General features: G+C 60.6%; 55 protein-coding genes and 2 tRNA genes (2 of these 57 cut by a window edge). 37 read left to right on the forward strand and 20 right to left on the reverse strand.

Annotated elements, in window-relative coordinates:
* Positions 1-407, forward strand: the 3' portion of a protein-coding gene (locus ACN0SW_RS01380; protein WP_417726092.1) for a hypothetical protein. The gene continues 64 nt to the left of window position 1, outside the view; the window shows 407 of its 471 coding nt (coding positions 65-471); its start codon lies beyond the left edge, outside the window; its stop codon occupies positions 405-407.
* A gap of 294 nt (positions 408-701) precedes the next feature.
* On the opposite strand, the gene ACN0SW_RS01385 is transcribed toward ACN0SW_RS01380, so the two are convergent.
* Positions 702-1,706, reverse strand: a complete 1,005-nt coding sequence (locus ACN0SW_RS01385) for a hypothetical protein (protein WP_417726093.1) — start codon at positions 1,704-1,706, stop codon at positions 702-704.
* Between the two features lie 193 nt (positions 1,707-1,899).
* Positions 1,900-1,983, reverse strand: a tRNA-Tyr gene (locus ACN0SW_RS01390).
* 134 nt (positions 1,984-2,117) lie between these two features.
* Between ACN0SW_RS01390 and rlmB the strand changes: the two genes are divergently transcribed.
* Complete coding sequence (rlmB, locus tag ACN0SW_RS01395) at positions 2,118-2,894, forward strand: 23S rRNA (guanosine(2251)-2'-O)-methyltransferase RlmB (RefSeq protein ID WP_417726094.1); 777 nt, start codon at positions 2,118-2,120, stop codon at positions 2,892-2,894.
* Here the strand turns inward: rlmB and ACN0SW_RS01400 are convergent.
* Together ACN0SW_RS01400 and ACN0SW_RS01405 are read right to left on the reverse strand one after the other, a co-directional pair.
* On the reverse strand, positions 2,876-3,091 hold the full coding sequence (locus ACN0SW_RS01400) for a hypothetical protein (protein ID WP_417726095.1): 216 nt from the start codon (positions 3,089-3,091) through the stop codon (positions 2,876-2,878). The genes rlmB and ACN0SW_RS01400 overlap by 19 nt on opposite strands.
* A gap of 167 nt (positions 3,092-3,258) precedes the next feature.
* Complete coding sequence (locus ACN0SW_RS01405; protein WP_417726096.1) at positions 3,259-3,495, reverse strand: hypothetical protein; 237 nt, start codon at positions 3,493-3,495, stop codon at positions 3,259-3,261.
* Positions 3,496-3,861: 366 nt separating this feature from the next.
* On the opposite strand from ACN0SW_RS01405, the gene ACN0SW_RS01410 reads away from it, so the two are divergent.
* From ACN0SW_RS01410 to ACN0SW_RS01420, 3 genes are all read left to right on the forward strand, one after another.
* Positions 3,862-3,935: transfer RNA gene (locus ACN0SW_RS01410), tRNA-Gly, on the forward strand.
* Between the two features lie 99 nt (positions 3,936-4,034).
* Positions 4,035-5,831 carry an ABC transporter transmembrane domain-containing protein gene (locus ACN0SW_RS01415; protein WP_417726097.1) on the forward strand — a complete coding sequence of 599 codons (1,797 nt, stop codon included), beginning with the start codon at positions 4,035-4,037 and terminating at the stop codon, positions 5,829-5,831.
* Positions 5,832-5,906: 75 nt separating this feature from the next.
* Positions 5,907-6,218 carry an ETC complex I subunit gene (locus ACN0SW_RS01420; protein ID WP_417726098.1) on the forward strand — a complete coding sequence of 104 codons (312 nt, stop codon included), beginning with the start codon at positions 5,907-5,909 and terminating at the stop codon, positions 6,216-6,218.
* A gap of 82 nt (positions 6,219-6,300) precedes the next feature.
* On the opposite strand, the gene ACN0SW_RS01425 is transcribed toward ACN0SW_RS01420, so the two are convergent.
* Entirely contained in the window at positions 6,301-7,089 is a 789-nt protein-coding gene (locus ACN0SW_RS01425; protein WP_417726099.1) for a carbon-nitrogen hydrolase family protein, read from the reverse strand.
* Between the two features lie 3 nt (positions 7,090-7,092).
* Positions 7,093-8,250 (reverse strand): M24 family metallopeptidase, encoded by a 1,158-nt coding sequence (locus ACN0SW_RS01430; protein WP_417726100.1) that lies wholly within the window; start codon positions 8,248-8,250, stop codon positions 7,093-7,095.
* Positions 8,251-8,513: 263 nt separating this feature from the next.
* Here ACN0SW_RS01430 and ACN0SW_RS01435 point away from each other — a divergent pair, with 263 nt between their 5' ends.
* Both ACN0SW_RS01435 and ACN0SW_RS01440 read left to right on the forward strand, forming a co-directional pair.
* Complete coding sequence (locus ACN0SW_RS01435) at positions 8,514-9,239, forward strand: arylmalonate decarboxylase (protein WP_417726101.1); 726 nt, start codon at positions 8,514-8,516, stop codon at positions 9,237-9,239.
* Between the two features lie 81 nt (positions 9,240-9,320).
* Positions 9,321-10,007, forward strand: a complete 687-nt coding sequence (locus tag ACN0SW_RS01440; RefSeq protein WP_417726317.1) for a GntR family transcriptional regulator — start codon at positions 9,321-9,323, stop codon at positions 10,005-10,007.
* A 156-nt stretch (positions 10,008-10,163) separates the two neighbouring features.
* Here ACN0SW_RS01440 and ACN0SW_RS01445 read toward each other — a convergent pair whose 3' ends face one another.
* From ACN0SW_RS01445 to ccmI, 4 genes are all read right to left on the reverse strand, one after another.
* Complete coding sequence (locus ACN0SW_RS01445; RefSeq protein WP_417726102.1) at positions 10,164-10,406, reverse strand: hypothetical protein; 243 nt, start codon at positions 10,404-10,406, stop codon at positions 10,164-10,166.
* Between the two features lie 114 nt (positions 10,407-10,520).
* Entirely contained in the window at positions 10,521-10,757 is a 237-nt protein-coding gene (locus ACN0SW_RS01450; protein WP_417726103.1) for a DUF1289 domain-containing protein, read from the reverse strand.
* A complete protein-coding gene (gene ruvX / locus ACN0SW_RS01455) occupies positions 10,747-11,229 on the reverse strand; it encodes a Holliday junction resolvase RuvX (RefSeq protein ID WP_417726104.1) in 483 nt (160 codons plus the stop codon). Before ruvX ends, ACN0SW_RS01450 begins: the two co-directional genes overlap by 11 nt.
* Complete coding sequence (gene ccmI, locus ACN0SW_RS01460; RefSeq protein WP_417726105.1) at positions 11,226-12,458, reverse strand: c-type cytochrome biogenesis protein CcmI; 1,233 nt, start codon at positions 12,456-12,458, stop codon at positions 11,226-11,228. The genes ruvX and ccmI overlap by 4 nt, the downstream gene beginning before the upstream one ends.
* A 214-nt stretch (positions 12,459-12,672) precedes the next feature.
* On the opposite strand from ccmI, the gene ACN0SW_RS01465 reads away from it, so the two are divergent.
* The 7 genes from ACN0SW_RS01465 to rarD all read left to right on the forward strand — a co-directional run bounded on the left by ACN0SW_RS01465 (position 12,673) and on the right by rarD (position 21,055).
* Entirely contained in the window at positions 12,673-13,917 is a 1,245-nt protein-coding gene (locus ACN0SW_RS01465; protein WP_417726106.1) for a sarcosine oxidase subunit beta family protein, read from the forward strand.
* Positions 13,918-13,931: 14 nt separating this feature from the next.
* Entirely contained in the window at positions 13,932-14,261 is a 330-nt protein-coding gene (locus ACN0SW_RS01470; protein WP_417726107.1) for a sarcosine oxidase subunit delta, read from the forward strand.
* 62 nt (positions 14,262-14,323) lie between these two features.
* Complete coding sequence (locus ACN0SW_RS01475) at positions 14,324-17,335, forward strand: sarcosine oxidase subunit alpha family protein (protein WP_417726108.1); 3,012 nt, start codon at positions 14,324-14,326, stop codon at positions 17,333-17,335.
* Positions 17,328-17,897, forward strand: coding sequence for a sarcosine oxidase subunit gamma (locus ACN0SW_RS01480; protein ID WP_417726109.1), 570 nt, complete (start codon positions 17,328-17,330; stop codon positions 17,895-17,897). The genes ACN0SW_RS01475 and ACN0SW_RS01480 overlap by 8 nt, the downstream gene beginning before the upstream one ends.
* A 107-nt stretch (positions 17,898-18,004) precedes the next feature.
* Positions 18,005-18,604 (forward strand): superoxide dismutase, encoded by a 600-nt coding sequence (locus ACN0SW_RS01485; protein ID WP_417726110.1) that lies wholly within the window; start codon positions 18,005-18,007, stop codon positions 18,602-18,604.
* A gap of 147 nt (positions 18,605-18,751) precedes the next feature.
* Complete coding sequence (locus tag ACN0SW_RS01490; protein ID WP_417726318.1) at positions 18,752-20,002, forward strand: Hsp70 family protein; 1,251 nt, start codon at positions 18,752-18,754, stop codon at positions 20,000-20,002.
* Positions 20,003-20,158: 156 nt separating this feature from the next.
* Positions 20,159-21,055: an EamA family transporter RarD gene (gene rarD / locus ACN0SW_RS01495; RefSeq protein WP_417726111.1), complete on the forward strand. Its 897-nt coding sequence runs from the start codon at positions 20,159-20,161 to the stop codon at positions 21,053-21,055.
* On the opposite strand, the gene ACN0SW_RS01500 is transcribed toward rarD, so the two are convergent.
* Positions 21,016-21,567, reverse strand: a complete 552-nt coding sequence (locus ACN0SW_RS01500) for a TIGR00730 family Rossman fold protein (protein ID WP_417726112.1) — start codon at positions 21,565-21,567, stop codon at positions 21,016-21,018. The two genes, rarD and ACN0SW_RS01500, sit on opposite strands and share 40 nt — an antisense overlap.
* Before the next feature lie 104 nt (positions 21,568-21,671).
* On the opposite strand from ACN0SW_RS01500, the gene ACN0SW_RS01505 reads away from it, so the two are divergent.
* The 9 genes from ACN0SW_RS01505 to ACN0SW_RS01545 all read left to right on the forward strand — a co-directional run bounded on the left by ACN0SW_RS01505 (position 21,672) and on the right by ACN0SW_RS01545 (position 30,236).
* Positions 21,672-22,823, forward strand: a complete 1,152-nt coding sequence (locus ACN0SW_RS01505) for a LysM peptidoglycan-binding domain-containing protein (protein WP_417726113.1) — start codon at positions 21,672-21,674, stop codon at positions 22,821-22,823.
* A 64-nt stretch (positions 22,824-22,887) separates the two neighbouring features.
* Positions 22,888-24,708 carry an ABCB family ABC transporter ATP-binding protein/permease gene (locus tag ACN0SW_RS01510; protein WP_417726114.1) on the forward strand — a complete coding sequence of 607 codons (1,821 nt, stop codon included), beginning with the start codon at positions 22,888-22,890 and terminating at the stop codon, positions 24,706-24,708.
* 170 nt (positions 24,709-24,878) lie between these two features.
* Complete coding sequence (locus ACN0SW_RS01515) at positions 24,879-25,463, forward strand: HNH endonuclease (RefSeq protein WP_417726115.1); 585 nt, start codon at positions 24,879-24,881, stop codon at positions 25,461-25,463.
* 109 nt (positions 25,464-25,572) lie between these two features.
* On the forward strand, positions 25,573-26,976 hold the full coding sequence (gene murD / locus ACN0SW_RS01520) for a UDP-N-acetylmuramoyl-L-alanine--D-glutamate ligase (protein ID WP_417726116.1): 1,404 nt from the start codon (positions 25,573-25,575) through the stop codon (positions 26,974-26,976).
* A 4-nt stretch (positions 26,977-26,980) separates the two neighbouring features.
* Entirely contained in the window at positions 26,981-27,592 is a 612-nt protein-coding gene (locus ACN0SW_RS01525) for a VOC family protein (protein ID WP_417726117.1), read from the forward strand.
* Entirely contained in the window at positions 27,589-28,068 is a 480-nt protein-coding gene (locus tag ACN0SW_RS01530) for a GNAT family N-acetyltransferase (protein ID WP_417726118.1), read from the forward strand. The genes ACN0SW_RS01525 and ACN0SW_RS01530 overlap by 4 nt, the downstream gene beginning before the upstream one ends.
* A 45-nt stretch (positions 28,069-28,113) precedes the next feature.
* The gene (locus tag ACN0SW_RS01535) at positions 28,114-28,812 is read left to right on the forward strand and encodes a TerB family tellurite resistance protein (RefSeq protein ID WP_417726119.1); all 699 of its coding nucleotides are present in this window, start codon (positions 28,114-28,116) and stop codon (positions 28,810-28,812) included.
* On the forward strand, positions 28,793-29,818 hold the full coding sequence (locus tag ACN0SW_RS01540; protein ID WP_417726120.1) for an endonuclease/exonuclease/phosphatase family protein: 1,026 nt from the start codon (positions 28,793-28,795) through the stop codon (positions 29,816-29,818). The genes ACN0SW_RS01535 and ACN0SW_RS01540 overlap by 20 nt, the downstream gene beginning before the upstream one ends.
* A gap of 37 nt (positions 29,819-29,855) precedes the next feature.
* Entirely contained in the window at positions 29,856-30,236 is a 381-nt protein-coding gene (locus ACN0SW_RS01545) for a hypothetical protein (protein ID WP_417726121.1), read from the forward strand.
* A gap of 13 nt (positions 30,237-30,249) precedes the next feature.
* On the opposite strand, the gene ACN0SW_RS01550 is transcribed toward ACN0SW_RS01545, so the two are convergent.
* From ACN0SW_RS01550 to ACN0SW_RS01580, 7 genes are all read right to left on the reverse strand, one after another.
* Complete coding sequence (locus ACN0SW_RS01550; protein WP_417726122.1) at positions 30,250-31,794, reverse strand: Ppx/GppA family phosphatase; 1,545 nt, start codon at positions 31,792-31,794, stop codon at positions 30,250-30,252.
* Between the two features lie 50 nt (positions 31,795-31,844).
* Positions 31,845-34,019 carry an RNA degradosome polyphosphate kinase gene (locus ACN0SW_RS01555; protein ID WP_417726123.1) on the reverse strand — a complete coding sequence of 725 codons (2,175 nt, stop codon included), beginning with the start codon at positions 34,017-34,019 and terminating at the stop codon, positions 31,845-31,847.
* 49 nt (positions 34,020-34,068) lie between these two features.
* Entirely contained in the window at positions 34,069-34,746 is a 678-nt protein-coding gene (locus tag ACN0SW_RS01560; protein WP_417726124.1) for a chromosomal replication initiator DnaA, read from the reverse strand.
* The gene (locus ACN0SW_RS01565; protein WP_417726125.1) at positions 34,743-35,810 is read right to left on the reverse strand and encodes an AI-2E family transporter; all 1,068 of its coding nucleotides are present in this window, start codon (positions 35,808-35,810) and stop codon (positions 34,743-34,745) included. Before ACN0SW_RS01565 ends, ACN0SW_RS01560 begins: the two co-directional genes overlap by 4 nt.
* Positions 35,811-35,967: 157 nt before the next feature.
* Positions 35,968-36,174: a cold-shock protein gene (locus ACN0SW_RS01570; protein ID WP_417726319.1), complete on the reverse strand. Its 207-nt coding sequence runs from the start codon at positions 36,172-36,174 to the stop codon at positions 35,968-35,970.
* Positions 36,175-36,418: 244 nt separating this feature from the next.
* Entirely contained in the window at positions 36,419-36,985 is a 567-nt protein-coding gene (locus tag ACN0SW_RS01575) for a L,D-transpeptidase (protein ID WP_417726126.1), read from the reverse strand.
* A 339-nt stretch (positions 36,986-37,324) separates the two neighbouring features.
* The gene (locus tag ACN0SW_RS01580) at positions 37,325-38,545 is read right to left on the reverse strand and encodes a multidrug effflux MFS transporter (RefSeq protein WP_417726127.1); all 1,221 of its coding nucleotides are present in this window, start codon (positions 38,543-38,545) and stop codon (positions 37,325-37,327) included.
* Positions 38,546-38,724: 179 nt separating this feature from the next.
* Between ACN0SW_RS01580 and ACN0SW_RS01585 the strand changes: the two genes are divergently transcribed.
* From ACN0SW_RS01585 to ACN0SW_RS01620, 8 genes are all read left to right on the forward strand, one after another.
* Positions 38,725-40,257, forward strand: coding sequence for an acyl-CoA carboxylase subunit beta (locus ACN0SW_RS01585; RefSeq protein ID WP_417726128.1), 1,533 nt, complete (start codon positions 38,725-38,727; stop codon positions 40,255-40,257).
* Between the two features lie 72 nt (positions 40,258-40,329).
* The gene (locus ACN0SW_RS01590; RefSeq protein WP_417726129.1) at positions 40,330-40,671 is read left to right on the forward strand and encodes a hypothetical protein; all 342 of its coding nucleotides are present in this window, start codon (positions 40,330-40,332) and stop codon (positions 40,669-40,671) included.
* Entirely contained in the window at positions 40,668-41,078 is a 411-nt protein-coding gene (locus tag ACN0SW_RS01595) for a DUF6497 family protein (protein WP_417726130.1), read from the forward strand. The genes ACN0SW_RS01590 and ACN0SW_RS01595 overlap by 4 nt, the downstream gene beginning before the upstream one ends.
* Positions 41,079-41,301: 223 nt before the next feature.
* Positions 41,302-41,439 carry a hypothetical protein gene (locus ACN0SW_RS01600; protein WP_417726131.1) on the forward strand — a complete coding sequence of 46 codons (138 nt, stop codon included), beginning with the start codon at positions 41,302-41,304 and terminating at the stop codon, positions 41,437-41,439.
* Positions 41,440-41,532: 93 nt separating this feature from the next.
* Positions 41,533-41,877: a hypothetical protein gene (locus tag ACN0SW_RS01605; protein WP_417726132.1), complete on the forward strand. Its 345-nt coding sequence runs from the start codon at positions 41,533-41,535 to the stop codon at positions 41,875-41,877.
* A gap of 412 nt (positions 41,878-42,289) precedes the next feature.
* Complete coding sequence (locus ACN0SW_RS01610) at positions 42,290-42,520, forward strand: hypothetical protein (RefSeq protein WP_417726133.1); 231 nt, start codon at positions 42,290-42,292, stop codon at positions 42,518-42,520.
* A 159-nt stretch (positions 42,521-42,679) separates the two neighbouring features.
* Positions 42,680-44,680, forward strand: coding sequence for an acetyl-CoA carboxylase biotin carboxylase subunit (locus ACN0SW_RS01615; protein ID WP_417726134.1), 2,001 nt, complete (start codon positions 42,680-42,682; stop codon positions 44,678-44,680).
* A gap of 4 nt (positions 44,681-44,684) precedes the next feature.
* A complete protein-coding gene (locus ACN0SW_RS01620) occupies positions 44,685-45,203 on the forward strand; it encodes a hypothetical protein (RefSeq protein WP_417726135.1) in 519 nt (172 codons plus the stop codon).
* A 13-nt stretch (positions 45,204-45,216) separates the two neighbouring features.
* Here ACN0SW_RS01620 and ACN0SW_RS01625 read toward each other — a convergent pair whose 3' ends face one another.
* Positions 45,217-45,663: a DUF4174 domain-containing protein gene (locus ACN0SW_RS01625; RefSeq protein ID WP_417726136.1), complete on the reverse strand. Its 447-nt coding sequence runs from the start codon at positions 45,661-45,663 to the stop codon at positions 45,217-45,219.
* A gap of 169 nt (positions 45,664-45,832) precedes the next feature.
* Here ACN0SW_RS01625 and ACN0SW_RS01630 point away from each other — a divergent pair, with 169 nt between their 5' ends.
* Positions 45,833-46,768, forward strand: coding sequence for a hypothetical protein (locus ACN0SW_RS01630; protein ID WP_417726137.1), 936 nt, complete (start codon positions 45,833-45,835; stop codon positions 46,766-46,768).
* On the forward strand, positions 46,740-48,869 hold the full coding sequence (gene scpA / locus ACN0SW_RS01635; RefSeq protein WP_417726138.1) for a methylmalonyl-CoA mutase: 2,130 nt from the start codon (positions 46,740-46,742) through the stop codon (positions 48,867-48,869). The genes ACN0SW_RS01630 and scpA overlap by 29 nt, the downstream gene beginning before the upstream one ends.
* Before the next feature lie 199 nt (positions 48,870-49,068).
* On the opposite strand, the gene ACN0SW_RS01640 is transcribed toward scpA, so the two are convergent.
* On the reverse strand, positions 49,069-50,265 hold the full coding sequence (locus ACN0SW_RS01640) for an NAD(P)/FAD-dependent oxidoreductase (RefSeq protein WP_417726139.1): 1,197 nt from the start codon (positions 50,263-50,265) through the stop codon (positions 49,069-49,071).
* Positions 50,266-50,391: 126 nt separating this feature from the next.
* On the opposite strand from ACN0SW_RS01640, the gene ACN0SW_RS01645 reads away from it, so the two are divergent.
* The 4 genes in view from ACN0SW_RS01645 to ACN0SW_RS01660 are tightly spaced (at most 4 nt apart) and all read left to right on the forward strand, a layout consistent with a single transcriptional unit that may run on beyond the window.
* The gene (locus tag ACN0SW_RS01645; RefSeq protein ID WP_417726140.1) at positions 50,392-51,555 is read left to right on the forward strand and encodes a peptidoglycan glycosyltransferase FtsW; all 1,164 of its coding nucleotides are present in this window, start codon (positions 50,392-50,394) and stop codon (positions 51,553-51,555) included.
* Positions 51,552-52,658 (forward strand): undecaprenyldiphospho-muramoylpentapeptide beta-N-acetylglucosaminyltransferase, encoded by a 1,107-nt coding sequence (gene murG / locus ACN0SW_RS01650; protein WP_417726141.1) that lies wholly within the window; start codon positions 51,552-51,554, stop codon positions 52,656-52,658. Before ACN0SW_RS01645 ends, murG begins: the two co-directional genes overlap by 4 nt.
* Positions 52,655-54,052 (forward strand): UDP-N-acetylmuramate--L-alanine ligase, encoded by a 1,398-nt coding sequence (gene murC / locus ACN0SW_RS01655; RefSeq protein WP_417726142.1) that lies wholly within the window; start codon positions 52,655-52,657, stop codon positions 54,050-54,052. The genes murG and murC overlap by 4 nt, the downstream gene beginning before the upstream one ends.
* A 4-nt stretch (positions 54,053-54,056) precedes the next feature.
* Positions 54,057-55,008 carry the 5' portion of an APC family permease gene (locus tag ACN0SW_RS01660; RefSeq protein WP_417726143.1) on the forward strand. The gene runs 236 nt beyond the window's last position, so 952 of the gene's 1,188 nt are visible here — the first part of the coding sequence; its start codon is at positions 54,057-54,059; its stop codon lies beyond the right edge, outside the window.

The following is a 55,008-nucleotide window of genomic DNA, read 5'->3' on the forward strand; positions in this document are numbered from 1 at the left end:
TGGCCAGATTGGTCGTGGCGGCACTTCGGGCATGGAATGCCGGTGGGGCGATCCGGGCGCATGCGTTGCTGTGCGAGCGTATGGCCGAACCGATGGCGCTGACCGCGTTCGAGGCGCTTCAGGATGTAACCGAGGTGTTGGGCGCGACGTTGCGCCGACCGCTGCGGTGTCACGCGCCTCATTGTCCCTGTGTCGGCATGGACGAGGCGGCCTTTGCCCGCTTTGTCGAAGAGGCGGCACTGGGAGAGCGCGAAGACGCGCTGATGATGGCGAGCGTATTGGTCAACGCGCGCGGCATTCTGGCCCTGACCGAGGCGGCCGCGCGCTTTGGCTTGTCTCTGCAACGGGCGGCGCTCTGCGTGCAAACGGCGCGAATCCCAGAGCCGATCAGCGCCACGCGGCATTAAGGCGGGGGGGCAGGCGATGATGATCTGTCACTGAACGGCCATCATTGATCGCGGATGACGAGGCATACTGATTTTCTCGAAACGCAGCTTGGTCTTTCCGGTCAGCTTGGGGCGAAACATTATGGTTTGCTCAATGCCAGATCTGCGGATGCGGGGGAGTAGCGCGTCTTTGGTCCAAAGAGACATTGCACCCTGACATGAGCCCGCCTGCGCCTGTCTGCCAGAGGGGTGTCGAAGGACCTGACCGGGCGTAATCGTGTTTTGGGTAACTGTCGGAAACCGGTTGCCCACCGCTCATCGCATCCAGAATCCGTTACGCTTGATCGTGTTGCGGATCATCTGTTCGCGCCGGGGCAGGTCGTTTTGGTCAAAAAGCGCCCGCACCTTGAGTCCGCGCCCTTGATAGATCATGCGCTTGGCGGGATCATACGTCTTGAGCACGCGCTTGATTTTGTTAGGGGCGGTCACCTCTTGCAGCACCGCGACCACATGGTCCGCCTCCCGCGCATAGAGCAGGGGCAAAAGCCGGTAATGACAACTGACCGCGCCATCCAGCAGGCCGGGCGGTAGCGTGTCGCGCCCGCCACCCAAGCTATGAATCACCAAAGGCAGCGCCACCTGATCGAGCCAAGGGTCAAGCGATTGGCAGATCAGTTCGCGTGGGGCGTCATCCCGGATACTGAGCGCATAATCGAGAAAGCGTTGGCCAAAGACATGCGGGCATTCGTAGAAAAAGAACCCCGCGTTGAAGTAAAGATAGCGTTGCCAGTATTCATCGGGCTGCGTGCGGTCGAGTGAGCTCTCGAAATCAAGCCCGAAACGGTCATAGAGCGATGCCCATATCTGGGTATAGGTGGGGCCATACAGCTCTAGCTGTGGCCAAGTTCCCTCGCGGCGCAGCGACGCGGTGGGGCGCGCGAAATCAAACGGCACCGAGGTGAGATCGCCGCAAATCAACGTATCCGTGTCAAAAAACACAAAGGCTTCACCCTTGGGCAGGGCAAAAAGCGCCTCGATCTTGTTGCCATAGGGGTAGGCTGCGCCGAAATGGCGGCTTTCAAACGGTAGGATTTCCGCCCCAAGCTCGGACAAAAGCGCGCGGGTGTCCTCATCCTTGATCCGGGGATCGTCAGGCCAGAGCGGTCCGGGTTGCGGTTCCGCCACAAAGAGGCGACCGGCAAAGCCGGGCGAGGTGGCGCGCAAGGAGGCGGCAAAGAGAATGGCCTCGTATTGCAACCGACCGGACTGACCGACGATCAGGATGTTATAGGTTTGGGGCGCCTGTGCCTTGGGGGCCATTCTTGTCGTGATCCTGCCTGACTGCCATCGCCACTATAGGGGTAATTTGCCCTACAGATAAAGCAGTTATCGCAAGGCGGCCTGCAAGGGCTGGCCTCTGATTCGAGCCGAGTGCAACCGGATTGCGTCACCACAAGGCGTGGCGCATTGGATCGGGCCAAGGCAAGCAAAGCAGGATTGCTGGAGGGAAAAATGGTGGGCGACCCTGGAATCGAACCAGGCGTGCGTCTCCGCGAGGGAGTTACAGTCCCCTGCCACACCTTGCGGCCTGTCGCCCACTGTCCGGCGCTTGCGCGTCTGACGTGGGGGGCTGATTACTAGTGGCTGCATGCTGCGTCAACCGGAAAATCGCTTGCAAGCCATGCGTGCCCGTCGCATTGTCGCGGGCCGGAAAAGAGGGGCCTTACAGCCATGAAAAAACCCCGTTGGGTGATCGACAAGGAACAGGCCAAACGCGCAGCCGCGTCCGAGACCGTGTGGCTTTTTGGGCTGCATGCGGTGCGTGACGCGCTGCAGAATCCGCGCCGCGAAAAGCTGCGCCTTGTGGTCACGAAAAACGCCGCTGACAAGCTGCAGGCGGCGATTGCCGCAAGCGGCATGCAGCCCGAAGAGGTTGATCCGCGCAAATTCAATGCACCGCTTGATCCGGGATCGGTGCATCAGGGGGCCGCACTTGAGGTCAAGCCGCTGGATTGGGGGTCATTGGGCGAGGTTTGTCTGGGCGATGGCCGCACTTCGCCCCGCGTGGTGCTGCTCGATCGGGTGACGGATCCGCATAACGTCGGTGCTATCCTTCGATCAGCCGAAGTGTTTGGCGCGCGGGCGGTGATCGCTCCCCGCCACCATGCCGCCCCCGAGACCGGCGCGCTTGCGAAAACCGCCAGTGGTGCGCTGGAGCGTCAGCCCTATCTGCGCGTGCGCAATCTGGCCGATGCGATCATCGAGTTGCAGGCGATGGGATATCTGGTGCTGGGGCTGGCGGGTGAGGCGGAGATGCCCATTGAGACAGCGCTGGAGGGCAAGCGTGACCGGCCCGTGGCCTTGGTGCTGGGCGCTGAGGGGCCGGGGTTGCGAGAACGCACGCGCGAAGTTTGCGATGCGCTGGTCCGGATCGAATTTGCCAGCGATTTCGGCTCGCTCAACGTATCCAATGCGGCGGCCGTTGCGCTCTACGCCGCGCGCGGCTGAGGCAGGGCGGCGGCATCCTCAAAGGCATAGAGGAACCGCCCCTTGATCCTCCAGCTGAGACCAAAAGCGCACAGCCCAAGCGATTCGAACGCAAAGGTCAGGCGCAGGCTGTCCCAGATCGCCTCAATGCTCTGTACAATGCCAAGGGGCAGGATCATCTCGAACGGTGCGGCCTTGACCGCCAGCACTCCCACCACGGCAAAGATGATCCTCCCAAGCGCGCGGTACCAGAGGTTGCGCCGGTCCTTGCGGTTGCCAGAGAGGCGGGCGACGGGTCACCTGTCTCGGTCATCGGACATGTCCTTTGCAGGCAGACAAGGTCAAATTACCTCAGGGCCGCCGCAACCCGAAGCGCTTTTGCCCGTCAGGCCGCATCTTCCTCGCCATCCGCGTCCGATACCGTCCAGCGGTTGACATGATCCGATTGATAGACCCTGTCCGCCGATTTTGTGGCACGCATCGACTTGCGTACCGCATAGTCGAGGATGATCCCTCCTCTGTCAGGGACCCCGACAGCCGTCGGCGCTTGCCGGTGATATTGGGATTGGTTGTCGTCGCCCCCTTGCATGCATGCGCAGGTCTGATCGGTTGCAGCGCGCAATGCAGCGCCTCATCGCCCAGCGTCGCCTCCGCAAAGCTATAAACCATCTCGGGGTTGATCTGATAAAATGAGTGATTGACCCAATTTTTGCAGGGGGTGTGCCCGATCAGCACGCCCCCGAGAACTGCCCCTTGACCGTTTCGATCAGTCGGGCAGCGAAGGTGTCGGGAATGGCCATATTTCCGCTCTCTGGAAATCCGGCGCCACGCGGCCAGTCATGTCCGGAACCTGCCTTGGTGCGGACTTGGGCCTGCCCGGGCGCTTTGTGACGTCGAATCAAGCGGGCAGAGGCGCGTGTGCGCTGTGCAAACCAAAGCCCGGATGGTCTTGACCCTCGCGCCCGGCTCCACTAATTACCCGCTGAGCGCGGGCGTTGTGTAATGGTAAGACCTCAGCCTTCCAAGCTGATGACGCGGGTTCGATTCCCGCCGCCCGCTCCATCCTTTCCCTGCGAATCCCCCCTGTGGCTGATCTGTCCCCTTGACCCCGGCCTCATCGCCCGCCAAGAACCATTGCCAAATGGTGAGGAATAAAGACTGATGGTGCGCAGGGCCGAAAACGGGGCTGATCTGCTGGATCGCGAGAAATCGAAACATGTGGGCGCGCTGGCCGAACTTTGGCCGTTCCTGCGCCCTTACCGCGCGCTTTTGGCTGCGGCCATTCTGGCGCTGATGTTGACGGCCAGCGTGGCGCTGGTTCTGCCCTTGGCGGTGCGCCGGGTGGTGGATAATTTCAATGCAGAAAACGGCGCCATCCTCGATCAATACTTCGGCGCGGCGCTGCTGATTGCAGCGCTCTTGGCCGTGGGCACCGGCATGCGCTATCTCTTGGTGACACGGTTGGGTGAGCGTGTCGTCGCAGACATTCGCATGGGCGTGTTCGACCGGGTGATCGGCATGAGCCCCGCTTTCTTTGAGAAGCTGATGACCGGCGAGGTTCTGAGCCGCATCACCACCGATACCACCTTGATCCTTTCGGTGATCGGCTCGTCGATCTCTATTGCGCTGCGCAATCTGCTTATTCTGATCGGCGGCATGGGCCTGATGCTGTTGACCTCGGCCAAGTTGACCGGACTCGTGCTGTTGATCGTGCCGCTGGTGATCGTGCCCATTCTCACACTGGGGCGGCGGATGCGGGTGCTCAGCCGCGAAAATCAGGACTGGATCGCCCTGAGTTCCGGCAATGCCTCAGAGGCCTTGTTGTCTGTGCAGACCGTGCAGGCCTTTACCCATGAGGGCGAGAGTCGCGCGCGCTTTGCCGATGTGACAGAACGCAGTCATGACGCCGCGCGCCGCCGCGTCAATACCCGCGCACTGATGACGGTGATTGTCATCTTCCTCGTGTTCACTGGAATTGTCGGCGTGCTCTGGATTGGTGCGCGCGACGTGCGCGCGGGCGACATGACAGCGGGCAGCCTCGTGCAATTCGTGATCTACGCGGTGATGGTTGCAGGTGCCGTGGCGGCGCTTTCTGAAATCTGGGGCGAATTGCAACGTGCGGCTGGGGCGACAGAGCGTCTGATCGAGCTACTGCAGGCTGAGGACCCGGTGCGCGACCCCGCCCACCCTGTGGCCGTACCGCGCCCGGTGCGCGGCGAGATCACCTTTGAGGATGTTCACTTTGCCTATCCGTCGCGGCCGGGTATTCCCGCGCTCGACACTGTTAACCTGATCATCCGCCCCGGTGAAACCGTGGCGCTGGTTGGCCCCTCCGGGGCGGGCAAGACCAGTGTGATCCAGCTTATTCAGCGATTCTATGACCCGGACGCGGGGCGGATTACCCTTGATGGCGTGGCGCTCTCGGATATGGCGCGCCACGAGTTCCGCCGCGATCTGGCACTGGTGCCGCAGGACCCGGTGATCTTTGCCGCTTCGGCACGGGAAAACATCCGCTTTGGTCGGCTCGACGCCACCGATTCTGAAATCGAGGCCGCAGCCCGTGCGGCGGCAGCGCATGACTTCATTTCCGCCTTGCCAGACGGCTATGATACCTATGTGGGCGAGCGCGGCGTCATGCTTTCGGGTGGACAAAAGCAGCGGATCGCCATCGCCCGCGCTATCCTGCGTGATGCGGCGGTGCTGCTCTTGGACGAGGCGACCAGCGCGCTTGATGCCGAGAGCGAGCGTGCCGTCCAGCGCGCGGTCGAGACCATGGCCCGCACACGCACGACGATCATCGTGGCACATCGCCTGGCGACGGTGAAAAAGGCCGACCGGATTGTGGTGATGGATCAGGGTCAGATCGTGGCGCAGGGCACCCATGACAGCCTTGTCGCGGAAAATGGCCTCTATGCACGCCTTGCCCGCCTGCAATTCACCGATGGCGAGGCCGCCTGAGCGCGGCCATTCGCCTCTTGCCGTGGTCTCGCCGATTTGGGATAAACCACCAGCGATCATCTGAGGGAGAACCATATGCCCGCGCGCATCTACAAACCGGCCCGTAACGCCATGCAGTCCGGCACCGCCAAGACCAAGCACTGGGTGTTGGAATTCGTGTCCGAGACTGCGCGCGAGGTTGATCCGCTGATGGGTTGGACCTCGAACGCCGATACGCAGGCGCAGGTTCGGCTGCGGTTCGAGACCAAGGAAGCGGCGCTGCAATATGCCAAGGATCACGCGATTGACGCCGTGGTGCAGGAACCGCATGCGCGCAAACCGAATATTCGCGCTGGTGGATACGGCGACAATTTCGCCACCAACCGCCGTCAGGTCTGGACGCACTAAGCGGCTGTCGAATGGCCCTGACCCAAGATACGGTCAGTCGAAACCTGGGCTTTCCCAACCGGTTGGGCCATGGGGAACCGTATCAGTTCTGAGGCAGCGCCTTTCGGTCGATCAGATAGGGCAGGCGCGTCTGTGCGGCTTTGACTTTTTCGCCGTTGAAACGCGCAATCAGCACCTCCGACCTGTCCCCGGCGCGCGCCAGAGCCTTGCCATCCGGGCCAATGATGCAACTGCTGCCGAGAAAATCCATACCGTTTTCGTGCCCCGCCGAATTGGCATAGCAGATGTAGACACCGTTTTCGAACGCACGCGCCGGGATCACGCAGTCCGCAACCACCCCCCATTGCGCCCCGAGCGCGGTGGGAACAAGAACGAGAGCCGCGCCAGCGGCGGCGACGGCGCGAAAGGTTTCGGGGAACTCGGCATCATAGCAGATCAGCGTGGCCGCAGTGATGCCCTCAATCTCGAACATTGTATAGCAGCTTCCCGGGCTAAAGTGATCTCCTTCAAATCCCGGTGGCAACAGAAGCTTTCGGTGAGTCGAGAGCAGCTGCCCATCCTTGCCGACGCAATTTGCGGTGTTGAACAGATGGCCTTCCGTGGCTTCTGCAAAGCCATAATGGATTGCGGTGCCATGCCGCTGAGCCAACGCGGAAATCACCTCAAAGGACGGACCGTCCGCAGGCTCGCCCCATTGCGCGATCGCATCGCCCACGTTGTAGCCTGTCAGAAACAGTTCCGGCAGAATCAGCAGATCGATGCCTTGACCGGCAAGACTGTCAAGGCATCCGCGCAACCAGTCGAGACGTGCCTGCGGTCCGACGAGGTTCGCAGGGCTTTGGGCAACAGCCAGCGTCAGATCACGAGCCATGTGTCAGGTCCGGCTCAGGAGGATTTCGCGGGGATAGTTGGTGACATAGTCCGTACCGGTTTTGGTCACGACCACCGAGTCGCCGATCCTGCCTGCTGTCACCCCATCCACCGAGATGCCACCATCCACGGCGAATGTCATGCCTGCTTGCAGAACGGTCGTGTCGCCGGTCTTCAGTTCCGGCGCTTCCAGGTAGGCCACACCGATTGAGCGGCCCGTGCGATAACCGGTCTTATACCCATGTCGCTGATAGACATCGTTCGCCGCGGCCGCGACGTCTTCGGCCAGAATACCCGGGCGCATCACGGAAATCGCAGCCTGCTGAGCCTCAATCGCGGCTTCTTGGGCGCGACGGGCCTCGTCGGTCACGTCGCCGATATGGAACATCCGGTCAAAGCCAAGCTTGTATTGCTTGAACTGCGCCATGTTGCAGAAACAGAAATAGACCGGGTCGAACTTTTCATAGGCCTTCACGCTAGAGCGACGGTGCACCATTGAGGCATCCTTGCCGCTCTGCATGATCTGCAGGTTGTGGATCATCGGCGAGACGAAACGCTCCCATCCCCGGTCGCTCAGAAAGGAGGCGGCCTTGCGGGACCCGGCGTCGATCACGGCAAGGGCCGATTCATACTCAAGCGCGCCTTCGCGCAGGCTGTCATGGGCCGCAGCCATCATGGCGCCGGCAATCTCGCCGGCCTGTTTCATCACGTTGATCTCAAAGGGTGTCTTGATCATCCGCATCGGGCCGAGGACTTGGGAAATATCCTTGAGGGGCACGCCCGGATGGGTGTCGTCGAGATGGTTGCGGATTATCGCTGGAATGGACCCGCGCTCGATCCATATTTCTGACGGGGAATCGCCAAGCGCCCGTGCCAATGCTCGCCCCCAGCTTCGCTGACCGATATCTTCCCATGTCTCGACCCGCTCGACCCAGGTCATTTCGGCCACCATTTCAGACTCCATTAATGGCGTGATGACAATGGGGGCTTCTTCGGCATCAACGATCAGCATGGTCGGACGACCAAATTCAATTCCCAGATACCCCCAAAAACCGGCCAGATACGCAATAGAGCTTTCATCGGTGAAGACAGCCTTGCGTATCCCTTGGTCACGCATGCGCTCTTGCAGGATGACGGTTCGTTTGCGGGCTTCTTCAAGCATAGCTGTGCTCTTTTCGATTTAAATTTCAGGGATAGATGACTTTTTAGATCATTGCATTGGGGCGCAGATAGGCGCGCCTGTCGTGGCGCTTTCCTCCAAGTGATGCATCGGTCTGGTTCGTGATTCGACAGAGTTGTGTTGCTCAAGCCTAAATACAGTAACTTAGTATAGGTGTATACAGTAACTTGATATATAGTTATGATATGGTGAAATATTAGATATTTATACCAAACCATTATACAGCATCAAGGGGGGACGCATTAATGTTTGATGCAGGTCGGCACCACAAGGCCAAGATCGGTTTTGTTCTCTTAGCGACAGAGCAGACCATCGAGGACGATATGTTCACTCTCTGTCCAGAGGGGGTTGGTGTGCATTTCTCTCGCGCTTGGATCGAAGACCGCATCACGGTCGATAGCCTGCTTCGGCACGCCGACGCGCTGTCGCAGGCGGCAAAGATGCTTTTGCCCGATGGCAGTCTCGACGTAATCTGCTACGGCTGTACCTCTGGCAGTCTTGTTATCGGTGAGGAACGCGTTGCGAGCGAGCTTTCCAAAGGTGCGCCAAACGCAAAACCAACCAGCTTGATTGCGGCGGTGATCGCAGCCTTGCGGGCGGTCGGCGCAAAGCGGGTCGCGGTTGCAACACCCTATATCGACGAAATCAACAACCAAGAAAAAATCTATCTGGAGCGGGCGGGATTCGAAATTCCACGGATCGAAGGACTTCGGCTTGAAAAAGACAGCGACATGATCCGAGTAAACCCGGATTACCTCGCAAAGTTTGTCGCATCCGTGGATACGCCTGACAGCGATACAGTTTTCATCAGTTGTGGTGCGCTGCGGTCAATCGACATAGTGGACCGGCTGGAACAGCAACTGGGCAAGCCGGTGATTTGCTCAAATCAGGCGATGATGTGGCATGTGCTGCGCCTTGCAGGGGTTCATGACCGGCGACCGGGCTTTGGCAGGCTGCTCCGAGAGTGCTGACCCTGCCACATCCGCGCCATCAGAGGTGACCGGGCTCCGTTGCAGCCCAACAGGCAAGAAGGAACCGTTTAGTTGAACGACATGGAAACGACCCAGATTGAGGGGCCTGAGCATGCTGAGAAACCGGGCGTCGAGGATATCCAGCAGTTGATTCTAAGGCGGATCTGCTTTCTGGACTATGCCCCCGGGGATCGCTTGAAGGAGGCGGAACTCGCAGAAGAATTCGGTGTCAGCCGCACGCCCGTTCGGGATGCGATCAGCAGGATCAATCACTTGGGCCTTGTCGAAACGCTGAACGGGGTGGGGACAGTCGTCGTCAAATTGTCTCCGGATAAAATCGCCGAAGTTTATGATGTTCGACTCCATCTGGCGACGCTGATCGGAAAGAGCGCGCCGGTCCAAATTAATCAAGGCCACCTGTCGCGCCTGCGCACCCTGCTAGAAGAGGCGCGGGCACTGAATAAAGAAACGGAATCCCGGAAGTATATGCAGATCAATTACCGTCTCCACGGTCTGACGCGCGATCTGATCGGGAACTCTGTCCTGCGATCTTTCTGGACGCAGGCATTCTATCAGGCCGCAAGCACTTGGCATAATCTGATCGAAGACGCCGGAGAAGAAGCCGCAGAGGCGCTGATCAACGAGCTTGTGGACCTTGAAACCGCGTTACTGGAGGGCGACATTGAGGCTGTTGGCCATCTTCAACATGTCCACATTAGCTATGGCTACAGACGCATACGAAGGGTGCTGTTCGGCGATCCAATCTAAGGCCGTCGCCACGCACACAGTCGGGCTGAAATTCCAAGGTTCGTTTGACATTCGGGTTTCGCGGCCTCTTGGTTTCCGATCCAGAGGGCTTGAAAACAAGAAACACGCCTCGAACCGGGTCCGGGGCGTTTCTTTGTTTCGGTGGTTGATTTTCGCTCAGGAGGCGCGGAAAAGATCCGAACGCGCTGCCAGATCTGCGATCAGCGTTTCCCGCTTGAGGCCCATCTTTGCAAGCTTGGCATCGCTGGCAATCGACAGGATCTCGACATCATGGGCAAAACGGTTTGCGGCGGCAACCGACTGAAAAAAGCCGTCGATCGCGCGCAGCGGGGCCAGCGCAAAGCGGGCGATGGAGCCGAACATCGGTGCCGGAACATTGCTATGATACGAATAGGCCATTGCTGAACTCTCCTGAGTATGCCGCGTTAGCAGCATAAATATACTGCAGTGCAGCAATTTTCCATACCGCAGTATGCAAACCCGATCTGCGCAGACGGAATGGCTCTGCCGCGATCAGCTCTGGCTGAGACGCGCTGCGCGGCCTCCCCGGCGTTTACGCAGCAATCCGGCACGGTCGGGCAGGGCCTCAATGATCTCGTGCCGCTCTGTGGCGGACATCTTGGTCCATCGGGTGATTTCATCAATCGAGCGCAGGCACCCGGTGCAGATCCGTGCCTCCGGATGCACCACGCAGACCTTCACACACGGGCTCTCGACCTCATCGCGCACCCAAGGGCTCTCATCTGTCATGCTCGGCCCTCATGTGGCTCATCCGGTCCAATACCCCTTGCAGGATATAGGCGGCAGCGATGTTGTCGATCACCTCAGAACGACGCTTTCGTGTCGCATCCGCCTCGATCAGGGCTCTTTCGGCCGCGACGGTTGACAAACGCTCATCCCAATAGCCGATGGGCAGCTCGGTCAAACGCGACAGATTGCGGGCAAAGGCGCGGGTGGATTGCGCGCGCGGCCCCTCGCTGCCGTCCATGTTGCGCGGCAGGCCGAGGATGACCCCCCCCACCTCGCGCGCGGTCATGATGTGCAGCAATCGCGCAGCATCCTCGGTGAACTTTACCCGCTTCACGGTTTCATGCGGGCTTGCCACAGACCAGAGCCGGTCCGACAGCGCCACACCAATCGTCTTGGTTCCCAGATCAAGGCCGATGATCGGACGGCCCTGCGTCAAGGCGTCGGCAAACTCTGCAATATCCTCAAAGATCATTCTGCCACGCCCGCACGCTCTGCTGCGGCGCGCACGGTGGCCAACTGCTCGGGATGGTCGGCAAAGACCTCTTGCGCCTCGGTCCAAATTCGTCGCGCATTCTCCGTCTCGCCCAACACGCCGTAGGCATTGATCAGGCGGGCCCAATCCTCTTGGGTGCCCCCCTCATCGGCCAGTCGCTGCGCCAGACCGGCCACCATGCCCCGGATCATCTGCTGCTGCGCCTCGGGGGTCATGTCTTCGGCTGCGGCAATGTCCGCTGCGGTTGGCCCCGGTGCATCCAGCAGCGGCGGCAGCGTATAACGCACCCCGGCGCGCGCGGCCAATTCCTCGATCTCGGCCCGGATCGTGGGCACCCATGGCGCCTCTGATTTGCTATCGTTCAACAGCGCCTCCCACAAACGAAAGGCTGCATCGGGGCGGTCCACCTGCATCATGTAGAGCCCAAGGTAAAATCGCGCCGAGGGGTCACGACCGTCCTGATCCAACGCTGCGCGCAAGGCCTGTTCCGCCTCTGCCGATACATAGCCACCGCTTGCGTTGATCATCAGCTCCGCCAGCATCACATGATCTGCGGCGCTGGCCTCATGGCCTTTGACAGCAATCAATTGCTGCTGCGTCTTGCGGGCCGCCACCATATTGCCAAGTGCGGCCTCACTGCGCACCAGAAACCGCAGGCCTTGCTGATCCTCTGGCCGCTCCGCGACTGTCTTGCGCAACTGCGCGATCAGCTTGAGATACTCCTCGCTCGTGCCTTCCGGCGCGCCGACCTCGCCGGGTCCGAACCGCTCTTCGGCGGCTGCCTGATCCAGCCGCGCCGCCCGCTCCGCCTCTGACGCGGCAAGCCGCGCTGACATGGGAAAATCTGAATAACCCGGCGCACCAACACGATCATAGATCAGCACGCCCCCCCCCGCGATCACCGCCACAATCACCCCGGCCATCAGCAGACCCGCTGCGCGCGGTTGACCTCCATCGGTGCCGCCCCCGCGCAATTGCGCATCCGCCGCCAGCACCTTGCGCGAGATTTCAGCCTGCAGCCGTGCGGCATCCTCGGCCCCGATCACGCCGCGCGCCGTATCGCGTTCGATTTCTTTCAACTGATCGCGGTAGACCTGCAGATCATAGGCCGCAGGCGGGGCATCCCCCACCCGACCGCGCATCAGCGTCAGCCCGAGAATGGCCCCCACGCCAAGCGCCAATGCCGCAACGATGATCCAGAACCCCATGACTTTCCCTTCTGTGTTGCCCTCATGTAACCGCCCCTGCGCCGGGAAAAAAGGGCCAAGCGCTCACTTCCGGGGCTCCGGCCCGCGCCCCGATGTCGCAATGTCGCTATTGATACCGTTTCCGCCGCCCGGAGTATCCTTTCCCCAAACCATCTGACGCATTACGATGACAGTCGCATCCAAGCCCGAATCCACCCAAATCCAGAGAGCGCGCATGAAACACTATTCCGCCTTTGCCGTCGCCCGCGAAGCCCTGCGTTACCACATGGGGTGGGAGCGTGCCTGGGCCTCGCCCGAGCCGAAAAAGAAATACGATGTCATCATCGTGGGCGCGGGTGGTCATGGTCTGGCCACAGCCTATTACCTCGGCAAGAATTTCGGCATCACCAACGTGGCCGTGCTGGAAAAGGGCTGGCTGGGCGGAGGCAACACTGGCCGCAACACCACCATCATCCGCTCGAATTACCTGCAAGACCCCTCCGCCGCGATCTACGAGAAAGCGCGCTCGCTCTACGAGACTCTGTCACAGGATATTAACTACAACATCATGTTCAGCCCCCGTGGGTTGATCATGCTGGCGCAGACCGAACATGAGGTGCGCGGCTATCAGCGCACGGCGCATGCCAACGCGCTGCAAGGTGTTTCGACCGAATTCATCTCGCCTGCGCGCGTCAAGGAAATCGTGCCGATCATCAATCTTGATGGCCCGCGTTATCCGGTTTTGGGCGGTCTCTATCAGGCGCGCGGCGGCACGGCGCGCCACGATGCGGTGGCTTGGGGTTATGCCCGCGCCTGTTCCGCCATGGGCATGCACATCTTGCAAAAATGCGAAGTCACCGGGATTTCCCGCGAGAATGGCCGTGTGACCGGCGTCACCACCAATCGCGGCGATATCGGCTGTGACAAACTCGGCATCGTTGTGGCGGGCCATTCCGGCCACTTGGCCGATATGGCGGGCTTCCGCCTGCCCATCGAATCCGTGGCGCTGCAAGCGCTCGTGTCCGAGCCGATCAAACCCTGTATGGATTGCGTCGTCATGGCCAACACCGTGCACGGCTACATGTCGCAATCCGACAAGGGCGAGATGGTGATCGGCGGCGGCACCGACGGCTATAACAACTACACGCAGCGCGGCTCGTTCCACCATGTCGAGGAAACCGTCCGGGCCCTGATCGAGACCTTCCCGATGGTCGCGCGCCTCAAGATGCTGCGCCAATGGGGCGGCATCGTGGACGTGACCGGCGACCGCTCGCCGATCCTGTCGAAGACCCCGGTCGATGGCATCTTCATCAACTGCGGCTGGGGCACCGGCGGCTTCAAGGCCATCCCCGGCTCCGGCTGGGGCTTTGCCGAACTTATGGCCAAGGGCCACTCACCGCTCTGCGACGAATTCGGCCTCGACCGCTTCTACCAAGGCCGGTTTATTGACGAATCCGTCGCCGCTGGCGTCGCCCACTAAGGAGGGACAGAACCATGCTAATCCTCACCTGCCCCTGCTGCGGCGTTACGGGCGAAGAAACCGAATTCCACCAAGGCGGCGAGGCGCATCTCAAGCGCTTTGGCCCCGGCTCGGCGGACGATGACTTTCACACTTATATGTTCGCCAAGGAAAATCCCAAAGGCGCGCATTTCGAACGCTGGCGGCACAATAATGGCTGCGGCAAGTGGTTCATCATGGCCCGCGATACCATGACGCTCGAGGTCTATGGCGCATACCCCGCCCAGACCCACGAGCCGCCGCAGGCAATCCGCGACGCGATCACCGCCAAACGCCCCGGCTGGCGTTGGAGAGAATTCGCATGAGCCTTCACCGTTTCGAAAATACTCAATCCACAACGCCCCAACCGGGCACGAGGGTTTAAGACATGAGCACACGTCTGGCCAAGGGTGGCCGCCTCCTCGACAAGGGCCGCGCCCTCGAATTCACCTTCAACGGCAAGCGCCTCAAGGGCCATGCCGGCGATACGCTCGCCTCGGCGCTTCTGGCCAATGACCAGATGCTGGTCGGGCGCTCGTTCAAATACCACCGCCCGCGCGGTATCGTGGCGTCAGGTGCGGAAGAGCCGAACGCGCTCGTCCATTTGGGCGAGGGGGCCCGCATGGAACCCAACCAGCGCGTCACCACGACAGAGTTGTTCGACGGTCTGACCTGCACCAGCCAGAACCACTGGCCGAACCTTGAATTCGACATCGGCGCGGTCAACACGCATCTCGCGCGCTTTCTGCCTGCGGGTTTTTACTACAAGATGTTCATCCATCCGCGCCCCTTCTGGAAGCATGTGTATGAACCCATCATTCGCCAATCGGCGGGTCTGGGCAAAGTGAGCAACCCCGGTGACCCCGACCGCTACGAGCATTTCTATGCATTCTGCGACGTGGCCGTGATCGGCGGTGGCGTGGCCGGTCTGCAATCGGCGCTTGCGGCGGCCGAGGCGGGCGCAAAGGTCATGCTGATGGAACAAACCGCCCATTGGGGCGGGCGCGCGCCGGTTGACGGCGGCGATGTGGATGGCCAGCCGGTCGAGGACTGGATCAACGCCACCCTCACGAAACTGCAAGCCATGCCCAATGTCACCCTGCGCCTGCGCTGCATGGGGGCTGGGGTCTATGATCACGGTTATCTGTTGGGGTACGAACGTGTCAGCGATCACGCGCCGCAGATGGATGCCCCCCGTCACCGCCTCTGGCGCATCCGCGCCGGCCAGATCATCACCGCCACTGGCGCGATCGAACGCCCGCTGAGCTTTGCAGGCAATGACATTCCCGGCGTCATGCTGGCCTCGGCCATTCGCGATTATGCGGTGAATTACGGCGTCTCTATCGGGGATCGCACCGTGGTTGTCACCAACAACGATGACGCCTACCGCACCGCGATCACGCTCAAGAAACTGGGCCTTGAAATCCCCGCCATTCTCGACGCCCGCCAATCCGGCGGCGGCGCTCTGGCCGATGAGGCCCGCGCTCTTGGCATCCGGGTGGAAAACGGCAAAGGCGTCGCAAAGGTCAAAGGTGGCAAGCGCGTCACCGGCGTCGCCATCTGCGCTCAGGCTGGCGAAGGCTCGGTGCTGGAAGAAATCAAATGCGACGCGGTCGCCATGTCCGGCGGTTGGTCGCCGGTCGTGCACCTCTGGTCGCATTGCGGCGGCAAACTGCTCTGGGACAGCGCACAGGCGCATTTCCGCCCCGACCCCGCCAACCCGCCACGCGGTGCGCAGGGCGAGGCCTTTGTGATCGTCGCAGGCTCTGCCAATGGCAATCTCGATCTGTCTGGCACCCTTTCCGACGCCGACGCCGCAGGCAAGGCGGCGGCCACGGCCATGGGCCACAAACCCAAAGCCACCAAGGCCCCCACCGCCATCGTCATCGACGAGGCCGCACTCGAAGCGGTCTGGCTCATGCCGCAGGGCGCGGGCGTCAAGCTGCGGATGAAATCCTGGCTTGATTACCAGAACGACGTAAAGGTCTCTGACGTGCAACTCGCAGCGCGTGAGGGCTATGAGAGCGTCGAGCATGCCAAGCGATATACCACCCTTGGCATGGCCACGGATCAGGGCAAGCTCAGCAATATCAATGGCTTGGCGATTCTCTCGGACGCGCTTGGTCAGCCCATTCCGCAGACTGGAACCACCACGTTCCGCCCGCCCTATACGCCGATTTCGCTCTCGGCCATCGCCGGGTCGGCGCGCGATGCAGTGTTCCAGCCGGTTCGCAAAACCCCGATCCACGGCTGGCACGAGGCCAATAACGCCCATTTCGAACCTGTCGGCCAATGGCGCCGCCCCTATTGCTTCCCCAAGGGCGAAGAGGGCCACCGCGACGCTGTGAACCGCGAGATCAACCAGACCCGCGCGCGCCTTGGCCTGCTCGATGCCTCAACTCTTGGCAAGATCATCGTCAAGGGCCCGGATGCGGGCAAATTCCTCGACATGCTCTACACCAATGTGATGAGCAACCTGAAACCAGGCAAATGCCGCTATGGTCTCATGTGCAACGAAAACGGCTTTCTCATGGATGACGGTGTCGTGGCGCGGATCGACGAGGATACCTTCCTGTGCCACACCACCACCGGCGGGGCGGAATCGATCCATGGGCATATGGAGGATTGGCTGCAATGCGAATGGTGGGACTGGAAGGTCTATACCGCCAACGTGACCGAGCAATATGCGCAAATCGCCGTCGTCGGGCCAAAGGCCCGTGAAACACTGGCAAAACTGACCTCTGATGACCTCAGCAATGACGCGCTGCCTTTCATGGGCTGGGCCAATCTCACGCTGGCGGGCATACCGGTGCGCGCCTATCGCATCTCCTTCTCGGGCGAATTGAGCTATGAGATTGCCGTCCCCGCCAGCCTTGGCCGTGCCCTCTGGGATACGCTTCTTGAGGCCGGGGCAGAGCATGGCGTGACAACCTATGGCACCGAAGGCCTGCACGTCATGCGCGCCGAAAAAGGCTTTATCATGATTGGGGATGAAACCGACGGTACGGTGATCCCCCAAGACCTCAACATGGGTTGGGCGATTTCCAAGAAGAAAGACGACTATCTTGGTAAACGTGCGCAGGAACGGTCACATATGGCCGATCCCAACCGCTGGAAACTCGTGGGTCTGGAAACGCTCGACGGTTCGGTTCTGCCGGATGGGGCCTATGCCACCGCCTCCGGCCACAATGCCAACGGTCAGCGCAACACCCAAGGCCGCGTCACCTCGACCTATTACTCGCCGACCCTCGGGCGCGGCATTGCCATGGGCTTGGTCCACAACGGCCCTGCCCGCATGGGCGACGTGATCGACTTCCCAAAGGTCGATGGCGGCATCGTCAAAGCCAAGATCGTCGATCCGATTTTCTTCGACAAGGACGGGGAGAAACAGAATGTCTAATGCCGTGACCGCCCTCAACGGGGCCAAATATCAGGGCTTTGCCACCATCGAGGATGCGGGCCTGACCGGCATGATCACGCTGCGTGGCGATCTGGCCAGCGCAGCGATCAAGGCGGCGGTCAAATCCGCCACGGGCCTTGGCGTGCCCGCGCAGCGTCAGGCGCTGATGGGGCAGGGCACCGCTGCTCTCTGGATGTCGCCGGACGAGCTCTTGCTTCTTTGCCCCTATGCAGAAGTCACAGACCGCCTCAAAGCCATCGAAGAGGCGCTCACGGGCCAGCATTTCCTTGCCGTCAATGTTTCGGATGCGCGCACCTTCCTGCGCATCTCGGGCAGCGGTGCACGCGAGGTTCTGGCCAAGGTCTGCCCGGTCGATCTCTCGCCCGAGGGCTTCACTCCCGGCATGTTCCGCCGCACCCGCATGGCCCAGGTGCCCGCCGCCTTCTGGCTCGACGAGACAGAGAATTTCCACCTCATCTGCTTCCGGTCGGTGGCAGATTACGCCTTTGACCTTCTCAAGGTCTCGGCCCAGCCGGGCGGAGAGGTCGGGCTTTACGCCTGACCTCGTCTTCCTGACTGAAAAACTCCGACATTCGGGGTTGACCTTTGGACAATCGGTCCACCATGTAGGGGTATCGGATCCAGAACCTCAACGAACAGGGGGCCCAAATGGCTTTTGAACTTCCCGACCTTCCTTATGCCCATGACGCACTTGCTGCACATGGTATGTCTGCCGAGACACTCGAGTATCACCACGACCTGCACCACAAGGCCTATGTCGACAACGGTAACAAGCTGATTGCCGGAACCGAATGGGACGGCAAGTCGATGGAAGAGATCATCACCGGCACCTATGACAAATCCGCCGTGGCGCAATCGGGCATCTTCAACAACATCAGCCAGCTCTGGAATCACAACCAGTTCTGGGAGATGATGAGCCCGACCAAGACCGGCATGCCCGGCGCGCTGGAAAAAGCGATCACCGAGAGTTTTGGCTCGGTCGATAAATTCAAAGAGGCGTTTTCTGCCGCAGGCGCAGGCCAGTTCGGCTCGGGCTGGTGCTGGCTGGTCAAGGATACCGATGGCAGCCTCAAAGTGACCAAGACCGAGAACGGTGTGAACCCGCTCTGCTTTGGCCAGACCGCGCTTCTGGGTTGCGACGTGTGGGAGCATTCTTACTACATCGACTTCCGCAACAAGCGGCCCGCCTATCTGACCAACTTCCTCGACAATCTGGTCAACTGGGAAAACGTCGCCGCGCGGATGTGATCCCAACCGCATATTTCGATCCAAAGCCCTCCGGCCCAGGTCGGGGGGCTTTTTTGTGGGACGGCTCACTCGTATTTTGGCGCTCACTTGACAGCAAAGACCCTGCCAGATACCCCCGGCTTTCCTTTGGCAGCGTTGGAAACGGATATGGCACCGCGTGGCCACACTTTGGGTATTGATTTCGGAACCTCAAATTCGGCCGCGGGCTATCTGCGCGAGGGTCAGCCGCAACTGATCGAGATGGCTCCGGGCCAGACCACGTTGCCCACCACCTTCTTCTTTGATTTTGAAACGCGGTGCACCCTGATGGGCGAACCGGCCAACCGGGCCTTGCTGGATGGGGCCGAGGGACGATTTATGCGTGCGCTCAAACGCGTGCTCGGTACTCCGCTGATGCACGAAGAACGTCAGATCCTGAACCAGCGCGTGACCTTTGTCGAAATCATCGCCCGTTTCCTGACCCACATCAAAACCCGCGCCGAAGCGCAGACCGGATTGTCTTTTCCCCGCGTGCTTTCGGGACGGCCGGTGGTGTTCCACGGTCCCGGCGACCCACGTGAGACACAGGCCGAAGACGATCTGCGCGCCTGCTATCTGGCCGCAGGGTTCACGCAGGTCGATTTTATGGCCGAGCCGCAGGCCGCCGCCATCGCCAGTGGCGCGCTTGATAGATCAGGTCAGCTTGGGCTGATCGTCGACATCGGTGGCGGCACTTCGGACTTTTCACTGTTTCGTTCAGATTCGAACGGCGTGAGCATACTTGCCAATCACGGCGTCCGCATCGGTGGCACGGATTTCGACCGCGCCATCAGCATTGACCGGGTGATGCCGTTGCTGGGCAAGGGAACGCAATTGCGCAAGGTGATGGGGCCAGGCCTTACGCCTGTGCCCAATGCCATTTTCAACGACCTTGCTACATGGGAGAAAATCCCCTTCCTCTACACCGGCCAGAACCGGCGTATGGTATCCGAGATGGTGCGGCTGGCAGATGAGCCGGAAAAGTTGGGCCGTCTTGCAGGCGTATTGCAGGACGAGTTGGGTCACGATCTGGCCTTTGCTGTTGAGCGCGGCAAGATCGCGGCCAATTCCGGGGCCCAACAGCCCGTCATTGCACTGGACCAGATCGAGCCGGGTCTTCGCGCACCTCTGTCTTCGGACGCGCTCACGGCCAGCCTCTTGCCGCATGCGCAATTGTTATGGGTCGGGGCGCAGGAAACATTGCAGATGGCAAATGTCGATGCGAAGAGGGTTGACCGGGTGATCTATGTGGGCGGTTCCAGCCTGATGTCCATGGTTTCGCACACGATGCAGGCACAATTCCCTGACGCGCAGCATTCCTTTAGCGAAGTATTAACCGCCGTGACCGATGGGCTGGCCATTGCGGCGGCAGGACGCTGATACAAAACCTTAAGCCCAATTCTGAAATCATCCCGAATTGCGTACGAAATCCGCGTACGTTTTGTACGTTTCATACGTTTCGGGCGCTTTGCTCCTTGTCATTGGCGGGCGCTTGGGCCAGCACTGGCCCAACTGATTTTTGGGGGCAGGACGGGCATGCGCGAGGCGACCAAAGGCATTCTGGCGATGGTTGCCACCTGCACGGTCTGGGGGCTGTCGGGCATCTATTACAAACTGCTCGATCATATTCCCCCCATCGAGATTCTGGCGCACCGGACCCTTTGGTCCTGCATCTTCTTCACCCTCGTCCTTCTGATTCAGGGGCGGATTTCTGTTCTGGGTCAGGCACTTGGCGCGCGCCGGTCGGTGCTCTTGATTGGCTTTGCGGCATTGATGATCTCGACCAACTGGTTTGTGTTCATCACCTCGATCCAGATCGGCAAGGCGGTTGAGGCCTCGCTTGGCTATTACATATTTCCGCTCGTCGCGGTTCTCTTGGGGGCAATTGCCTTTCGCGAACGCCTTGGAAAAACTCAGCTTTTTGCCGTTTCCCTTGCCGCGACAGCGGTCATTACCCTGACCATCGGTCTTGGTGTTCCGCCGTGGATCGCTCTTGTTCTGGCCTCCAGTTTTGGTCTTTATGGCCTTGTTAAAAAAGGGCTTTCTGTTGGTCCCGTGGTGTCTGTCACCGCCGAGGTCATGCTTTTGTCGCCTATCGCTTTGGTCGTTTTGTGGTGGTTTCACGCGGACGGCCACGGCGCGTTTGGCACAAACTGGCATGACAGTCTGCTCTTGGCCTTCTCGGGCATTCTGACCGCTACCCCCCTGGTCATGTTCAGCTATGCCACCAAACGCATTACACTGGCCACTGTGGGGCTGGTGCAATACTTGAACCCCAGCCTGCAATTCCTTGTTGCAACGGTATTATTTCGCGAAGTGTTCAGTGTGTGGCACGCCATCGCATTTGGCATGATCTGGACGGCATTGGCGATCTACACCGCCGCAAGTCTGCGTCAGGACAGGGCAAGCCGCAGGGAAATCATCAAATCTTGAACCGTATCAACCGGTTGCACAAATGACTTTACGCTTGCGTCAGCAAATCCTTCGGTTGCGACGTGATCCATGAGCTGGATGAGAGGTGTCCAGTAGCCATCTGTATTCAATAGAAAAATCGGCTTCTCATGTAACTTGAGCTGTCGCCAGGTCAGCACCTCAAAGAACTCGTCCAGCGATCCTGCGCCACCGGGCAGAACCACAATGGCGTCAGAGTTCATATACATCACCTTTTTGCGTTCATGCATGGTTTCGGTCACGACATATTGGGTAAGATCTCGCTTGCCGACCTCCCAAGCCACCAGATGACCGGGGATCACGCCAAAGGTTTCGCCCCCGCTGGCCTGCGCCGCCCGCGCAGTGGCACCCATTAACCCCACGTCCCCCGCGCCATAGACCAGCCGCCAGCCATTCTCTGCCAACATCTGGCCCGTGGCCGTCGCGTCTTGCATATATCTTGGGTTCTTCCCGGCACGTGCGCCGCAAAAGACACAAACGGAACGGGCTGGCATGAAATCACTCCGGGCTGATGCATGGTTGTTTTGACCCGTGATAGCCTTGTTGCTATTCTCGGACAACTGGCCTGAGAGCCATGCTATGGGGATTTTTGAAAAAGATGAGCAAATTCGGCGGTTTAGGGTCTGGATCGGCGATGGGTCTTGCTGGGATGGTCGTGGTGGGTGCGGTGTTGGCAGCCTTCTATTTTCGGACAGAGACGCCGCCAGAGCCCGTAGCGCCGCCAGTTGCAGAAACCGCACAGGTGCCGGCGCCAACGGCACCTGAACCTGTTGTGACCCCTCCCATGCCCACTCCACCTGCCATCGACACGTTCCGTCTGGAGCCCGATGGCCAGATGATTGTTGCGGGTCAAGCAGCTCCGGGGTGGGATGTCTCTATCCTGCTGGATGACGTGAACGTCAGCTCCGTACTATCTGATAGTGAAGGGAAATTTGTCCAGTTTCTCGACCTCCCGACGAGCACTGAGCCGCGCATTTTGTCGCTCAAGATGCGCTCTGTTCAATCGGGCGAAGAGGTGTTTTCGCAAGACGAAGTTATCATTGCACCCACCCCCGAGGTCGTGTCAGAGGCGGTCCAAACCACCGGAGTTGCCCAAACCACCGAGGATGTGCGCGCAACCGAAGCTGTCCCCGTGTCAGAACCACAGTCGGAGCCTCAACTTACTGTTCCGCAAAGCGAATCCTTACCGCAAGCTTCACAGACGCCCACGCCGCAAACCGTTTTATTGTCAGACGAAACGGGTGTGCGTGTGCTCCAGTCACCGTCTTCCGATCCGGCCCCCGAGGTGATGGCAAACGTTGCCCTAGACGCGATCACATATTCCCAAGATGGAGAGGTGGAGCTGTCGGGACGTGCGCAAGGTGCTGGATTCGTTCGAATTTATCTTGATAACGACCCGATCGCCACCTCTCCGATAACGCCCGCCGGGGAATGGAACACCGAATTGCCGCAGGTTGATACAGGGGTTTACACGCTGCGCGTAGACGAGGTTGACGCCGAAGGTGCAGTGACATCTCGGGTTGAAACCCCGTTCAAACGTGAAGATCAGAGCGTGCTGGTGGACGCCCAGACCACAGAGGTCAGCCGCATCCGCGCAGTGACGGTCCAGCCCGGCTCGACCCTGTGGGCAATCTCGCGCGAGGCTTATGGCGAGGGGCTGCTTTACGTCCGGGTGTATGAGGCCAACCGTGACCGCATTCGCAACCCGGACCTGATTTATCCCGGACAAGTCTTTAACCTGCCGCAATAGACCGGGCTGGCAATCCATGTGGCGCAGAGCTATCTCTGACACAAGTGATTGAAAAGGCTAGCTCATGCGTCACGCCAGCATTACCACCTCAGAGGCGCCAACCAATGGCTGGCGCACAGTTCGCCGCGTAGCGCCTTACCTTTGGCCCGCCGATCAGCCTTGGGTCAAACGGCGTGTGGTGTTCGCATTGATTGCCCTTCTACTGGCAAAACTGATCGGAGTGGGGACACCGTTCTTTTACAAAGCTGCGGTTGATATGCTTGCGGGTGAGGGGCAGTCCGCCGCTTGGATGCTGGGTGCTGGTGCGGTTGGCTTGACCGTGGCTTATGGTTTGGCGCGGCTGATGACGGTTGGCTTTCAGCAGCTACGCGACGTGATCTTTGCGCGTGTTGCGCAACGCGCTTTGCGCGCCTTGGCCCTTAGGACTTTTCAACATATACACGCGATGTCAATGCGTTACCACATCACGCGCAAGACGGGTGGCCTCAGTCGAATCATAGAGCGCGGGGTCAAGGGCGTTGAATTCCTGTTGCGATTCCTGCTGTTTTCCATCGGGCCATTGGTGCTAGAGTTACTGTTGATCGGTGTGGTTCTCGCGGTCGTTTTTGATATCTGGTATCTGGTCGCGGTCATGGTGGTGATTGGCGCTTACGTCGTCTTCACCTTCAAGGTGACCGAATGGCGCGTGCGCCTGCGCAAAGTAATGAATGATCAGGATACCGACGCAAACCAAAAGGCGATCGACAGCCTGTTGAACTTTGAAACGGTCAAGTATTTCGGGGCCGAAAGTCGCGAGGCAAGCCGGTATGACGCAGCCATGGCGGGCTATGAGAAAGCCGCGCTTCAAACCTCCTATTCATTGGCGTTTCTCAACTTTGGCCAATCGCTGATCATCACGGGGGGCCTGATCATTGTGATGGTGATGGCGGCAGTTGGCGTGCAAGCCGGAGCGATGACGGTTGGCGATTTTGTCATGGTCAACGCCTATATGATCCAGATTACAATGCCGCTCAATTTTCTTGGCACAGTCTATCGAGAGATCAGGCAAGCATTGGTCGATATGGGTGAAATGTTCGATTTGTTAGAAAAATTGCCGGATGTTGAGGATAAATCAGGAGCAAACGTTCTAAAGGTGAAAGGCGCGTCAGTGCGGCTTGAGGCCGTGAGCTTTGGTTATGATGCCAGTCGACCCATTCTAAGGGGGGTGACGATTGATGTGCCTGCCGGTCAGACGCTGGCAGTTGTAGGGCCGTCGGGGTCTGGTAAATCGACCATCGGGCGGTTGCTCTTTCGCTTTTATGACGTGCAGGCGGGCCAGGTGCTGATTGACGGTCAGGATGTACGCGACGTGACCCAAGAGAGTCTGCATGCGGCGATTGGCGTCGTGCCTCAGGATACGGTGCTTTTCAACGACACTATCGGATATAATATCGGTTACGGGCGCGCAGGTGCGACGCAAGAAGAGATAGAGGACGCCGCGCGCGCGGCCCAAATCCATGATTTCATCGCAAGTTTGCCCGAAGGATACGACACGCAGGTGGGTGAACGCGGCCTGAAACTCTCGGGCGGGGAAAAGCAGCGTGTTGGCATCGCACGGACTTTGCTTAAAAATCCACCAATTCTGCTTTTGGATGAGGCGACAAGTGCGCTCGACACCCAGACAGAGCGCGAAATCCAAGGTGCTCTGGCGCGTGCCGCAGAAGGGCGCACAGTGATCATGATTGCGCACAGGCTGTCGACTGTGGTTAATGCAGATAGAATTGTGGTTTTAGATCAAGGTGTTGTGTTGGAGCAGGGAACACATTCTGATCTTCTGGCACGTCAGGGGCGGTATGCGGCGCTCTGGCAACGGCAAGCCAGCGAAGCAGAGGAAGAAGCCGCCTGAGCCGAATGTCATTGCCCTGTTACCTTGACAGGCTAGATCCCTAATCATTGAGTGCTACATATCGGGCTTGTCAGGGTGCAATCGCGATATATAGTGGATTCAGGACGGGGTCAGGTGCCCGCTCTGGCACCTGCGCCCCTGATGACCGGGGTGAGAGGATGGTCAGTCACATGGACGGCGATTTCAGGACTGAATTTGTAAGAGAACCCGCAGCCTTGCGGCACTATCCGGCACTCGTGTTGAATGCCGATTACCGCCCGCTGTCCTATTATCCTCTGTCACTCTGGACGTGGCAGGAAGCGGTGAAAGCCGCCTGGTCAGATCGGGTAGATATCGTCGCCGAATATGATGAATGGGTCCGAAGCCCGAGCACAGTAATACGCATACCGTCGGTCATTGTCCTGAAAGATTATGTAAAACCTCAAAAGCGCGTGGCCTTCACGCGCTTTAATTTATTTCTGCGCGATGACTTCATGTGCCAGTATTGTGGGGCAAAGGGCGATTTGACGTTCGATCATGTGGTGCCGCGCGCTTTGGGCGGGGTCACGAGCTGGGAGAACGTGGTTGCCGCCTGTAGCCCGTGCAATCTGCGCAAAGGATCCAAGAGCCTGCGCCAATCCGGCCTGGGGCTGCGTAAACTGCCCCGCATGCCGGCGGCAGAGCAATTGCGTAATCAGGGGCGAAAGTTCCCCCCGAACCACCTGCATGAGAGCTGGCTTGATTTCCTGTATTGGGATGCTGAGCTAGAGGCCTAACGCTCGGTCGGATGCGGTTGCGGGTATCCAGAGGGCAGATGCTTGCATCTTGGCGCGGTCCCGGCGCAAATATGCGCGAAGGGACCAAGATGGGTCGAGGGTGCACTAGATGATTCCAGTACGAGGTTACGCCGGCGCAAAGGTTGCGGTGTTGGGGTTGGGGCGCTCGGGCCTGTCGGCGGCGCGTGCGCTGCGCGCGGGCGGGGCAGAGGTGCTTGCCTGGGATGACACGGATGCCGCGCGTGAAGCTGCGGCAGCAGAAGGTTTTGCGATCACTGATCTGGCGCGGCCCGGTGCATTTGACGGGGTCGCTTCTCTTATCGTAAGCCCCGGTATTCCGCATCTCTATCCAGCACCCAACAAGGTTATCATAGCGGCGCTGGACGCAGGCGTCCCTGTGGACAATGATATTGGCCTCTTTTTCCGGTCGCTGGCGACCAAGGATTGGGACGGGTTCGATGTTACGCCCAAGGTCATCGCGGTCACTGGCAGCAATGGGAAATCGACCACCTCGGCGCTCATCCACCATGTGCTGGTCGAAGCAGGGCGCGCGGCTCAGCTTGCGGGCAATATCGGGCGCGGTGTGCTGGATATCGATCCGCCAGAGGATGGCGGCGTCGTGGTTCTGGAACTCAGCAGTTATCAGACCGATCTGGCGCGCGCACTCACGCCGGATGTGGCGGTGTTTACCAATTTCTCTGCCGATCACCTCGACCGACACGCGGGCTTGGGTGGGTATTTTGCGGCCAAGCGCAGGCTTTTCGCAGAGGGCGGGCCGGACCGGGCGGTGATTGGCGTTGATGAGGCCGAAGGGCGTTATCTGGCAGGGCAGATGGCCGAAGGGCCGAGTGATGACCGGGTGATCCGGATTTCCGTTGACCGCAAGCTTAGCGGTGCGGGCTGGTCGGTTTTTGCCCGCAAGGGGTTTCTCAGTGAATATCGATATGGGCGTCAGGTCGGATCGATTGATCTGCGCGGTGTCACCGGGTTGCCCGGGTCTCACAATCATCAGAACGCCTGTGCAGCTTATGCCGCCTGTCGGACGCTCGGATTGGCCCCCCGAGTGATCGAGGCGGGGTTGCACAGCTATGCGGGGCTGCCGCATCGCAGTCAGCGGGTTGCGGAAAAGGATGGCGTGATTTTTGTCAATGACAGCAAGGCCACCAATGTCGACAGCGCGCTCAAGGCCTTGCAGGCGTTTGAAAATATTCGCTGGATCTGTGGTGGGTTGGAAAAGGACGGCGGACTTGGTGGATTGGCACCGGGGCTGGCGCATGTGCGCAAGGCCTATGTGATCGGGCGCGAGGCGGCGCAGTTCGCCATTGGCCTTGGCGCGGTTGATGCCGAGGTCTGCAACACCATGGCAGAGGCGGTGACCCGTGCCATGCGCGATGCAGAATCGGGCGATGTGGTACTCTTGGCGCCCGCTGCGGCGAGTTTCGATCAATATGATAATTTTGAGAAGCGCGGCGAAGATTTCATGGCGCAGGTACGTGCGCGGCTGGAGGCGTAGCGGCATGATGCGGCTTGATCATCTGGCGGTTGCGGCCGAGAGTCTTGAGGCGGGGCGGGCGTATGTTGAGGACGCGCTTGGATTGCGACTTCAATCCGGCGGAGAACACTCGCATTTCGGCACCCATAACCTGCTTTTGGGGTTGGAGGATGGCCTCTATCTCGAAGTGATCGCGATTGATCCTGCGGCCCCCGCGCCGAGCTATCCCCGATGGTTTGATCTGGACCGCTTTGCAGGCGTCCCGCAGCTGCGCAACTGGATATGCGCGGTTGATGACCTTGATGCGGTGCTCATGCGGCACCCAAGGGCGGGACGGCCTGTGGCACTTGCGCGTGGTGATTTGCGCTGGCGGATGGCTGTGCCTGAGGATGGGATACTGCCGATGGATAATATCTTTCCGGCATTGATCCAATGGCAGGGAGCGGTGCACCCTGCCACACGCCTGCCCCCGTCTGGTGCGCGTCTTGTGCGATTGGTGATCTCGCATCCTGAGGTGGTGACCTTGCAGACGTGGCTTGGTCCCGAGTTGAGCGATGGCCGGGTGGTGTTTGAGAGTGGGGCAATAGGGCTGCGCGCAGAGATTGCCACGCCGCAAGGGCAAAGGGTGCTGCAATGATTATCAGGCAGGCGGACCCGCATGATATTCTGCCAATCCTCGCGTTCTGGAATCCCCTCATCCGAGAGACATCTGTCACCTTCACGACGATAGAAAAGACTGCTGACGCCCTCGCCGCTGATATGGATGCGCGCGGCCCAGCCTTTCAGGTGGCCGAAGAGGCGGGCGAGGTGCACGGGTTCGCCAGCTATGGCACTTTCAGGTCAGGGCCGGGTTATGCCTTTACGGCAGAGCATACGGTGATCCTGTCACCGTCTGCACGCGGGCGCGGTATTGGCCGGGGCTTGATGACGCGGCTAGAAGATGTGGCGCGCGCTCAGGGTCTGCATGTGCTGGTGGCTGGCGTCAGCGGTGAAAACGAAGCGGCCATCGCCTTTCACCGGGCCATCGGATTTACCGAGGTGGCGCGAATGCCCGAAGTTGGGCGAAAATTCGGGCGTTGGCTGGATTTGGTGCTTTTGCAGAAAGCCGTGTGACGGTTTGCACTGACACGGTCTGCGAATGGGGCTAGGGTTGCGGCCATGTCGATTTGGGTCCGCATTTCCGAAGCCTTGTCGGCCCTTGCCAGTGGCGAGGGGCTGAGCGCGGTTTTCGACCGCCTGCGCAGCCCGCCCGAGCGTAGTGTCGCCTTTACCATCGCGGTTATCGCGCTGTCGGCCAAGATGGCTAAGGCAGACGGCCTGGTGACCCGAGATGAGGTTACGGCCTTTCGCGAGGTGTTCCAGATCGCCGAGGCGGACGAGGCCAATGCGGCCCGCGTCTTTAACCTCGCACGGCAGGATGTGGCGGGCTATGAGGAATATGCCCGTAACATCGCACGGATGTTCGCAGGTCAACCTAGCACGCTCTGCGACCTGATGGAGGGATTGTTTCACATCGCGATGGCGGATGGGGTCTATCACGCCAAGGAGGACGAATTCCTTGTGCGTGTGGCTGAAATATTTGTGCTGCCTGCATCATCGTTTCGTGCGCTCCGTGCGCGGTTTGTGCCAAATTCCACGCCCGATCCATGGTCCGTTCTGGGGGTCACCGCAGATATGTCTGACGAGGAGGTGCGCAAGGCTTGGCGTCAACTGGTGCGCGAGAGCCACCCTGACCGTATGCAGGCCCGCGGTGTGCCCCCGGAGGCGATACGCCTCGCAGAGCGCCGGCTGGTCGACATTAACCGCGCGTGGGAAGAGATCAGAGAGGCGCGCGCGCATGCGGATCGCCACCTATAATGTCGAATGGTTCAACGCGCTGTTTGATGATCAGGGTCGACCCTATGATGATGCGGCTTGGTCGGCGCGCTACAATGTCAGGCGTGGTGATCAACTCGCCGCGATCGGCATTGTCTTCACCGCACTTGATGCCGACGTCGTTCTGGTGGTTGAGGCCCCGGATCAAAACGGGCGGCGCAGCACGGTCAAGGCGCTCGAGAATTTTGCCAAGCTGATGCAGCTTCGGGCGCGGCGGGCGGTGATCGGCTTTGCCAATGAGACGCAGCAGGAACTGGCGCTTTTATACGATCCTGATGTGGTGAGCGCTCGGCATGATCCTCAGGGAGATCCGACACCGGGTGCGTCCGGGGTGCCTCGTCTTGATGGGGTTTTCCGGATTGATCTCGATATCGACGACCGCGCGGACCGGGTGCAGTTTTCCAAACCGCCGCTTGAGATTGAGCTGATCACCAAACCGGGCCGGGTGCTGCGCCTTATCGGGGCGCATCTGAAATCCAAGGCGCCGCACGGCGCAATTGGCCGCGATGAGGCTATACGGATCGGGATCGCCAACCGGCGCAAACAATTGGCGCAGGCCGTCTGGCTGCGGCAGAGGATCGCGGAGCATCTGGAAACCGGAGATTCACTCGTCGTATTGGGTGATTTGAATGATGGTCCAGGGCTGGACGAGTATGAACATCTCTTTGGGCGGTCCTCGGTCGAGATCATCATGGGCGAGGGGCAGGATGCGGCGCTGACCCTCTATGATCCACATGCGCGTGATGCGCTGTCACGACGCTTCGGTGCGGTCCACGCCACCGCGCGTTTTTACCTCCGCGACCAGCGGTGTTATATGCAGGCGCTACTGGATTATATTTTGATTTCGCAAGACCTTATGGGACGCCGCCCGGTCTGGCGGATCTGGCATCCGTTTGACGATCCGGAGTGTTGGGATAATCGCGATCTGCGCGAGGCGCTGCTGGCTGCGTCGGATCATTTTCCGGTCAGTCTGGATTTTGATTTCTGATCTTAAAATCATTATGCACTGCACTTATATATCGAACATGAAACAGTTACGCCAACTCCGAGCCGCCTGTCTGATTATCGCGCTGAGTGCGGTGCCCGTGGCCGCGCAGGAGGCGGACGACACTGAAAAAGGGCGTAGCCTAATGGAAGAGGGCGCGCGCCTTTTCTTTGAAGGCATCCAGCGCGAGATGGGTCCGGCGCTGGAGGGGTTGCGTGAACGCGCACAGGATATGGAACCCGCTCTGCGTCAGTTTATCGAAGAAATGGGACCCGCGCTGAGCGATCTGATGCGCGAGGTCGGAGATCTCAGTGCTTATCATGCGCCTGAGGTTTTGCCCAATGGCGACATCATCTTGCGCCGCAAGACGCCACAAGACGTACTGGAGCCACCTTTGCCGGAGGGTGAAATCGAGCTCTGAGTCCCCTTATCTGTCAAGCCGCGGTCTTGATCACGACCCGCGCGGACAAGGTTGATGCAAGTGAGGCAAAGCGCGCTTGGGCCACCTCACCAAAGAGTGGTGTCGCCTCTGCCGAAAGGCGCAATTCAAGCACTTTTTTCTGTGGGAACCACCGCAACTCACCCAAATGCGCGTTGCGTTTGAGCCAGAGCATGGCGGCAAAGCGCATGGCCTTTCCTAGAACTTCGGCCTCGTGGCGGTCCTTGTCGGAAATCAGCCCGTCAAGATCGGCAAAACGGCTGTTTTCGCGTTTGTTCGAATAGCGATGCAGCAGAGCTAGCCCCAGATAGACCCGCTCAGAATGTTTGAGCCCGCCAAGATTGGCGCGGGTGGCGTTGTCAAAACAGACTTCGGCGCGGTAATCGGGATGAGCGCGCCAACTGACATCATGCAACAGACAGGCGGCGCGCATCAGGCGGCGGCGTTCTGGCTTGGCTGATTTAAACAGTGGCAGGATAAAGTGATAGATCACCTTGCCAAAGCCGGGAAGGCGCGCATCTTTTTGTTCAGCAAAACGGCACGCCTCAATCAGCGGATCACGATCCCGCAGCATTTGTGGCATTTGTTCATATAGCAGCCCTTCGCGGATGCCATAGCTGGAAATGGCGATATCATGCGGTTTGAAGGTCTTGATCAGTTCTCCGAGGACCTCAACGGCCTGCGGCACTAGATCAATCCGCGCCGTCGAGACCCCTGATTGAAGGCGGAGCGTTTCCGCATCCTGCTTTTCTATATACTTGATTGTCGCACGCACGTTGGCGGGGCTCATGCGGTATTCATGCAGCACATGCAGCGGGTAATTGCGCCGCGCCATGTCAATCCGGGCTATGGCCCGCCAAGAGCCTCCCACCAGAAAAAGGCGGTTCTTCTGTTCGCCTAACTCGGCGCGCATGTCAGTCAGGGTTTGGCGGATGTAGGCCTTGCGCGCCTTCTTGCCGCCCTTGAGGTCACGCAGTTTGAGCGGGCCCAGAGGCGAGGAGACTCGCGCGCCTACCGTACCACCGTTGATCTCGGCCAGTTCCATCGACGACCCGCCGATGTCACAGACCAGACCATAAGAGCCGGGCCACCCCAAAAGCACGCCTTGTGCCGATAGCCGCGCCTCTTCGCGCCCGTCGATCACCCATAGCTTCAGGCCGGTTTCACGCTCGATCTCGGCGCAAAAGTCCTCACCATCGCTGGCCTCGCGCACAGCGGCGGTGGCGACTATTACAAGCGGGCCGGTGTCCATGCCCTCGGCCAGTATCTGGAAACGTTTGAGCGCCTCCAGTGCGCGGTTGCGCCCGGTCGGGTTCAGGCACCCACTCTCGGACATTCCGGCACCAAGGGCACACATGATTTTTTCGTTGTAGAAATAGGCCGGGCTGCGTGCCGCGCCGTCAAATACGACTAGGCGCACAGAGTTCGACCCCACATCAACCACCCCTACGCGACTGAGCGCACGCGCGGTTGGGCTGTCAAACAGGGGGCGGCCAAACGGGCCGCCATCGGGTTCTGTCGGGTCTTTGCTGCCGTCCATGTCCGCCCCAGTCTTACGCGCTTCCTCTATGCGATACGGGCGCGCGCGGGTCAATCATCCGTATGGGTCAGCTTTGGCACATCCGACGCCCCAGCAGAGCCCCGACCCGAAAGCGAGGGATTTTCCATGAAGAAGCGGTGACAGTTGAAGGCGAACATGCCCTCAATCGCGGGCGGGCGGGTAAAGCTGCCATCGGGCGCCATGACCCAGCTTTGCGCCACGTCGGCCATGTTGGCGGCCATGACTTGGCTTACGATCTGTGCCTTGACGGTCGGGTTGTCTATCTCAACAAGGGTCTCGACGCGACGATTGAGGTTGCGGCCCATCCAGTCGGCGGAGGAAATGAACACCCGCGCCTTTTTCGAGGGCAGGCCAGAGCCATTGCCGAAACAGACGATGCGAGAATGCTCGAGAAAGCGGCCCACGATGGATTTCACCCTAATATTGCTGGACAAACCTTTGATTCCCGGGCGCAATCCACAGATTCCGCGCACCACGAGGTCAATCTTGACGCCTGCCTCTGACGCAGCATAGAGGGCGTCGATGATGTCAGGTTCGATCAGCGAATTCATCTTGGCCCAGATCGCGGCCGGTTTGCCCGCGCCAGCGTGCTCGGCCTCACGTTCTATTAGCTCCATCAGACGAGGTTTGAGTGACTTGGGCGATATTGCAAGGTTCTCCAGCCCTTCAGGCTCGGCGTAGCCGGACAAGTAATTGAACACTTTGGTTGCGTCGCGCCCAAGTTGCGTGTTGCAGGTGAAGAAACTGAGATCGGTATAAATCCGGGCGGTGATCGGGTGATAATTGCCGGTGCCATAGTGGGTGTAAGTCACCAGATTTTCGCCTTCCCGGCGCACTACGGTTGAAATCTTGGCATGGGTCTTGAGGTCGATGAACCCATAGACGACATGCGCCCCCGCCCGCTCTAGTCGCCGGGACTGCCGGATGTTGGCCGCTTCGTCGAACCGAGCCTTTAGCTCCACAAGGGCGGTGACGGATTTACCGTCCTCTGCCGCCTCGCAGAGTGCTTCGACGATGGGGGAGTTGCGCGAGGTGCGATAGAGCGTCTGCTTGATCGCCACCACGTCTGGATCATGCGCGGCTTGCGTCAGAAAGCGCACGACCATGTCAAATGTCTCATAGGGGTGGTGCAGCAGCATGTCCTTTTGTCGGATGGCCGCGAACATGTCGCCTCCGTGGTCTTGTACCCGTTCCGGCACACGCGGCGTAAAGGGTGGCCACAGAAGGTCAGGGCGCGCATCAAGCACCAGTTCCTTGAGGTCTGCCAGGCCGATCATGCCTTCGACCTCGACCACCTCTTCGGGGATGACGTGCAATTCCTGCATGATGACATTGCGCAGATCCTCGGGCGCGTTGGCAGAGATCTCCATGCGCACCACTTCTCCTCTGCGGCGACGTTTCAGCGCCACCTCGAATTCTCGCACCAGATCTTCGGCCTCTTCCTCGACTTCAAGATCGCTGTCGCGCAGCACCCGAAAGGCGCAATGCCCCTTGTAGCGGTAGCCCGGAAACAAGCTGTGCAGATGCAAGAGCAAAAGCTCTTCCAACGGTAGAAAGCGGAATACGCCCTCGGGGGCAGGCAGAGGTATAAATCGGTCAATCTGCTGGGGGATTGGCAAGAGCGCCTGAAGTGGGCGCTTGTCTGCCTTACGCTCCAGATGCAGGGCGAGGCTATATCCCAGATTTGGTATGAACGGAAACGGATGCGCCGGGTCGATGGCCAGTGGTGAGAGCACGGGAAAGGCTTTGTTCAGGAACACATCTGCCAGATACGTCGTGTCATCATCGCTCAAAGAGGTGCGATCGAGGATCGAGATAGTCTCTGCCTCCATCTCGCGACGCAGTGCATCATAGGTTTTTTGCTGCGAATCCAATAGCTTGCGCGCGTTCTCATTGATCAAGACTAGCTGTTCAGATGGGGTCAGGCCATCGGCGGCGGGGGTTGTGTTGCCCGCCTGGGCCAGCTCTCTGAGGCCCGCCACGCGCACATTGTAGAACTCATCCAGATTGGTGGCCGAAATCGACAGGAAACGCAGCCGTTCGAGCAGCGGCACGCGCAGATTCTGTGCCTCTTCCAGCACACGCCAGTTAAAGCCCAGCCAACTGAGTTCACGATTGTAGAACCGCCCGGGACCAGTAAGATCCAGATCGGGAAGGTCGATGGGTTCGGGCGCGGGATGCTTGAGAAAATCTGCTTGGGTCATAGGGGGCTTATGGCGCTGAGATGTAACGGGTTGGTGACGCAGCGTGGCGTTATTGCGCCAGTTTGTCCAGCACCTGCGCGGCGAATGCACGGGTGATCGCGCGGTGTTCTGCAAGGGCGGCTGAATCAAGGGCGGTAACCACCTCTCGAGCCGCCGCAAAGGAGCGGTCCATGCGGCGTGTCAGATAGGGGATCGTGTCCGGGCTGGGGGCGATCTGGCGGTCTGCAAAAAGCTTGGTCAGCACCGCAGCCAGCAGCGCGTCATCGGGCGCGCGCAACTGAATGAGAAGGGTGCCTTGCATGCGGCTCATCAGGTCAGGCAGGGTAACTGGCCACAGGTTTGCAGGCCGTTCTGCCGTGAAGAGGAGCGCGTGGCCTTCCGCCAATGTGAGATTGTGCAGGTGAAAAAGCGCCTCTTCTGCGGTGCGATTGCCGGCGATGCGGTCGGCATCTTCGATGGCGACCGGAGCGGTGGCAAGATCTGGAATATTGGCCTCTGCCAGATCTGTGGCGGTGATGATCCGTGCGCTGGAAAGGGCTGCCCAGACATGGGCCAGATGGGTCTTGCCCGATCCCGGAGGGCCAGCAAGGATCAGTTTGCGCGCGGGCCATGCCTGCCATGCCTCAATCATGCCCACCGCTTCGGCATTTGCTGGCGAGACAAAGAAATCCTCACGTCCCAGTGCGGGGCGCACAGGCAGATCAAAGCTGAGTTGACGCGGTGTCATTCGCGATCAAGGCTTTCGAGACCACGGTACAGGCGGCTTTCGCGGTAGTGCTCTACTGCAAAACGGGCGATCACACCGAGGGATGCAGTGACGGGCACCGCAACCAGCATGCCGACAAATCCGAAGAGCGCGCCAAAGGCCGAGAGTGCGAAGATAAGCCAGACCGGGTGCAGGTTGACAGAAGATCCAACCAGTTTGGGGGTCAGGAAATTGCCTTCGATCATCTGTCCCGAGACGAAGATCGCTGCCACCAGTCCGACGCTGACCCAGTCGCCCCAGAACTGGAAGAGGGCCAAGCCTATGGCAAGGACGCCGCCGACGATTGAGCCGAGATAGGGGATGAAGGTGATCAGCCCGGCAATGGCCCCCACGACAAGGCCGAATTGCAACCCGACCAGCATCAGGGTCACAGCGTAATAGGTGCCAAGGACCAAGCAGACGGTCCCCATGCCGCGAATAAAGCTGGCCAGTGTGGTGTCGATCTGGCCCGCAAGGCGACGGATCACGGGGGCGTGGTCGCGCGGTAATAGCAGGTCTATTTTTGCGACCATATGATCCCAATCATAGAGCAGGTAGACCGCAACAACCGGGACGATAATAAGTAATATCAATATGTTGATCATTGATGCGGCAGAGCTGAGGACTGTCTCAAGCAATTGGCCGCCACGTTCACGAATTGTCTCGCCGAGAGAGAGAAGGGTCTTGTTCAGTACCGAGTCCGCCTCGAACAGCGACGGGAAATGGGTGCTGAGGAACCCATGCAAGTCCTTAGTCAGTTCCGGCGCGACGTTGAATAGGGCAACGGCCTGATTGACCAAGCTGGGGATGATTAAAAGTGCAATGATAACAAAGGTCAAGATTGCAACCAAGGTGATGACCACCACCGAGGCGGCGCGGCTGAGACCCATACGTTCAAGCCGGTCTGCGACGGGGTCCAAAAAATAGGCAATGGCGCCGCCAAGGACAAAAGGCAGGATCACATTGCCCAAAACCCAAAGCAAAACAAAGAAGACGGCCGTGACCGCCCCCCAGTATTTCATCTGTTCCTTGATGGGCAGTGCCATTGTTCGCCTCCTGAGACTGACCCTATGTCATTGTTTGAGCAGGCGGTTTCAAGGGGAAAGGTCGCGGGCGGGCAATCCCGCGCCAAAGACCCTTATCGCGCCACATGTGGGCGCGATAAGATTTTGTTTTAAAAGGGTTTCACCCCTGGTTCGTCACTCAGGCGAGGACGATATTCGATGCCGATTCACGACCGTCACGGCCGGATTCGATATCAAAGGTCACTTTCTGGTCGTCGGCCAGACCGGTCAGGCCTGCGCGCTCAACGGCGGAAATGTGAACGAATACGTCCTTGCCGCCGCCATCGGGTGCAATAAAGCCGTAGCCTTTGGTGGAGTTGAACCATTTTACGGTGCCAGTAGCCATCGTACTGATATCCTTTTGTTTTTGCTGCCCGCGGAAGTGCGGCAGCCCGGCAAAGTCGTGCAAGATCGAGTGACTGAGCCGTAAAGGACAGATGGTCGATAGTGGTAACGTCGCAGCGTGGAATATGGTCAAATACAGTGCAAAAAGCAAGACCCATGCTGTTTGCCGACTGTACGGTTGTGCGGTCAAACCGTACGACCGCGCGGTCTGTTACAAAAGACAGACCGCGCCGGTTTGCGCCCGATCAGAGGACGGTCACGACCGTCCCGATTGGCACGCGGGTGTAGAGATCCTGAACGTGCTCGTTGATCATCCGGATGCAGCCATTCGAGACCGACCGCCCGATCGAGGAGGGCTGTGTGGTCCCATGAATCCGGTAGTAGGTGTCACGGCCATTCTGGAAGAGGTAGAGCGCGCGTGAGCCAAGCGGATTATCTGTGCCGCCGGGTTGGACATAGTCGTTGCCCTGAAAGCGGCCATAGCTGCGAGGATCGCGTTCGATCATTTCATCGGTGGGCCGCCATGTCGGCCATTCCTTTTTCACGGCGATGGTGGCGGTGCCGGTGAATTCCAGCCCGGCCTTGCCGACGCCGACCCCGTAACGGCGGGCGCGGCCCGGTTCGGTCACGAAATAGAGGAAATGCGCGCGCGGTAGCACGATCAATTGGCCCGGTTGATAGGCTGGATCAAACGACACCTCTTGCGGTGCGAATTTCGGATTGAGCTCAAACGCGCTTGCGAGTTGCGGAGCGAGGGAAACAGTGCCGAGGGTGGCAAGGCCAGTGGCCATGAATGTGCGTCGATGGATCATCGGGAACCTCCTGAAATGTGACTCCGATTATAGGGCGTGCGACCGGAATTGAAAAAATCAAAAGCGGGCGACGGTTGCGTTCTGCGCCTGAGTGTTGCGACAGGGTCGCGGGCGGGATCAGATTGCGGCCCAGTCGGTGAAGCGAAAAAGGGTGAGGCGGCGGCGCGTGCGGGCACGAGGGGGTGAGGGGGGTGATCTGTGTCTGGTCATGGTGCTCTCCTTGGGGTGCTCTCCTTGGGGCCTTGAACAGATGTGGGGATGAGGTCAGACCCGGACCAGTAAGGTGAAGGAAACGTGATCCGGGTTGAGGTTGGGGATGGGCGCGGCGCTGTGCCAGATTTATCCGGCCAGACCCAGCCTGCGTTCGCGGCGGATCACGGCGAGGATGGTCACAATCGCGCCGAGCGCTGTCGTGAGCATAATCCACAGAAGCGCAAAGGCCCCGCTGCCGGGAGTGAGCAGCATCCCCGCAAGGGCCGAAAGCCCTGCGCCGATGCCAATCATCAGTGCGCCCGACAGGCCGCTTGCTGTACCGGCCAGATCGGGACGGATCGAGAGAGCGCCAGCGGTGGCGTTGGGGATCACCATGCCATTGCCAAGGCCCATGAAGGTCATCAGCCCGAAGAAGGTCAGCGGTGTGCCCAGGCCCACATAAAACAGCGTGAGATTAAGCGCGATGCCGCCCGCGTTAAAGACCGTGCCCCAGAGCACCATGCGGTTAACGCCCAGCCGTGTGGAAAACCGGCCCGAGGCAAAATTTCCGAGGAAATAGCCGATGGCGGGAGCGCCAAACAGGATGCCAAGGGTCGAGGGCGGCAGGCCGAACACCCGATCCCCGACAAACGGAGCGCCACCCAGATAGGCAAAGAACGCGCCCGAGCTGAGCCCCGCCGCGAGCGCGTAGCCCCAGAACCGGCGCGAGGTCAGAAGTGCGGGATAATCGCGGAATTGCTGCATCAAGGTGCGCCCCGTGAGAGGGGCGGTTTCGCCCAGATCGCGCCAACAGACTGTAAAGAGCGCCGCGCCCAAGACAAACAGCGCCCAGAAATTGGCCTTCCAGCCAAAGATCTCGTCCAGAAGCCCGCCAAAGGCCGGGCCAATCATTGGCACCACCGCCATGCCCATGGTCACATACCCGATCATTGACGCGGCACGGTCCTGTGGAACTATGTCGCGCACGATGGCGCGCGAGAGCACCATGGCCACCACGACGCTGGCCTGCAGCATGCGAAAGGTCAGGAATACGGTGATCGTGGGCGCCAAGATGCAGCCCAAGGTGGCGACAAGAAACAGGCCGAGCCCTGAAAGGATCACTGGCCGACGTCCCCATCGGTCCGAAATCGGCCCCATCAGCAATTGCAGCCCGGCGTTGACCCCGAGATAGAGCGCGACCGAAAGTTGAATGAGCCGGTACTCGGTGTTGAAATATGCGGTCATGCCCGGCAAGCTTGGCAGAAATATGTTCATCGCCAGCGCCGACAGTCCCGCCATCAGGATCAATGTCGAGATATGTGGCGGTGTCGAGCGGTCGAGGTATTTGGGGGGCTGTGCGCTGCTCATGAGCCATGGCTAGGCAGCACGCCCGGTGAAGTCCATGCCGGTGGGCCATTATTTGCAGATTTACATATTTGCGAAATATGATTTGCGAAGATTTGCAAATTTGCCCGATTTTACTTTGTCGGCGCGGGCTCTGTCCGTATGTTGCGCGCAATATCGCAGGGGATCGCTAGGGGAGTGCTATGAAAGACATCCTTCACGAATTGGAAAGCCGTCGCGCAGAGGCGCGCAAGGGCGGCGGCGAACGCCGGATCGCAGCGCAACACGCCAAGGGCAAATTGACGGCGCGCGAACGCATCGAGTTGTTGCTCGACGAGGGCAGCTTTGAAGAGTTCGATATGTTCAAAGCGCATCGCTGCACCGATTTCGGGATGGAGCAAGAGCGGCCCTATGGCGATGGCGTCGTCACCGGATGGGGCACGATCAATGGCCGGATGGTCTATGTGTTTTCTCAGGATTTCACGGTGTTTGGCGGGTCCCTGTCGGAGACCCATGCCGAGAAGATCTGCAAGATCATGGATATGGCGATGCAGAATGGCGCGCCGGTGATTGGCATCAACGATTCGGGCGGCGCGCGGATTCAGGAGGGTGTCGCCAGCCTTGCCGGTTATGCCGAGGTGTTCCAGCGCAATATCATGGCGAGCGGGGTCATTCCGCAGATCAGCCTGATCATGGGCCCCTGCGCCGGGGGGGCGGTCTATAGCCCCGCGATGACCGATTTCATTTTCATGGTGCGCGACAGTTCCTACATGTTCGTGACCGGACCCGATGTGGTCAAGACCGTCACCAATGAGGTTGTCACGGCCGAAGAGCTGGGCGGCGCGAGCACGCATACCCGCAAATCGAGCGTGGCCGACGGTGCGTTCGAAAATGATGTAGAGGCGTTGGCTGAGGTGCGGCGGTTGGTGGATTTCCTGCCGCTGAACAACCGCGAGAAACCGCCGGTGCGTCCCTTCTTTGATGAGCCGGGACGGGTGGAGCAAAGCCTTGATACGCTGATCCCCGACAATGCCAACACGCCCTATGACATGAAGGAACTGATCCTCAAGATCTCGGATGAGGCGGATTTCTATGAAATTCAGGCGGAGTTTGCCAAGAATATCATTACCGGGTTTGTCCGGTTGGAAGGGCAGACCGTTGGAGTCGTGGCCAATCAGCCGATGGTGCTGGCGGGGTGTCTCGACATCGACAGCAGCCGCAAGGCGGCGCGGTTCGTGCGGTTCTGCGATGCCTTCGAAATTCCCATTCTGACGCTGGTCGATGTACCGGGGTTCCTGCCGGGTACGGGACAGGAATATGGCGGGGTGATCAAGCATGGGGCCAAGCTGCTCTTTGCCTATGGCGAGGCGACGGTGCCGAAGGTGACGGTAATCACCCGCAAGGCCTATGGCGGGGCCTATGACGTGATGGCGTCGAAGCACCTGCGCGGTGATTTCAACTACGCTTGGCCCACGGCGGAAATCGCGGTGATGGGGGCCAAAGGTGCGACCGAGATCATTCACCGTGCCGATCTGGGGTCGCCGGAAAAGCTGGCGGCGCATACCAAGGATTACGAGGGCCGCTTTGCCAATCCGTTTGTCGCGGCCGAGCGCGGGTTTATCGATGAGGTGATCCAGCCGCGCAGCACGCGGATGCGGGTGAGCCGGGCCTTTGCCAGCTTACGCAACAAGAAGCTGACCAACCCTTGGAAAAAGCACGATAATATTCCGCTATGAGGAGTGTGGACTGGGGGCGCCGCCCCCAGACCCCCGAGGTATTTGGGGCCAGATGAAGCACGGAGGGGCAGGATGGGTCGCAGCCGCTGGCATGTGATCGAAGGCGAGGAGGACGCGCTGACGCTGGCGCGGCGGGTGCCTGTGCGCTTCGATTTGGCGGTGGAGACGGTGTTGCCCGTCACCACCGGGCGGCGGCGGTTGGCGCATCTGGTGCGGCAGGATCTGTGGCGAGCGTTGCAGACGGTGCGCGGTTATGCACCGGTGGTGCAGGTCAGGCGTGATGACGGGGTTATGCATGTGCGCGCCGGGGGCGCGGTTGCAGGGCGCTGCGACAGGGTGAGGTGTGAAGCGCTGATTGCGGCGGTGTTGGAGGATGCGGACAACCGCGCGCGCTGGATGGGCCGCGCGCGATGAGACGGGTGGGACGGGCTGTGGCGCTGAGCGCCGGGCTGTGTTTCGCCCAAGGGGCGGCAGCGCAGGAGGAGGCGCTGCCGCTACCCTCGGGGTTGGAGGCGCGGGTACAGGAAGTGGTGACGGATCGGCCCGGTTTGGGACTGACCTATCGGTTCCGGTTTGTGGCGGAGGGGTTTGCAGGTGTTGGCGAAAGCGATGCAGAGCTGGAAACGGTGCTGGCCGATCTGATCTGGCTGTGCGAGAGCTACGCGTTGCCGCGATTGGCCAACACCGGACCGGTACCCGCTCAGGTTGTTATATCGCTGGCGGATCGTCCGTCGGAATTCGGGGTTTTCAACCCCGATGTCATACAGGTCTTTGAGGCCTACAGGCCGCAGGATGGAGCCTGCATCTGGGAGATGTTTTAATGGGAACGCAAAATGTTGCGTCGCGAAATCAAGGTCTTGGGGGGACTGAGGCTTTGGGGACACAGGCGCATGGGATTGGTGATGACAGATGTTCAAAACCGGAAAATTCCGATAAGCTAAGTAAAGGTTGCACCCAAGCGACCTTAACCTCGCCCTCAAGGCGGGCAGGAACATGGTGTCCTTGCGCGCCTTTTAATGAAGATACGAGAGACAGGAGATATACATGTCGAAGAGCGTTAAGAGCATTCTCGCCATTGGCTTCATCGCCATTGTTGCAGCATGCGCCCAGCCGGCCGAAGAAGAATTTGTTGTTGTCGAGCCGATTTCGGTCGAGCCCGTACAAACCGGCAAGTACAAGTAAGCCCGTTGGGCTAAGTGCGGGACGGTCCGGTTGGTCCGTCCCGTCACCCGCTACCTATGCCGCGCCGCGCCTTGATCCTCTGGAGGGCGCAACATGTTGAAACATCGCGGTTTTCCCGGTCGTTTGCCGGGGTCTGATTTCCAATTCACCATTCGTCGCGCCAATCCCAAAGGGGCCACCCCGTTGGTTGCGCGTGAGCGTTTTCGCGACCGCAGGCCTGCTGACAAGCGGGCGGATGTGGGGTTTGTTCGCGCCATCTGGGAATGTTTTGGAGAAGAGCCGTTCGAGCGTGGCAATCTGGATGCCGGACGGCTGAGCTGGCTTTTGGGCCGCGAGGTAAAGATCGCCGAGGAGCCATTCGATCCAACGAGCTATGAGGCGCTGCTGGTGCTTGATCTTGAGGTGGCGCGCGCCTCTTTTCCCGAGGTGTTCGAGTGAGCGACCCGGCCACATCCGCGCGTTCAGGCCGCAGGCTGCACCAGTCGTTGGGCGGCATTTTGCCTACAGGTTGTGAAAACGGGCGGAGGTTTGCCGAAGCGGGCGCATGGCGCAGTCGGCGCTTGGTCTGGGCGTCGGCTGCTGTAAAGCTGGCGTATGTGGCGGGAATCCTTTCCCCAGAGGTCATGACGTTGCGTCTGTCCTGCCGCCCTTCCCCTTGTGGGCGATCCGGTGCACCTGTGCATGGATCGCCCATTTTTTGTGCGGCATCCGGAGCGGCTTCGAACCTTCATGCGAATCGGCGGGGGTTTGCCGATGGCGGGCACCGGCTCTGCTATCGCTTTGACGCCCCCCGGTCTGTGGCGTTCTATGGCGCGGATACTCAAGGTAACCTCTCAGGAGAATATTCGTCATGCAGACCACTCGATTGCACACGATTCGACGCGGCATTGCCCCGGTCCTTGCCCTTTTGGCCTTTGGCACGCTGGCGGCCTGTGGCGACACCATCCCAGAGCAAGCGCTCTTGGGGGGGGGCGCCGGGGCGCTCACAGGGGCGGTCGTTGGCGGCAGCGTTGTCACGGGGGCGGCTGTCGGGGCCGCAGGCAATGTGGTGTATTGCCAAGCCTATCCCGGCCGTTGCTGACACACTGAGCCCAAGGGCGGGCGCAGGCGCTGTGCCTGACCGCCGCAGAATTTCCAATCAAGCCATCGGCGCCCACCGCGCCGGTGGCTTTTTTGGTGTGCCGAAAGAGATCCGGCGCGCCGCCTGAGTGGCCGCCACGTAACGTGAGGAAGGGACAAGATGTTCAAGAAGATATTGATTGCCAACCGGGGCGAGATTGCCTGTCGCGTGATCAAGACCGCGCGCAAGATGGGGATCGCCACGGTGGCGATCTATTCGGATGCCGACCGCAACGCGCTGCATGTGCGGATGGCCGATGAGGCGGTGCATATCGGGGCGGCCCCTGCGTCCGAGAGCTATATTGTCATCGACAAGGTGATGGCGGCGATCACAGCCACCGGAGCCGAGGCCGTGCATCCGGGATACGGTTTCCTGAGCGAGAACCCAAAGTTTGCCCAAGCGTTGGAGGCGGCTGGCGTGGCCTTTGTTGGCCCGCCCGTGGGGGCGATTGAGGCGATGGGTGACAAGATCACCTCGAAGAAGATCGCGCAGGAGGCAGGCGTCAGCACCGTGCCCGGTTATATGGGCCTGATTGCCGATGCCGAAGAGGCGGTCACGATTTCGAACCAGATCGGCTATCCGGTGATGATCAAGGCCTCTGCGGGGGGCGGCGGCAAGGGTATGCGCATCGCCTGGACGGATGAAGAGGCGCGCGAGGGCTTTCAAAGCTCTAAGAACGAGGCCGCGTCGAGTTTTGGGGATGATCGGATTTTCATCGAGAAATTCGTCACGCAGCCGCGCCATATCGAAATTCAGGTGCTGTGCGATACCCATGGCAACGGCATCTATCTGGGCGAGCGCGAATGCAGTATTCAGCGCCGCAATCAAAAGGTGATCGAAGAGGCGCCGAGCCCGTTTTTGGATGAGGCGACGCGCAAGGCAATGGGCGAGCAGGCCGTCGCTCTTGCGCAGGCAGTGGGCTATGCCAGCGCGGGCACGGTTGAATTCATCGTCGATGGCGACAAGAATTTCTATTTTCTCGAAATGAACACCCGACTTCAGGTTGAGCATCCGGTGACGGAACTGATCACCGGTGTCGATCTGGTGGAACAGATGATCCGGGTGGCCAATGGCGAGGCGCTGAGCATCACCCAAGCCGATGTCAAGTTGACGGGCTGGGCGATGGAGAGCCGTCTTTATGCCGAGGACCCCTATCGCGGCTTTCTGCCTTCGATCGGTCGTCTGAGCCGGTATCGCCCGCCTGAGGAGCTGGCGATCGAGGGGGCCGTGGTGCGCAATGACACCGGCGTCTTTGAGGGCGGCGAGATCAGCATGTATTACGATCCGATGATCGCCAAGCTCTGCACCTGGGGCCATACCCGCGCCGAGGCGATTGAGGGCATGCGCGTGGCGCTGGACAGCTTTGAGGTTGAAGGGATCGGGCACAACCTACCGTTCCTGAGTGCGGTGATGGATCATCCGCGCTTTGTCAGTGGCGATATCACAACCGCGTTCATCGCTGAGGAATATCCCGAAGGCTTTATGGGGGTCACTCTGCCGGAAGAGGCGCTGCGCGCGATTGCCGCGAGTTCAGCGGCGATGCACCGGGTCGCGGAAATCCGACGCACGCGGGTATCGGGGCGGATGGATAATCACGAGCGCCACGTCGGCGAGGATTGGGTGGTGAGCCTTCAAGGCAAGAGTTTTGGTGTCGTGGTTGCCGCCGATCGCGAAGGGGCGACGGTGCGCTTTGAGGACGGCGACACGTTGCGCGTCACGAGCGACTGGACGCCGGGGGATCAGCTGGCGCGGCTCAATGTGGATGGCCGGGCGCTTGTGCTCAAGGTGGGCAAGGTCAGCGGCGGCTTCCGTATCCGGACGCGGGGCGCTGATCTCAAGGTGCATGTGCGCACGCCGCGTCAGGCGGAACTGGCCGCGTTAATGCCCGAGAAACTTCCGCCTGATACATCCAAGTTGCTGCTCTGCCCGATGCCGGGGTTGATCGTGAAGGTCAACGTGGCCGAGGGCGATGAGGTGCAGGAGGGGCAGGCGCTGTGCACCGTGGAGGCGATGAAGATGGAAAACATCCTGCGCGCCGAACGCAAGGGCGTGGTGGCAAAGGTCAACGCAGGGCCGGGTGACAGCCTTGCGGTGGACGATGTGATCATGGAGTTCGAGTGAGGGGATGACCCAAGCCGCCTCTCATATGCGCGCGGGTGGGGTGTTGTTGGCGCTGGTGGCGTTGGCGGCGGCCTGTGCGCGGGATGCGGAGGCGGCGCAACGGGCGCGGCTGGAGGCTTGGTTCGCGCTGGGGGAAACGGTTGAGTTTTCCGCCACGATGCAATGTGCGGCGGGGCTCTACCGGATCACAGATGGGCGGATCAAGGCGGCGATGCCTGTGGTCGGATCGGCCCCTGAGATGGCGCGGGTTTTGGCAGCGCAGGGGCGGGCGGCATGGGCCCCGCATGCGCAGGTCCTGGATGCCGCCATGGTGGCCATGGCCAATGCCGATCGCCCCACCGGCATGGCGATGCGGCGTGCGGGGCTGGAGGCGCGCGAGTGCATGGGCGCGGCCGGAGAGAGCGCGTTTCATCACATGCTGGAGCAGTCCGGAGCGGTGCTGGCTTGGGAGAGCGGATTGGGTGCGCTGATCTTGATGGACCCCGCGTCTGGTCTCTTGGTCGTGGCGATGGGGGCGCGGTGATGGTCGTCTGGGATCAGCTATCGGCCGGACGCTCGCGCAATTCCTGTTGGCGCATCGGCAGTTTGTCGATGGTGCGGATGATTTCGCGCACATGCCAAGGGGCCGGTTTGCGCAGGTATATCACCCCGTCCTTGCCTATCAGCACGAGACCAAAGCCGCGTGGGCGCAGTTTCTGGCGCAACGCGGACCGGGCGGCAGGATCGGTATCGGTGATCACCACCACATCAAGCGATGTGAGCACATCGAGCCGGTCGGTGATATATGCCATCTGTTCGACGAAACGCGGGTCTGCCGGGGTGTCGGCAAAGATCACCAGCGGCCGTTTGAGCCAGAGAAAATCATTCAAATTGACCGTATCGGCGGCGACGATAGACCCGAACGTGGGGGCTGTTTCGCTGTTTTGCGCGCCCGCGGTGGTGGCGATAAATGTCGTCAAAACAAGGGATAAGATCGTTTTCATAGGCTCTCCTGCTGGCACAGATATAGGCCGGATGAGGGCGATTGCGAAGGGTGAAAGCCGTGAGCGGTTGAATTTTTCACGCTTAAGCCCGTGGTCAGGAATTGGACGCAGGATCGGAGACAACAGTTTCCGGCCGCAGATCGCGGCGATTCGAAAGGCCAGACCTGATATGGAGATCATCCTGCATCTGGGGGCGCATCGCACCGCCTCGACGTCGTTTCAGCATTATATGCGCGCCAATGCGGGCGCGTTGACGGCGCAGGGGATCGGTTACTGGGGGCCAGACGTGACACGCGACGGGGTGCTGCGCGGGGTCATGCCGCTGGCGGGCGCCCTGCACGCCAATCAGCAGTTGGAGCGTGCGCGCGGGCGCATTGCGCTGCGCCTGGTCGAGATGCAGGGGCAGGGGCTGCACCGGGTGCTGGTGAGCGACGAGAACATTATTGGCGCGCCGCGCCGCAATCTGCGCCGGGGGCGGCTATATCCCGGTATTGGCGAGCGGGTGGCCCGGTTTGCGCATGCATTTGACGGGCGGATTGCCCGCGTGGCCCTGTCGGTGCGCGCGCAGGACAGTTGGTGGGCCTCGGTGCTGGCTTATGGCGTGGCGCGGGGGCACGGCGTGCCGGGGCAGGATGATCTGGACCGGCTGGTGACAGTCAATCGCCATTGGCGGGAGGTGATCGGTGATCTGGCCTGCGCTCTGCCCGGTGTCGAATTGGTGGTTCTGCCACATGAGGTTTATGCCGGGCGCCCCGAAGAGCGTTTGCACGCGATGATCGGGGGGGCGCAAGTGCCGCGCAAGGCGTCGCGGCTCTGGCTGAACCGCGCGCCCGATCTGGCGGGTTTGCGCCGGGCCGTGTTGGCGCGGGGTGGGGACGTGACGCAATTGCCCGAGGGCGAGGGGCGCTGGCAGCCCTTTGGCCGGGATCAGAGATTGGCCCTGCAAGAGGCCTATGCCGACGATTTGTTCTGGCTCTCGGCCGGGGCGGAGGGTCTGGCGCGACTATGTGAGGAAACCGGACTGGATGCGGCGGGGAGACACCTGCCCTCGGGTCAGAATGCAAGAGGACATCAGAATGGCTGTGAAAAAAGACGATTGGCGTAAGTTGGCGGCGGCGGAACTGCGGGGCCGTCCGCTTGAGGGGCTGACATGGAAGACGCTGGAAGGTATTCCGGTCGAGCCGCTCTATACTGCTGAGGACGTGGCGGACCTGCCGCATATGGGGGGAATCCCCGGCGTGGCGCCATTCACGCGCGGGGTCAAGGCCACGATGTATGCGGGCCGTCCTTGGACCATCCGGCAATATGCCGGGTTTTCGACCGCTGAGGAATCGAACGCCTTTTACCGCCGCAATCTGGCAGCGGGCCAGCAGGGGGTATCGGTCGCCTTTGATCTGGCGACGCATCGCGGTTACGACAGCGACCATCCGCGCGTCGAGGGCGATGTGGGCAAGGCGGGTGTCGCAATTGACAGCGTTGAGGATATGAAGATCCTGTTTGACGGTATTCCGCTCGACAAGGTGTCGGTGTCGATGACCATGAATGGCGCGGTGATCCCGGTTCTGGCCAGTTTCATCGTCGCGGGCGAAGAGCAGGGGCATGACAAGAGCCTGCTGTCAGGCACCATTCAGAATGATATTCTGAAAGAATTCATGGTGCGCAACACCTATATCTATCCGCCCAAGCCCTCGATGCGGATCGTATCGGATATCATCGCCTATACCGCCGCGCATATGCCGAAATTCAATTCGATCTCGATTTCGGGCTATCACATGCAGGAGGCGGGCGCGAACCTTGTGCAGGAGCTGGCCTATACGCTGGCCGATGGCCGCGAATATGTGCGTGCGGCGATCGAGGCGGGCATGGATGTGGACAGCTTTGCGCCGCGCCTGTCGTTCTTTTTCGCCATTGGCATGAATTTCTTTATGGAGGCGGCCAAATTGCGCGCCGCGCGTCTGCTCTGGCATCGGATCATGACGGAATTCGGCGCTGAGGACGAAAAATCCAAGATGCTGCGTACGCATTGCCAGACCAGCGGCGTGAGCTTGCAGGAGCAGGATCCCTATAACAACGTGATCCGCACCGCCTATGAGGCGATGAGTGCGGTTTTGGGGGGCACGCAGTCGTTGCACACCAATGCGCTGGATGAGGCGATTGCCCTGCCTACAGATTTCAGTGCCCGGATTGCGCGCAACACGCAGTTGATCCTGCAGGAAGAGACCGGGGTGACGAAGGTGGTCGATCCGCTGGCAGGGTCCTATTACGTCGAGAAGCTAACGCATGATCTGGCCGAAAAGGCCTGGGCGCTGATCGAGGAGGTCGAGGCGATGGGCGGTATGACCCGCGCGGTCGAGAGCGGCATGCCCAAGCTGCGCATCGAGGAGACGGCGGCAACCCGGCAGGCGATGATCGACCGGGGCGACGAGGTGATCGTCGGCGTCAACAAGTATCGCAAGGACAAGGAAGATCCGATCGACATCCTCGATATCGACAATGACAAGGTGCGCGAGGCGCAGATCGCGCGGCTGGAGCGGATCCGGGCGAGCCGCGATGAGGCCGCCTGTCAGGCCGCGCTGGACGAGTTGACGCGCCGTGCGCGCGAGGGGGGCAATCTGCTTGACGCCGCGGTCGATGCCGCGCGGGCACGCGCCACGGTGGGAGAGATCAGCATGGCATTGGAAAAGGAATTCGGACGGCACCGCGCCGAGGTCAAGACGCTGGCCGGAGTTTACGGTGCGGCCTATGAGGGCGATGCGGGCTTTGCCGCCATTCAGAAATCGGTCGAGGATTTCGCCGAAGAAGAGGGGCGGAGGCCGCGGATGTTGGTGGTCAAGATGGGGCAGGACGGGCATGATCGGGGCGCCAAGGTGATCGCCACGGCCTTTGCCGATATCGGATTTGATGTCGATGTGGGGCCGCTCTTTCAGACGCCGGACGAGGCGGCGCAGGACGCCATCGACAATGATGTGCATGTGATTGGCATCAGTTCTCAGGCGGCCGGGCATAAGACCCTGGCGCCCAAGCTGATCGAGGCGCTGCGGGCGCGCGATGCGGGCGACATCATCGTGATCTGCGGCGGGGTTATTCCGCAGCAGGATTATGCGTTCCTGCAAAAGGCGGGGGTCAAGGCAATCTTTGGTCCGGGGACAAATATTCCCGAGGCGGCCAAGGATATTCTGCGGCTCATCCGCGAAGCGCGGGGATAGGGCGAGAGGATGGGGTGGCGGTTGCGGGTAAGTCTCTTGCTGCCGTGAACCCCATCCCGTTTGCGCGGACCAAAGGCGCCGCAGGCTCTGCCGCGCAGCGCCCACCCGGCGGACGGTCCCTGCGCGGTTTGTCAGCTGGGGCGGGCGTCCCCTTCAGGCGGGGGCGTGCCGTGGCGGCCATTGATTTGACCGGGATGCTTCAGGACGCCGGTTCACCTTGGGCAATTGCCACACCTGCCGCCCACCCCGAAGACCAAGCCCATTGGAAATTATAGCCGCCGAGCCAGCCGGTGACGTCCACCGCTTCGCCGATGGCATAAAGGCCGGGGAGGTGCCGGGATTGCAGGGTCTTGGAGGAGAGCGCATCGGTGGCGATGCCGCCAAGGGTGACTTCGGCGGTGCGATAGCCTTCGGTGCCGGTCGGTTTGAGCTGCCAGTCGCGCAGTGCGGCGGTAATCTCGGCCAATCGCACGTCGGATTGATCCGCAAGATTGCCCGCAAGACCAAGGGCCGGGGCGAGATGCGCCACCAGTTTGGCAGGCAGGTGATGGCTGAGTTCGGTGGTCAGGTTGCGGCGACCGGCCGTCTGACGCTGGCGGCGCAGCGCGTCGTAAAGCGTGGCGGAGGGGTCGAGATCAAGGGTGATCGTCTGACCTTCGTGCCAAAAGGATGAGATCTGCAGGATCGCAGGGCCAGAGAGGCCGCGATGGGTGAAAAGCGCCGCCTCGTCAAAACTGACCCCGTCGCAGGTGGCGCGCACGGGCAGGGCGGTGCCGGAGAGCCCGGCAAAGGGTGCGTCGGAAAAGGTGAGTGGCACGAGGGCGGGGCGGGTTTCGGTGATCTGGTGGCCAAAGCGCTGGGCGATGTCATAGGCAAGGCCTGTGGCCCCCATCTTGGGGATGGATTTGCCCCCCGTCGCCAGCACGAGGTTGCGGGCGGTGACGGTCATGCGCCGACCCTCACGCTCTAGCGTGGCGCAGAACTGGTGGCCGTCGTGCGAAAGATCGGTGAGCCGGGTCGAAAGCCAGAGTTCGGCCCCGGCATTGCGCAGTTCCGTGACCAGCATGGCGACAATCTGGGTGGCCTTGTCGTCGCAAAACAGCTGGCCCAGGGTTTTCTCGTGCCAAGCGATGCCGTGGCGGGCGATCAGATCGAGAAAATCCCATTGGGTGTAGCGCGACAGGGCCGATTTGCAGAAATGCGGGTTCTGGGACAGGAAATTGCCCGGCCCGGTGCCGAGGTTGGTGAAATTGCACCGCCCGCCGCCCGAGATGCGGATTTTCTCGCCCGGCGATTTGGCATGATCAATCACCAGCGTGTCCGGTCCGGCATGGGCCGCGCACATCATGCCGGCGGCCCCGGCCCCGAGAATAAGAGTGTTGAAGGCGTGGCGCATGGGCGTGCCTCTGACGCGAAAACCCGCCGATTGGCAAGGGGATAGTTCTAGCATTAAGGCGAAAATAACGCTAGGATATGTGTTAGACCCCGGAAAGGGGCGCAAGATGCATGAGGCGGCAGTCAGATGACAGAGATGGTCTATGGGGCAGTGCCCCTGCGGGACGCAGAGCCCGTCATTCCCAAATGGTGGCGTACGATCGACAAATGGTCGCTGACCTGCGTTCTGATCCTGTTCGGTATCGGGATGCTGCTGGGCCTCGCCGCCTCGCCGCCTTTGGCGGAAAAGAATGGTTTGGGCGCGTTTCATTATGTGCAGCGACAGGCGCTCTTTGGCGGGATCGCGCTGGCGGTGATGGTGCTGGTGTCGATGATGCGCCCCGAGATGGTGCGGCGCATGGCGGTGCTGGGGTTTCTTGCGGCCTTTGTGGCACTGATGGCGTTGCCTGTTCTGGGCACGGATTTCGGCAAAGGCGCTGTGCGGTGGTACAGTCTGGGTTTCGCTTCGGTGCAGCCTTCTGAGTTTCTCAAGCCGATGTTCGTGGTGATGGCCGCGTGGATGATGGCGGCAAGCCAGCAGGTGAACGGGCCTCCGGGGATGAGTTGGTCGTTTTTTCTGGTGCTCGTGATCCTGGCCTTTCTTGCCATGCAGCCCGATTTCGGACAGGCGGCGCTGGTGCTGTTTGGCTGGGGGGTGATGTATTTTGTGGCCGGGGCCCCGGTGACGCTGCTCTTGGCTATGGCCGGGGGCGTGGTGCTGGTGGGCAGTTTCGCCTATGCCAATTCCGAGCATTTCGCGCGTCGGATCGACGGATTTCTGAGTGCAGAAGTGGACCCGACAACGCAGCTTGGTTTTGCCACCAATGCGATCCACGAGGGCGGATTTTTTGGTGTAGGCGTTGGCGAAGGGCAGGTGAAGTGGAGCCTGCCGGATGCCCATACCGATTTCATCATTGCGGTCGCGGCCGAAGAATACGGGCTGGTTCTGGTGCTGTGTATCATCGCGCTCTATTCGAGTGTCGTGGTGCGTTCGCTGTTGCGGCTGATGCGCGAGCGTGATCCGTTCATCCGGTTGGCGGGCACTGGCCTTGTGGTGATGTTCGGTGCGCAGGCGATGATCAACATGGGGGTCGCGGTGCGGCTCTTGCCGGCCAAGGGCATGACCCTGCCCTTTGTCAGCTATGGTGGCTCTTCGGTGGTGGCAGGGGGGATTGCCGTGGGCATGCTTCTAGCCTTTACCCGGACCCGGCCACAGGGCCAGATCGGGGATATCCTGCGGGGGCGACGGTGAGCGAACGACAACCTCTCTTGATCATCGCGGCGGGCGGAACCGGCGGGCATATGTTTCCCGCGCAGGCGCTGGCCGAGGTGATGCTGCGCCGGGGCTGGCGGGTGCGGCTGTCAACAGATGCGCGGGGCGCTCGCTATGTTGGCGGCTTTCCGCATTCGGTTGAAATCGAGCAGGTGGCAAGTGCCACTTTTGCGCGGGGCGGGTTTCTCAACAAGCTGATGGTGCCATTTCATATCGCGGGCGGTGTGATTGGAGCCAGCCTGCGGATGCTGCGCGACAAGCCGGATGCCGTGGTGGGCTTTGGCGGTTATCCGAGCATCCCGGCGCTGGTGGCGGCGTGGGCGCTGAGGCGTCCGCGCATGGTCCACGAGCAGAACGGGGTTCTGGGACGTGTGAACCGCATTTTTGCGCGGCGGGTCGATCTGGTGGCTTGCGGCACATGGCCGACAAGCCTGCCCGAAGGCACGCAAGCCGAGCATGTGGGCAATCCGGTGCGCGCGGCGGTTCTGGAGCGGGCGGGGGCGGCCTATATCGCGCCCGGAGATTATCCGATGTCGGTGCTGGTGATCGGCGGCTCTCAGGGGGCGCGCATTCTGAGCGATGTGGTGCCCGCCGCGATTGCCGCGCTTCCTGATGCGATCCTGCGCAATGTCCGCGTGAGCCATCAGGCGCGCGATGAGGACATGACCCGCGTGGCGCGGTTCTATGCCGAGGCAGGAATTGACGCCGATGTGCAGCCGTTTTTCCGCGATGTGCCGCGCCGGATGTCTGAGGCGCAACTGGTGATCAGCCGGGCGGGGGCGTCGAGCCTTGCCGATATTTCGATCATAGGCCGGCCTGCGATCCTGATCCCCTATGCGGCTGCAGCGGGCGATCATCAGGCCGCCAATGCGCGCGGTTTGGCGGCGGCGGGCGGGGCGATCGTGATCCCGGAGAGCCGGTTGTCCGAGGCGGGGCTGTCCGAGCAGATCACCGCTGTTCTGAGCGATCCGAGGGGCGCGTCGATGATGGCGCAGGCGGCGCTGAGCTGCGGTATGCCGGACGCGCCGAAACATCTGGCCGATATGGTCGAAGACATTGCGAATAAAGGGCAGAGCCGATGAATGCAGCCACCAAGCTACCGACCGATATTGGACCCATTCATTTCGTGGGGATCGGTGGTATCGGCATGTCGGGGATTGCCGAGGTGTTGATCAACCATGGTTACCGGGTGCAGGGGTCTGATCTCAAGCCCACGCCCATCACCGAGCGGCTGGCGGGGATTGGCGCCACTGTCTTTGAGGGGCAGCGTGCAGAGAACCTAGAGGGTGCCGAGGTGGTGGTGATCTCGTCGGCCATCAAACCCGGCAATCCCGAGTTGGACGAGGCGCGCAGGCGCGGTTTGCCAGTCGTTCGCCGGGCCGAGATGCTGGCCGAGTTGATGCGGCTCAAGTCCAACATCGCGGTGGCGGGCACCCATGGCAAGACCACGACCACGACGCTGGTGGCGGAGCTTTTGGTCAAGGGCGGGATTGATCCGACGGTCGTCAATGGCGGCATCATCCATGCCTATGGCAGCAATGCGCGCATGGGGCAGGGCGAATGGATGGTGGTCGAGGCCGACGAGAGCGACGGCACCTTTAACCGCCTGCCTGCAACCATTGCCATCGTCACCAACATAGACCCCGAGCATATGGAGCATTGGGGTGATTTCGAGCGGTTGCGGCAAGGGTTCTATGACTTTGTCAGCAATATCCCGTTTTACGGTTTGGCGGTCTGCTGCACCGATCATCCAGAAGTGCAGGCGTTGGTCGGGCGGATCACCGACCGGAGGGTTGTCACCTATGGGTTCAACGCGCAGGCCGATGTGCGGGCTGTCAATCTGACCTACGACAAGGGCGTTGCGCATTTTGACGTGGCCCTTCAGGCCGAGGGGCGGATGATCGAAGGATGCACCCTGCCGATGCCCGGCGATCACAATGTCAGCAATGCGCTGAGCGCTGTGGCTGTCGCGCGGCATCTGGGCATGAAGCTGGATGAAATCCGCGCCGCCTTGGCCAGTTTTGGTGGCGTCAACCGGCGCTTTACCCGTGTGGGCGAAGTGAATGGCGTGACCATCATCGACGATTACGGGCATCACCCGGTCGAGATTGCCGCCGTGCTGCGCGCCGCACGTCAGGCGACGACGGGCCGGGTGATCGCGGTACATCAGCCGCATCGGTATACCCGCCTGTCGAGCCTGTTTGACGATTTCTGTGGCTGCTTCAACGAGGCCGATGTGGTGGCGATTGCCGAGGTTTATGCCGCAGGCGAAGCGCCTATTCCGGGGGCGAGCCGTGATGATCTGGTGGCGGGGCTTATTCGCCATGGTCATCGTCATGCCCGCGCCATTCACGACGAGGATGATCTGGAGCGGTTGGTGCGTGAACAGGCCGGGCCGGGGGATATGGTGGTTTGTCTGGGGGCGGGCACGATCAGTGCCTGGGCAAACGGCCTGCCCGCGCGGCTTAAGGGATAGGCGGATGGCCGAGATCCTCAAACGCAGGATCGGGCTTGGATTACTGACCGCGTATGGCGTCGGGGTGATTGTCGGGGCGGGGATTTACGTTCTGGTGGGTGCTGTGGCCGCGCAAGCCGGGATCTGGGCCCCGATTTCCTTTGTGTTGGCCGGGATTGTCGCGGCACCCACCGCGCTGAGCTATGCCGAGTTTTCCACCCGTCTGCCAGAAGCGGCGGGCGAGGCGGCTTTTGTCGCCAAGGGGCTGCAAGCGCCGTGGCTGGGTACGCTGGTGGGTTTGGCAATCGTTCTTGCTGGCGCTGTGTCGGCGGCGGCGGTGCTGCGCGGCGGTGTTGGCTATCTGGGTGCGGTGACGGGGCTGCCAATGGGACCGAGCGTGGTGGTGATCGGTGTCGCGCTGGCGGCGGTGGCGGTGATCGGCGTGCTGGAGAGTCTGGCCCTTGCGGCGCTTTTCACGGTGGTCGAGATTCTGGGGCTGGGCATGGTGGTTTTCGCGGGGTTCAACGCGGTGCCGGTGGCCGATTTTGAGATGCCTGCGGAAATTGTCTGGTCGGGGGTCACGGCGGGGGCGGTGCTGGCGTTTTTCGCCTTCATCGGCTTTGAGGATATCGTCAACATGGCGGAAGAGGTGCGCACGCCTGAACGCACCCTGCCACAGGCGATCGTGTTGTCATTGGTCATCGCAAGCCTGCTTTATGGGCTGGTCAGTTGGGCGGCGGTGCGGGCGGTGCCGCTGGATCAGCTTAGCGTCAGCGAGCAACCTTTGGCGTTGGTGTGGCAGGTCGGGCAGGGCGGCAGCGCCACATTCTTGTCGCTGATCGCGGCGGTGGCGGCACTGAACGGCGTGCTGGCGCAGATTGTGATGGCAAGCCGGGTTCTGTTTGGTCTGGGGCGGCGCAGCGTCTGGTTGTCCGGGTTTCACCACGCGCACCCGCGGTTTGGCACGCCGGTGCGCG

It is taken from the genome of Roseovarius sp. (genome assembly GCF_048262375.1).
In the GTDB taxonomy this organism is placed as follows: domain Bacteria; phylum Pseudomonadota; class Alphaproteobacteria; order Rhodobacterales; family Rhodobacteraceae; genus Roseovarius.

Excerpts from the sequence above, each read along its gene's own strand:
- ACN0SW_RS01465 (WP_417726106.1), top strand. The coding sequence starts at position 12,673 with ATGAAACACTATTCCGCCTTTGCCGTCGCCCGCGAAGCCCTGCGTTAC.
- ACN0SW_RS01595 (WP_417726130.1), top strand. The coding sequence starts at position 40,668 with ATGAGACGGGTGGGACGGGCTGTGGCGCTGAGCGCCGGGCTGTGTTTC.
- ACN0SW_RS01420 (WP_417726098.1), top strand. The coding sequence starts at position 5,907 with ATGCCCGCGCGCATCTACAAACCGGCCCGTAACGCCATGCAGTCCGGC.
- ruvX (WP_417726104.1), bottom strand. The coding sequence starts at position 11,229 with ATGATCTTTGAGGATATTGCAGAGTTTGCCGACGCCTTGACGCAGGGC.
- scpA (WP_417726138.1), top strand. The coding sequence starts at position 46,740 with ATGGCTGTGAAAAAAGACGATTGGCGTAAGTTGGCGGCGGCGGAACTG.
- ACN0SW_RS01590 (WP_417726129.1), top strand. The coding sequence starts at position 40,330 with ATGGGTCGCAGCCGCTGGCATGTGATCGAAGGCGAGGAGGACGCGCTG.
- ACN0SW_RS01450 (WP_417726103.1), bottom strand. The coding sequence starts at position 10,757 with ATGACAGATGAGAGCCCTTGGGTGCGCGATGAGGTCGAGAGCCCGTGT.
- ACN0SW_RS01565 (WP_417726125.1), bottom strand. The coding sequence starts at position 35,810 with ATGGCACTGCCCATCAAGGAACAGATGAAATACTGGGGGGCGGTCACG.
- ACN0SW_RS01525 (WP_417726117.1), top strand. The coding sequence starts at position 26,981 with ATGATGCGGCTTGATCATCTGGCGGTTGCGGCCGAGAGTCTTGAGGCG.
- ACN0SW_RS01445 (WP_417726102.1), bottom strand. The coding sequence starts at position 10,406 with ATGGCCTATTCGTATCATAGCAATGTTCCGGCACCGATGTTCGGCTCC.
- ACN0SW_RS01435 (WP_417726101.1), top strand. The coding sequence starts at position 8,514 with ATGTTTGATGCAGGTCGGCACCACAAGGCCAAGATCGGTTTTGTTCTC.
- ACN0SW_RS01505 (WP_417726113.1), top strand. The coding sequence starts at position 21,672 with ATGAGCAAATTCGGCGGTTTAGGGTCTGGATCGGCGATGGGTCTTGCT.
- ccmI (WP_417726105.1), bottom strand. The coding sequence starts at position 12,458 with ATGGGGTTCTGGATCATCGTTGCGGCATTGGCGCTTGGCGTGGGGGCC.
- rarD (WP_417726111.1), top strand. The coding sequence starts at position 20,159 with ATGCGCGAGGCGACCAAAGGCATTCTGGCGATGGTTGCCACCTGCACG.
- ACN0SW_RS01550 (WP_417726122.1), bottom strand. The coding sequence starts at position 31,794 with ATGGACGGCAGCAAAGACCCGACAGAACCCGATGGCGGCCCGTTTGGC.
- ACN0SW_RS01385 (WP_417726093.1), bottom strand. The coding sequence starts at position 1,706 with ATGGCCCCCAAGGCACAGGCGCCCCAAACCTATAACATCCTGATCGTC.
- ACN0SW_RS01610 (WP_417726133.1), top strand. The coding sequence starts at position 42,290 with ATGCAGACCACTCGATTGCACACGATTCGACGCGGCATTGCCCCGGTC.
- ACN0SW_RS01605 (WP_417726132.1), top strand. The coding sequence starts at position 41,533 with ATGTTGAAACATCGCGGTTTTCCCGGTCGTTTGCCGGGGTCTGATTTC.
- ACN0SW_RS01540 (WP_417726120.1), top strand. The coding sequence starts at position 28,793 with ATGCGGATCGCCACCTATAATGTCGAATGGTTCAACGCGCTGTTTGAT.
- ACN0SW_RS01615 (WP_417726134.1), top strand. The coding sequence starts at position 42,680 with ATGTTCAAGAAGATATTGATTGCCAACCGGGGCGAGATTGCCTGTCGC.
- ACN0SW_RS01500 (WP_417726112.1), bottom strand. The coding sequence starts at position 21,567 with ATGCCAGCCCGTTCCGTTTGTGTCTTTTGCGGCGCACGTGCCGGGAAG.
- ACN0SW_RS01415 (WP_417726097.1), top strand. The coding sequence starts at position 4,035 with ATGGTGCGCAGGGCCGAAAACGGGGCTGATCTGCTGGATCGCGAGAAA.
- ACN0SW_RS01620 (WP_417726135.1), top strand. The coding sequence starts at position 44,685 with ATGACCCAAGCCGCCTCTCATATGCGCGCGGGTGGGGTGTTGTTGGCG.
- ACN0SW_RS01640 (WP_417726139.1), bottom strand. The coding sequence starts at position 50,265 with ATGCGCCACGCCTTCAACACTCTTATTCTCGGGGCCGGGGCCGCCGGC.
- ACN0SW_RS01585 (WP_417726128.1), top strand. The coding sequence starts at position 38,725 with ATGAAAGACATCCTTCACGAATTGGAAAGCCGTCGCGCAGAGGCGCGC.
- ACN0SW_RS01440 (WP_417726317.1), top strand. The coding sequence starts at position 9,321 with ATGGAAACGACCCAGATTGAGGGGCCTGAGCATGCTGAGAAACCGGGC.
- rlmB (WP_417726094.1), top strand. The coding sequence starts at position 2,118 with ATGAAAAAACCCCGTTGGGTGATCGACAAGGAACAGGCCAAACGCGCA.
- ACN0SW_RS01600 (WP_417726131.1), top strand. The coding sequence starts at position 41,302 with ATGTCGAAGAGCGTTAAGAGCATTCTCGCCATTGGCTTCATCGCCATT.
- ACN0SW_RS01510 (WP_417726114.1), top strand. The coding sequence starts at position 22,888 with ATGCGTCACGCCAGCATTACCACCTCAGAGGCGCCAACCAATGGCTGG.
- murD (WP_417726116.1), top strand. The coding sequence starts at position 25,573 with ATGATTCCAGTACGAGGTTACGCCGGCGCAAAGGTTGCGGTGTTGGGG.
- ACN0SW_RS01430 (WP_417726100.1), bottom strand. The coding sequence starts at position 8,250 with ATGCTTGAAGAAGCCCGCAAACGAACCGTCATCCTGCAAGAGCGCATG.
- ACN0SW_RS01475 (WP_417726108.1), top strand. The coding sequence starts at position 14,324 with ATGAGCACACGTCTGGCCAAGGGTGGCCGCCTCCTCGACAAGGGCCGC.
- ACN0SW_RS01485 (WP_417726110.1), top strand. The coding sequence starts at position 18,005 with ATGGCTTTTGAACTTCCCGACCTTCCTTATGCCCATGACGCACTTGCT.
- ACN0SW_RS01515 (WP_417726115.1), top strand. The coding sequence starts at position 24,879 with ATGGACGGCGATTTCAGGACTGAATTTGTAAGAGAACCCGCAGCCTTG.
- ACN0SW_RS01545 (WP_417726121.1), top strand. The coding sequence starts at position 29,856 with ATGAAACAGTTACGCCAACTCCGAGCCGCCTGTCTGATTATCGCGCTG.
- ACN0SW_RS01530 (WP_417726118.1), top strand. The coding sequence starts at position 27,589 with ATGATTATCAGGCAGGCGGACCCGCATGATATTCTGCCAATCCTCGCG.
- ACN0SW_RS01535 (WP_417726119.1), top strand. The coding sequence starts at position 28,114 with ATGTCGATTTGGGTCCGCATTTCCGAAGCCTTGTCGGCCCTTGCCAGT.
- ACN0SW_RS01480 (WP_417726109.1), top strand. The coding sequence starts at position 17,328 with ATGTCTAATGCCGTGACCGCCCTCAACGGGGCCAAATATCAGGGCTTT.
- ACN0SW_RS01555 (WP_417726123.1), bottom strand. The coding sequence starts at position 34,019 with ATGACCCAAGCAGATTTTCTCAAGCATCCCGCGCCCGAACCCATCGAC.
- ACN0SW_RS01560 (WP_417726124.1), bottom strand. The coding sequence starts at position 34,746 with ATGACACCGCGTCAACTCAGCTTTGATCTGCCTGTGCGCCCCGCACTG.
- ACN0SW_RS01470 (WP_417726107.1), top strand. The coding sequence starts at position 13,932 with ATGCTAATCCTCACCTGCCCCTGCTGCGGCGTTACGGGCGAAGAAACC.
- ACN0SW_RS01490 (WP_417726318.1), top strand. The coding sequence starts at position 18,752 with ATGGCACCGCGTGGCCACACTTTGGGTATTGATTTCGGAACCTCAAAT.
- ACN0SW_RS01580 (WP_417726127.1), bottom strand. The coding sequence starts at position 38,545 with ATGAGCAGCGCACAGCCCCCCAAATACCTCGACCGCTCGACACCGCCA.
- ACN0SW_RS01425 (WP_417726099.1), bottom strand. The coding sequence starts at position 7,089 with ATGGCTCGTGATCTGACGCTGGCTGTTGCCCAAAGCCCTGCGAACCTC.
- ACN0SW_RS01645 (WP_417726140.1), top strand. The coding sequence starts at position 50,392 with ATGACAGAGATGGTCTATGGGGCAGTGCCCCTGCGGGACGCAGAGCCC.
- ACN0SW_RS01630 (WP_417726137.1), top strand. The coding sequence starts at position 45,833 with ATGGAGATCATCCTGCATCTGGGGGCGCATCGCACCGCCTCGACGTCG.
- ACN0SW_RS01570 (WP_417726319.1), bottom strand. The coding sequence starts at position 36,174 with ATGGCTACTGGCACCGTAAAATGGTTCAACTCCACCAAAGGCTACGGC.
- ACN0SW_RS01575 (WP_417726126.1), bottom strand. The coding sequence starts at position 36,985 with ATGATCCATCGACGCACATTCATGGCCACTGGCCTTGCCACCCTCGGC.
- ACN0SW_RS01625 (WP_417726136.1), bottom strand. The coding sequence starts at position 45,663 with ATGAAAACGATCTTATCCCTTGTTTTGACGACATTTATCGCCACCACC.
- murC (WP_417726142.1), top strand. The coding sequence starts at position 52,655 with ATGAATGCAGCCACCAAGCTACCGACCGATATTGGACCCATTCATTTC.